This window comes from Pseudomonas sp. SDO5215_S409 (assembly GCF_054071325.1).
Genome location: NZ_JBSVWN010000039.1, coordinates 1 through 56,193, shown reverse-complemented (window position 1 = coordinate 56,193; position 56,193 = coordinate 1). Strand labels below are relative to the sequence as shown.

The 56,193-nt window shown below is 61.0% G+C and carries 55 protein-coding genes (1 of these 55 only partly in view); 20 read left to right on the top strand and 35 right to left on the bottom strand.

The window, feature by feature from the left end; translation table 11 throughout:
- The 21 genes from glmS to rpmH form a co-directional block, all read right to left on the bottom strand.
- Positions 1–55: the 5' portion of a glutamine--fructose-6-phosphate transaminase (isomerizing) gene (gene glmS / locus ACW9H9_RS19475; RefSeq protein WP_457344814.1), read on the bottom strand. The gene continues 1,778 nt to the left of window position 1, outside the view; 55 of the gene's 1,833 nt are visible here — the first part of the coding sequence; it begins with the start codon at positions 53–55; its stop codon lies off the left edge, out of view.
- 10 nt (positions 56–65) lie between these two features.
- On the bottom strand, positions 66–833 hold the full coding sequence (locus ACW9H9_RS19470) for a DeoR/GlpR family DNA-binding transcription regulator (RefSeq protein WP_457344813.1): 768 nt from the start codon (positions 831–833) through the stop codon (positions 66–68).
- A gap of 153 nt (positions 834–986) precedes the next feature.
- A complete protein-coding gene (gene glmU, locus ACW9H9_RS19465) occupies positions 987–2,354 on the bottom strand; it encodes a bifunctional UDP-N-acetylglucosamine diphosphorylase/glucosamine-1-phosphate N-acetyltransferase GlmU (RefSeq protein ID WP_457344812.1) in 1,368 nt (455 codons plus the stop codon).
- Positions 2,355–2,469: 115 nt separating this feature from the next.
- A complete protein-coding gene (locus ACW9H9_RS19460; protein ID WP_457344811.1) occupies positions 2,470–2,895 on the bottom strand; it encodes a F0F1 ATP synthase subunit epsilon in 426 nt (141 codons plus the stop codon).
- A gap of 44 nt (positions 2,896–2,939) precedes the next feature.
- The gene (gene atpD, locus ACW9H9_RS19455; RefSeq protein WP_457344810.1) at positions 2,940–4,316 is read right to left on the bottom strand and encodes a F0F1 ATP synthase subunit beta; all 1,377 of its coding nucleotides are present in this window, start codon (positions 4,314–4,316) and stop codon (positions 2,940–2,942) included.
- Between the two features lie 27 nt (positions 4,317–4,343).
- Positions 4,344–5,204, bottom strand: a complete 861-nt coding sequence (atpG, locus tag ACW9H9_RS19450) for a F0F1 ATP synthase subunit gamma (protein ID WP_457344809.1) — start codon at positions 5,202–5,204, stop codon at positions 4,344–4,346.
- Between the two features lie 50 nt (positions 5,205–5,254).
- Positions 5,255–6,799, bottom strand: a complete 1,545-nt coding sequence (atpA, locus tag ACW9H9_RS19445; RefSeq protein WP_457344808.1) for a F0F1 ATP synthase subunit alpha — start codon at positions 6,797–6,799, stop codon at positions 5,255–5,257.
- A gap of 21 nt (positions 6,800–6,820) precedes the next feature.
- Positions 6,821–7,357, bottom strand: a complete 537-nt coding sequence (locus ACW9H9_RS19440; RefSeq protein ID WP_457344807.1) for a F0F1 ATP synthase subunit delta — start codon at positions 7,355–7,357, stop codon at positions 6,821–6,823.
- A gap of 12 nt (positions 7,358–7,369) precedes the next feature.
- Entirely contained in the window at positions 7,370–7,840 is a 471-nt protein-coding gene (locus ACW9H9_RS19435; protein ID WP_457344806.1) for a F0F1 ATP synthase subunit B, read from the bottom strand.
- Between the two features lie 57 nt (positions 7,841–7,897).
- Entirely contained in the window at positions 7,898–8,155 is a 258-nt protein-coding gene (gene atpE, locus ACW9H9_RS19430) for a F0F1 ATP synthase subunit C (RefSeq protein WP_002555987.1), read from the bottom strand.
- Between the two features lie 133 nt (positions 8,156–8,288).
- Positions 8,289–9,158 (bottom strand): F0F1 ATP synthase subunit A, encoded by an 870-nt coding sequence (gene atpB / locus ACW9H9_RS19425; RefSeq protein WP_457344805.1) that lies wholly within the window; start codon positions 9,156–9,158, stop codon positions 8,289–8,291.
- A gap of 16 nt (positions 9,159–9,174) precedes the next feature.
- On the bottom strand, positions 9,175–9,582 hold the full coding sequence (locus ACW9H9_RS19420) for a F0F1 ATP synthase subunit I (RefSeq protein WP_457344804.1): 408 nt from the start codon (positions 9,580–9,582) through the stop codon (positions 9,175–9,177).
- A gap of 148 nt (positions 9,583–9,730) precedes the next feature.
- Complete coding sequence (locus ACW9H9_RS19415; protein ID WP_457344803.1) at positions 9,731–10,603, bottom strand: ParB/RepB/Spo0J family partition protein; 873 nt, start codon at positions 10,601–10,603, stop codon at positions 9,731–9,733.
- A 9-nt stretch (positions 10,604–10,612) separates the two neighbouring features.
- Positions 10,613–11,410, bottom strand: coding sequence for a ParA family protein (locus ACW9H9_RS19410; protein WP_457344802.1), 798 nt, complete (start codon positions 11,408–11,410; stop codon positions 10,613–10,615).
- Positions 11,411–11,428: 18 nt separating this feature from the next.
- The gene (gene rsmG, locus ACW9H9_RS19405) at positions 11,429–12,073 is read right to left on the bottom strand and encodes a 16S rRNA (guanine(527)-N(7))-methyltransferase RsmG (protein ID WP_457344801.1); all 645 of its coding nucleotides are present in this window, start codon (positions 12,071–12,073) and stop codon (positions 11,429–11,431) included.
- Positions 12,070–13,962 carry a tRNA uridine-5-carboxymethylaminomethyl(34) synthesis enzyme MnmG gene (mnmG, locus tag ACW9H9_RS19400; protein ID WP_457344800.1) on the bottom strand — a complete coding sequence of 631 codons (1,893 nt, stop codon included), beginning with the start codon at positions 13,960–13,962 and terminating at the stop codon, positions 12,070–12,072. Before mnmG ends, rsmG begins: the two co-directional genes overlap by 4 nt.
- Before the next feature lie 551 nt (positions 13,963–14,513).
- Positions 14,514–15,884 (bottom strand): tRNA uridine-5-carboxymethylaminomethyl(34) synthesis GTPase MnmE, encoded by a 1,371-nt coding sequence (gene mnmE, locus ACW9H9_RS19395; protein WP_457344799.1) that lies wholly within the window; start codon positions 15,882–15,884, stop codon positions 14,514–14,516.
- 78 nt (positions 15,885–15,962) lie between these two features.
- On the bottom strand, positions 15,963–17,645 hold the full coding sequence (gene yidC / locus ACW9H9_RS19390) for a membrane protein insertase YidC (RefSeq protein ID WP_457344798.1): 1,683 nt from the start codon (positions 17,643–17,645) through the stop codon (positions 15,963–15,965).
- 2 nt (positions 17,646–17,647) lie between these two features.
- A complete protein-coding gene (gene yidD, locus ACW9H9_RS19385) occupies positions 17,648–17,893 on the bottom strand; it encodes a membrane protein insertion efficiency factor YidD (RefSeq protein WP_457344797.1) in 246 nt (81 codons plus the stop codon).
- A complete protein-coding gene (gene rnpA / locus ACW9H9_RS19380) occupies positions 17,886–18,287 on the bottom strand; it encodes a ribonuclease P protein component (protein ID WP_457344815.1) in 402 nt (133 codons plus the stop codon). The genes yidD and rnpA overlap by 8 nt, the downstream gene beginning before the upstream one ends.
- A 16-nt stretch (positions 18,288–18,303) precedes the next feature.
- Positions 18,304–18,438 carry a 50S ribosomal protein L34 gene (gene rpmH / locus ACW9H9_RS19375; protein ID WP_003213577.1) on the bottom strand — a complete coding sequence of 45 codons (135 nt, stop codon included), beginning with the start codon at positions 18,436–18,438 and terminating at the stop codon, positions 18,304–18,306.
- A gap of 586 nt (positions 18,439–19,024) precedes the next feature.
- On the opposite strand from rpmH, the gene dnaA reads away from it, so the two are divergent.
- Genes dnaA through gyrB form a run of 4 tightly spaced genes read left to right on the top strand, consistent with a single transcriptional unit; the run spans position 19,025 to position 25,226 of the window.
- On the top strand, positions 19,025–20,539 hold the full coding sequence (dnaA, locus tag ACW9H9_RS19370; RefSeq protein WP_457344796.1) for a chromosomal replication initiator protein DnaA: 1,515 nt from the start codon (positions 19,025–19,027) through the stop codon (positions 20,537–20,539).
- A gap of 38 nt (positions 20,540–20,577) precedes the next feature.
- Positions 20,578–21,681, top strand: coding sequence for a DNA polymerase III subunit beta (gene dnaN, locus ACW9H9_RS19365; protein ID WP_457344795.1), 1,104 nt, complete (start codon positions 20,578–20,580; stop codon positions 21,679–21,681).
- A gap of 19 nt (positions 21,682–21,700) precedes the next feature.
- Positions 21,701–22,804: a DNA replication/repair protein RecF gene (recF, locus tag ACW9H9_RS19360; protein ID WP_457344794.1), complete on the top strand. Its 1,104-nt coding sequence runs from the start codon at positions 21,701–21,703 to the stop codon at positions 22,802–22,804.
- Positions 22,805–22,808: 4 nt separating this feature from the next.
- Positions 22,809–25,226 carry a DNA topoisomerase (ATP-hydrolyzing) subunit B gene (gyrB, locus tag ACW9H9_RS19355; protein WP_457344793.1) on the top strand — a complete coding sequence of 806 codons (2,418 nt, stop codon included), beginning with the start codon at positions 22,809–22,811 and terminating at the stop codon, positions 25,224–25,226.
- 97 nt (positions 25,227–25,323) lie between these two features.
- On the opposite strand, the gene ACW9H9_RS19350 is transcribed toward gyrB, so the two are convergent.
- Positions 25,324–26,046, bottom strand: a complete 723-nt coding sequence (locus ACW9H9_RS19350; protein ID WP_457344792.1) for a response regulator transcription factor — start codon at positions 26,044–26,046, stop codon at positions 25,324–25,326.
- Between the two features lie 180 nt (positions 26,047–26,226).
- Between ACW9H9_RS19350 and ACW9H9_RS19345 the strand changes: the two genes are divergently transcribed.
- The 3 genes from ACW9H9_RS19345 to ACW9H9_RS19335 all read left to right on the top strand — a co-directional run bounded on the left by ACW9H9_RS19345 (position 26,227) and on the right by ACW9H9_RS19335 (position 29,849).
- Positions 26,227–26,436 (top strand): hypothetical protein, encoded by a 210-nt coding sequence (locus ACW9H9_RS19345; protein ID WP_457344791.1) that lies wholly within the window; start codon positions 26,227–26,229, stop codon positions 26,434–26,436.
- A gap of 131 nt (positions 26,437–26,567) precedes the next feature.
- Entirely contained in the window at positions 26,568–27,539 is a 972-nt protein-coding gene (locus ACW9H9_RS19340; protein WP_457344790.1) for a FecR family protein, read from the top strand.
- A gap of 18 nt (positions 27,540–27,557) precedes the next feature.
- Entirely contained in the window at positions 27,558–29,849 is a 2,292-nt protein-coding gene (locus ACW9H9_RS19335; RefSeq protein ID WP_457344789.1) for a CHASE2 domain-containing protein, read from the top strand.
- Between the two features lie 180 nt (positions 29,850–30,029).
- On the opposite strand, the gene ACW9H9_RS19330 is transcribed toward ACW9H9_RS19335, so the two are convergent.
- The 4 genes from ACW9H9_RS19330 to glyQ form a co-directional block, all read right to left on the bottom strand.
- Positions 30,030–30,800 (bottom strand): lysophospholipid acyltransferase family protein, encoded by a 771-nt coding sequence (locus ACW9H9_RS19330; protein WP_457344788.1) that lies wholly within the window; start codon positions 30,798–30,800, stop codon positions 30,030–30,032.
- 82 nt (positions 30,801–30,882) lie between these two features.
- Positions 30,883–31,419: a D-glycero-beta-D-manno-heptose 1,7-bisphosphate 7-phosphatase gene (gene gmhB / locus ACW9H9_RS19325; RefSeq protein ID WP_457344787.1), complete on the bottom strand. Its 537-nt coding sequence runs from the start codon at positions 31,417–31,419 to the stop codon at positions 30,883–30,885.
- A gap of 2 nt (positions 31,420–31,421) precedes the next feature.
- Positions 31,422–33,476 carry a glycine--tRNA ligase subunit beta gene (gene glyS / locus ACW9H9_RS19320; protein WP_457344786.1) on the bottom strand — a complete coding sequence of 685 codons (2,055 nt, stop codon included), beginning with the start codon at positions 33,474–33,476 and terminating at the stop codon, positions 31,422–31,424.
- Positions 33,473–34,426: a glycine--tRNA ligase subunit alpha gene (gene glyQ / locus ACW9H9_RS19315; RefSeq protein WP_022641565.1), complete on the bottom strand. Its 954-nt coding sequence runs from the start codon at positions 34,424–34,426 to the stop codon at positions 33,473–33,475. The genes glyS and glyQ overlap by 4 nt, the downstream gene beginning before the upstream one ends.
- Before the next feature lie 81 nt (positions 34,427–34,507).
- Between glyQ and tag the strand changes: the two genes are divergently transcribed.
- Both tag and ACW9H9_RS19305 read left to right on the top strand, forming a co-directional pair.
- Positions 34,508–35,065 carry a DNA-3-methyladenine glycosylase I gene (tag, locus tag ACW9H9_RS19310; RefSeq protein WP_457344785.1) on the top strand — a complete coding sequence of 186 codons (558 nt, stop codon included), beginning with the start codon at positions 34,508–34,510 and terminating at the stop codon, positions 35,063–35,065.
- A 40-nt stretch (positions 35,066–35,105) separates the two neighbouring features.
- Entirely contained in the window at positions 35,106–35,993 is an 888-nt protein-coding gene (locus ACW9H9_RS19305; RefSeq protein WP_457344784.1) for a lysophospholipid acyltransferase, read from the top strand.
- 86 nt (positions 35,994–36,079) lie between these two features.
- Here ACW9H9_RS19305 and ACW9H9_RS19300 read toward each other — a convergent pair whose 3' ends face one another.
- From ACW9H9_RS19300 to def, 5 genes are read right to left on the bottom strand one after another with little or no spacing between them, the layout of a single operon-like run.
- Entirely contained in the window at positions 36,080–36,391 is a 312-nt protein-coding gene (locus ACW9H9_RS19300) for a hypothetical protein (RefSeq protein WP_457344783.1), read from the bottom strand.
- Positions 36,392–36,423: 32 nt separating this feature from the next.
- Entirely contained in the window at positions 36,424–37,797 is a 1,374-nt protein-coding gene (gene trkA / locus ACW9H9_RS19295; RefSeq protein ID WP_457344782.1) for a Trk system potassium transporter TrkA, read from the bottom strand.
- Positions 37,798–37,819: 22 nt separating this feature from the next.
- The gene (gene rsmB / locus ACW9H9_RS19290) at positions 37,820–39,130 is read right to left on the bottom strand and encodes a 16S rRNA (cytosine(967)-C(5))-methyltransferase RsmB (RefSeq protein ID WP_457344781.1); all 1,311 of its coding nucleotides are present in this window, start codon (positions 39,128–39,130) and stop codon (positions 37,820–37,822) included.
- The gene (gene fmt, locus ACW9H9_RS19285; protein WP_457344780.1) at positions 39,127–40,086 is read right to left on the bottom strand and encodes a methionyl-tRNA formyltransferase; all 960 of its coding nucleotides are present in this window, start codon (positions 40,084–40,086) and stop codon (positions 39,127–39,129) included. The genes rsmB and fmt overlap by 4 nt, the downstream gene beginning before the upstream one ends.
- A 57-nt stretch (positions 40,087–40,143) precedes the next feature.
- Positions 40,144–40,650, bottom strand: a complete 507-nt coding sequence (gene def / locus ACW9H9_RS19280) for a peptide deformylase (RefSeq protein WP_457344779.1) — start codon at positions 40,648–40,650, stop codon at positions 40,144–40,146.
- A 136-nt stretch (positions 40,651–40,786) separates the two neighbouring features.
- Here def and ACW9H9_RS19275 point away from each other — a divergent pair, with 136 nt between their 5' ends.
- The 3 genes from ACW9H9_RS19275 to ACW9H9_RS19265 all read left to right on the top strand — a co-directional run bounded on the left by ACW9H9_RS19275 (position 40,787) and on the right by ACW9H9_RS19265 (position 43,325).
- Entirely contained in the window at positions 40,787–41,554 is a 768-nt protein-coding gene (locus ACW9H9_RS19275; RefSeq protein WP_457344778.1) for a peptidoglycan-binding protein, read from the top strand.
- A 63-nt stretch (positions 41,555–41,617) separates the two neighbouring features.
- Positions 41,618–42,712 carry a DNA-processing protein DprA gene (gene dprA / locus ACW9H9_RS19270; protein ID WP_457344777.1) on the top strand — a complete coding sequence of 365 codons (1,095 nt, stop codon included), beginning with the start codon at positions 41,618–41,620 and terminating at the stop codon, positions 42,710–42,712.
- A gap of 55 nt (positions 42,713–42,767) precedes the next feature.
- Positions 42,768–43,325 carry an L-threonylcarbamoyladenylate synthase gene (locus ACW9H9_RS19265; protein WP_457344776.1) on the top strand — a complete coding sequence of 186 codons (558 nt, stop codon included), beginning with the start codon at positions 42,768–42,770 and terminating at the stop codon, positions 43,323–43,325.
- 60 nt (positions 43,326–43,385) lie between these two features.
- On the opposite strand, the gene ACW9H9_RS19260 is transcribed toward ACW9H9_RS19265, so the two are convergent.
- Complete coding sequence (locus ACW9H9_RS19260) at positions 43,386–44,363, bottom strand: NADPH:quinone reductase (RefSeq protein ID WP_457344775.1); 978 nt, start codon at positions 44,361–44,363, stop codon at positions 43,386–43,388.
- A gap of 157 nt (positions 44,364–44,520) precedes the next feature.
- On the opposite strand from ACW9H9_RS19260, the gene hemF reads away from it, so the two are divergent.
- Both hemF and aroE read left to right on the top strand, forming a co-directional pair.
- A complete protein-coding gene (hemF, locus tag ACW9H9_RS19255; protein WP_457344774.1) occupies positions 44,521–45,453 on the top strand; it encodes an oxygen-dependent coproporphyrinogen oxidase in 933 nt (310 codons plus the stop codon).
- A complete protein-coding gene (gene aroE / locus ACW9H9_RS19250; RefSeq protein WP_457344773.1) occupies positions 45,453–46,277 on the top strand; it encodes a shikimate dehydrogenase in 825 nt (274 codons plus the stop codon). Before hemF ends, aroE begins: the two co-directional genes overlap by 1 nt.
- Here aroE and ACW9H9_RS19245 read toward each other — a convergent pair.
- The 3 genes from ACW9H9_RS19245 to betC form a co-directional block, all read right to left on the bottom strand.
- Positions 46,274–47,836 carry a SulP family inorganic anion transporter gene (locus ACW9H9_RS19245; RefSeq protein WP_457344772.1) on the bottom strand — a complete coding sequence of 521 codons (1,563 nt, stop codon included), beginning with the start codon at positions 47,834–47,836 and terminating at the stop codon, positions 46,274–46,276. The two genes, aroE and ACW9H9_RS19245, sit on opposite strands and share 4 nt — an antisense overlap.
- A 101-nt stretch (positions 47,837–47,937) precedes the next feature.
- Entirely contained in the window at positions 47,938–48,855 is a 918-nt protein-coding gene (gene choX, locus ACW9H9_RS19240) for a choline ABC transporter substrate-binding protein (protein WP_457344771.1), read from the bottom strand.
- A gap of 16 nt (positions 48,856–48,871) precedes the next feature.
- Entirely contained in the window at positions 48,872–50,386 is a 1,515-nt protein-coding gene (gene betC / locus ACW9H9_RS19235) for a choline-sulfatase (protein ID WP_457344770.1), read from the bottom strand.
- A gap of 103 nt (positions 50,387–50,489) precedes the next feature.
- Between betC and ACW9H9_RS19230 the strand changes: the two genes are divergently transcribed.
- The 6 genes from ACW9H9_RS19230 (at position 50,490) to ACW9H9_RS19205 (ending at position 56,076) form a co-directional block, all read left to right on the top strand.
- A complete protein-coding gene (locus ACW9H9_RS19230; protein ID WP_457344769.1) occupies positions 50,490–51,440 on the top strand; it encodes a choline sulfate utilization transcriptional regulator in 951 nt (316 codons plus the stop codon).
- A gap of 31 nt (positions 51,441–51,471) precedes the next feature.
- Positions 51,472–51,798, top strand: coding sequence for a DOPA 4,5-dioxygenase family protein (locus ACW9H9_RS19225; protein ID WP_457344768.1), 327 nt, complete (start codon positions 51,472–51,474; stop codon positions 51,796–51,798).
- A 94-nt stretch (positions 51,799–51,892) separates the two neighbouring features.
- Positions 51,893–52,843: a 2-dehydro-3-deoxygalactonokinase gene (locus tag ACW9H9_RS19220; RefSeq protein WP_457344767.1), complete on the top strand. Its 951-nt coding sequence runs from the start codon at positions 51,893–51,895 to the stop codon at positions 52,841–52,843.
- A gap of 13 nt (positions 52,844–52,856) precedes the next feature.
- Positions 52,857–53,477 (top strand): 2-dehydro-3-deoxy-6-phosphogalactonate aldolase, encoded by a 621-nt coding sequence (locus ACW9H9_RS19215; RefSeq protein WP_457344766.1) that lies wholly within the window; start codon positions 52,857–52,859, stop codon positions 53,475–53,477.
- A gap of 36 nt (positions 53,478–53,513) precedes the next feature.
- The gene (gene dgoD, locus ACW9H9_RS19210) at positions 53,514–54,662 is read left to right on the top strand and encodes a galactonate dehydratase (protein ID WP_457344765.1); all 1,149 of its coding nucleotides are present in this window, start codon (positions 53,514–53,516) and stop codon (positions 54,660–54,662) included.
- Between the two features lie 103 nt (positions 54,663–54,765).
- On the top strand, positions 54,766–56,076 hold the full coding sequence (locus ACW9H9_RS19205) for an MFS transporter (protein WP_457344764.1): 1,311 nt from the start codon (positions 54,766–54,768) through the stop codon (positions 56,074–56,076).
- Positions 56,077–56,193: the final 117 nt, after the last annotated feature.

Sequence of the window (56,193 nt, the reverse complement as noted above, 5' to 3'; positions counted from 1 at the left end):
CGACCAGGATGGCCGTGATGTTACGTTCGGCAACTGCACCAACAATTCCACACATGGGTTTTCTCCTAGATGACTGCCGCGCAAATCAGCGTGATGCCGCGGGCTTGGATCTGGTCGCGGGCCTCAAGAGGCAGGCGATCATCGGTAATAAGGGTATGGACGCTGCCCCAGGGCAGTTCCAGGTTGGGAATCTTGCGGCCGATCTTGTCGGACTCCACCATCACCACCACTTCACGGGCCACCTCAGCCATCACCCGGCTCAGGCCCAGCAGTTCGTTGAAGGTGGTGGTACCACGCACCAGGTCGATGCCATCAGCGCCAATAAACAGTTGGTCGAAGTCGTACGAGCGCAGCACCTGTTCGGCAACCTGGCCCTGGAACGAGTCCGAATGCGGGTCCCAGGTGCCGCCGGTCATGAGCAGCACCGGTTCGTGCTCCAGCTCGCTCAAGGCGCGGGCCACGTGCAGGGAGTTGGTCATGACCACCAGGCCAGGCTGATGGCCCAGCTCGGGGATCATGGCGGCGGTGGTGCTGCCGCTGTCGATGATGATGCGGGCGTGTTCACGCAGGCGTTTGACGGCCGCACGGGCGATGGCGCGCTTGTAGGCCGAGACGGGCTGGGCGGGGTCGCCCACCAGCTCTTGAGGCATGGTGATGGCGCCACCGTAGCGGCGCAGCAACAGGCCGTTACTTTCGAGGGCCGCCAAGTCCTTGCGGACAGTGACCTCGGAGGTTTCAAAACGTTTGGCCAGTTCGTCCACACTCACTTCGCCCTGCTCATTAAGCAGGGTGAGGATATTGTGACGGCGTTGGGGGGTATTTCGTTTCGACATGGTGGCTTTAAGTTTCGATCCGAAAGATAACGAACGCAATCAAAACCTATTGGGCGGGTGACGTCAAGCCAGCGGGAAAGATTTTAGGGATGAACAACGCCGACGGAGAGCAGGCAAGCGCTGCTCCCCGTGGTTGAGAGGGATGTGGATAACTCAGGCTTTCGGCAGTTTGACCGGGCGTTTCCAGCCATCGATATTGCGCTGACGAGCGCGGGCCACACCAAGCTGCAAGTTATCCACAGCCTGATTGATGGTAGAACCGGCTGCCGTGGTGGCGCCGTCGCCCACCGTCACCGGGGCCACCAGCGAGTTGTTGGAGCCGATGAATACGTCTTCGCCCAGCACGGTCTTGTGCTTGTTCGCCCCGTCATAGTTGCAGGTGATGGTGCCAGCGCCGATGTTGGTGCGGGCGCCGATGACCGCGTCGCCCAGGTAGGTCAAGTGGCCCGCCTTGGCCCCTTCGCCCATGTGCGCGTTTTTCAGCTCGACGAAGTTACCCACATGGGCTTTTGCTTCCAGCACGCTGCCCGGGCGCAGCCGTGCGAACGGGCCGGCATCGCTGCCCTCGCCCATCACGGCCCCTTCAAGGTGGCTGTTGGCCTTGACCACTACGCCCTTGCGCAGGGTGCTGTCTTTGATCACGCAGTTGGGACCGATGACCACGTCGTCTTCGATCACCACGCGGCCTTCCAGGATCACGTTGATGTCGATCAGTACGTCGCGGCCCACGGTGACCTCACCGCGCACGTCAAACCGGGCCGGGTCGCGCAGGGTCACGCCTTGGGCCATCAGGCGGCGGCCTTCGCGCAGTTGGTAATGACGCTCGAGTTCGGCCAGTTGTTTGCGGTCGTTGGCGCCCTGCACTTCCATCGGGTCGTGGGGCTGCTCGGTGGCCACCAGCAGGCCATCGTTGACGGCCATTTCGATCACGTCGGTCAGGTAGTACTCGCCCTGTGCGTTGTTATTGGACAAACGGCTCATCCAATCAGCCAGGCGGTTCGCCGGGACGGCAAGAATGCCGGTGTTGCCTTCGGTGATGGCGCGTTGGGCTTCAGTGGCGTCTTTGTGTTCAACGATGGCCGCCACTTTGCCTGCGGCATCACGCACGATGCGGCCGTAGCCAGTGGGGTCGTCCAGCTCCACGGTGAGCAAGCCCATTTGGCCCGCAACCACGTGCTTGAGCAGGCGCTGCAGGGTTTGCACTTCAATCAGCGGCACGTCGCCGTAGAGGATCAGTACGGTGTCGGCCGTGATGAACGGCACCGCCTGGGCGGTCGCGTGGCCAGTGCCCAGTTGTTTGTCTTGCAGGACGAAATTCAGGTCATCGGCCGCCAGGCGCTCACGTACCACGTCGGCACCGTGCCCAATCACCACATGGATGCGCTGCGGCGCCAGCTGCCGGGCGCTGTGGATAACGTGGCCCAGCATGGAGTTACCGGCAACCGGGTGCAGCACCTTGGGCAGGGCCGAACGCATGCGGGTGCCTTGGCCGGCGGCGAGAATTACGATTTCGAGAGACATGAATGGCTACCAATCCTGGGCGGTCCGGATTCAGACCAGAGAAGTGTTTTGCAAAAAAAGAAAAAGGGTAGCCGAGGCTACCCTTTTTAATCAATCACACAGGACGCGTGACGGCTTAGCCGCCAAACTTCTTGCGGATCTGCTGGACGGTACGCAGCTGGGCTGCGGCCTCGGCCAGACGTGCAGCAGCAGAACCGTAGTCGAAGTCTGCGCCTTTTTCGTTCAGGGCCTTCTCGGCAGCCTTGACGGCTTCCTGAGCAGACGCTTCGTCCAGGTCGGCAGCACGTTGCACGGTGTCGGCAAGTACCTTGACCATGTTCGGCTGAACCTCGAGGAAACCACCGGAGATGTAAAACACCTCCTTGTCCCCGCCCTGCTTGGTCAGCGTGATCGGACCCGGCTTCAAGCTGGTGATCAGCGGGGCGTGGCCCATGGCGATACCAAGATCACCCAGCTCGCCGTGCGCTACTACCAACTCGACCAGACCGGAGAAGATTTCCCCTTCCGCACTGACGATATCGCAATGGACTGTCATAGCCATCTGATTGCCTCAACCTGATGAGCGCCCGTTGCCGGGCGCCTGGATTACAGTTTCTTGGCTTTCTCGATCGCTTCTTCGATGCCGCCAACCATGTAGAACGCTTGTTCTGGCAGGTGGTCGTAGTCACCGTTGAGGATGCCTTTGAAGCCAGCAATGGTGTCTTTCAGGGAAACGTATTTACCCGAGGCACCGGTGAAGACTTCAGCCACAAAGAACGGCTGCGACAAGAAACGCTGGATCTTACGAGCACGGTTTACCAACTGCTTGTCGGCTTCCGACAGCTCGTCCATACCCAGGATCGCGATGATGTCCTTCAGCTCTTTGTAACGTTGCAGAACGTACTGGACGCCGCGAGCGGTGTCGTAGTGGTCCTGGCCGATTACGTTCGGGTCCAGCTGGCGCGAAGTCGAGTCCAGTGGGTCGACCGCTGGGTAGATACCCAGGGAGGCGATGTCACGGGACAGTACGACGGTGGCGTCCAAGTGGGCGAAGGTGGTCGCTGGCGACGGGTCGGTCAAGTCGTCCGCAGGTACGTATACCGCTTGGATCGAGGTGATCGAACCTTCCTTGGTCGAAGTGATACGTTCTTGCAGAACGCCCATCTCTTCAGCCAGGGTCGGCTGGTAACCCACTGCCGAAGGCATACGGCCCAGCAGTGCGGATACTTCAGTACCGGCCAGGGTGTAACGGTAGATGTTGTCGACGAACAACAGAACGTCGTTACCTTCGTCACGGAACTTCTCGGCCATGGTCAGGCCGGTCAGGGCGACGCGCAGACGGTTTCCCGGCGGCTCGTTCATCTGACCGTAAACCAGCGCCACTTTGTCCAGAACGTTGGAGTCCTTCATCTCGTGGTAGAAGTCGTTACCCTCACGGGTACGCTCGCCCACACCGGCGAACACGGAGTAACCGCTGTGCTCGATGGCGATGTTACGGATCAGTTCCATCATGTTGACGGTTTTGCCTACACCGGCACCACCGAACAGGCCCACTTTACCGCCCTTGGCGAACGGGCAAACCAGGTCGATAACCTTGATGCCGGTTTCCAGCAGGTCGTTGCCGCCTGCCTGTTCCGCGAAGGATGGCGCAGGACGGTGAATGCCCCAGCGCTCGTCGGTGTCGATCGGGCCCGCTTCGTCAATCGGGTTGCCCAGTACGTCCATGATCCGGCCCAGGGTCGCTTTACCGACCGGTACGGAGATGGCAGCGCCAGAGTCGATGACGCCCAGACCGCGCTTCAAGCCTTCGGTGGAACCCATCGCAATGGTACGAACTACGCCGTCGCCCAGCTGCTGCTGAACTTCCAGAGTAGTTTGCGCGCCTTGTACACTCAGCGCGTTGTAGATGCTCGGTACGCTGTCGCGTGGAAATTCCACGTCGATAACGGCGCCGATGATTTGAACGATACGTCCGCTACTCATAGCTGGATCCTCTGAATATTTGAACCGTTAAACCGCGGCAGCGCCGCCGACGATTTCCGAGATCTCTTGGGTGATCGCAGCCTGACGCGCCTTGTTGTAGACCAGCTGCAAATCGCTGATCAGATCACCGGCGTTGTCGGTAGCGTTTTTCATCGCGATCATCCGCGCCGCTTGTTCAGCTGCGTTGTTCTCGACCACCGCCTGGTACACCTGCGACTCCACGTAGCGCACCATCAAGCCGTCAAGCAGCTCTTTGGCGTCTGGTTCGTAGAGGTAGTCCCAGTGGTGCTTGAGTTCCTGATCCGGGGTCGCAACCAATGGAACCAACTGTTCCACGGTAGGTTGCTGGGTCATGGTGTTGATGAACTTGTTGGATACCACGGACAGGCGGTCAATCCGGCCTTCCAGGTACGCATCCAGCATCACCTTGACGCTACCGATCAAGTCATTGATCGACGGCTCTTCACCCAGGTGGCTGATAGCTGCAACGACGTTACCGCCGAAGTTGCGGAAGAAGGCCGCACCCTTGCTACCAATCACGCACAGATCGATCTCGACGCCTTTTTCGCGGTTTACCGCCATGTCCTTGACCAGGGCCTTGAACAGGTTGGTATTCAGACCACCACACAGACCACGGTCACTGCTCACAACCACATAACCCACACGCTTTACTTCGCGGTCGATCATGAACGGGTGGCGGTATTCCGGGTTGGCGTTGGCCAGATGCCCAATTACCTGGCGGATACGCTCCGCATAAGGACGGCTAGCAGCCATGCGCATTTGTGCCTTGCGCATTTTGCTGACCGCCACTTTTTCCATGGCGCTGGTAATTTTTTGCGTGCTTTTGATGCTCGCAATCTTACTGCGAATCTCTTTTGCGCCTGCCATGTAACACCTATCAGGTTAGCAAGCGGGAGCCTTGCGGCTCCCGCTGCGGCTTACCAGGTTTGGGTGGCCTTGAACTTCTCGATACCGGCTTTCATGCCAGCGTCGATGTCGTCATTGAAGTCACCCTTCACGTTGATCTTCGCCATCAATTCGGCGTGATCGCGGTTGAAGTAAGCAATCAGCGCTTGTTCAAAGCTGCCGACCTTGGCGATTTCAACGTCGGTCAGGAACCCACGCTCAGCGGCATACAGCGACAACGCCATGTCAGCGATCGACATCGGGGCGTATTGCTTCTGCTTCATCAGCTCGGTAACGCGCTGACCATGCTCAAGTTGCTTACGGGTCGCTTCGTCCAGGTCAGAAGCGAACTGGGCGAATGCCGCCAGTTCACGGTACTGAGCCAGAGCGGTACGGATACCACCGGACAGCTTCTTGATGATCTTGGTCTGAGCGGCACCACCCACACGGGATACCGAAACACCGGCGTTCACTGCAGGGCGGATGCCTGAGTTGAACATGGCCGATTCCAGGAAGATCTGACCGTCGGTGATGGAAATCACGTTGGTCGGAACGAACGCGGAAACGTCGCCAGCCTGGGTTTCGATGATCGGCAGTGCGGTCAGGGAACCGGTTTTGCCGGTCACTGCGCCGTTGGTGAACTTCTCTACGTACTCTTCGGATACGCGCGATGCACGCTCCAGCAGACGGGAGTGGAGATAGAACACGTCGCCTGGGTAAGCTTCACGGCCTGGTGGACGGCGCAGCAGCAGGGAAATCTGGCGGTAAGCCACTGCTTGCTTGGACAGATCGTCATAAACGATCAGCGCGTCTTCACCGCGGTCGCGGAAGAATTCACCCATGGTGCAACCGGAGTACGGTGCCAGGAATTGCAGCGCAGGAGATTCCGAAGCACTGGCCGCCACGATGATCGTGTTGGCCAGGGCGCCGTTTTCTTCCAGTTTGCGAACCACGTTGGCGATGGTCGATTGTTTCTGACCGATGGCTACGTAGACGCAGAAAATGCCGCTGTTCTTCTGGTTGATGATCGCGTCGATCGCCAGAGCGGTTTTACCGATCTGACGGTCACCGATGATCAGCTCACGCTGGCCACGGCCGACAGGAATCATGGCATCGACAGCCTTGTAGCCAGTCTGTACAGGCTGGTCTACCGACTTACGCCAGATCACGCCTGGAGCAACTTTCTCGACCGCGTCGGTCTCGGTGTTGTTCAGCGGACCTTTGCCGTCAACGGGGTTACCCAGTGCATCGACCACGCGACCCAGCAGCTCCTTACCAACAGGAACCTCGAGGATGCGGCCAGTGCACTTGGCGCTCATGCCTTCGGCCAGCGACTGGTAGGAGCCCAGTACAACGGCACCTACGGAGTCTTGCTCCAGGTTGAGGGCCATACCGTAGACGCCGCCCGGAAACTCGATCATCTCGCCGTACATAACGTCGGCCAGACCGTGAATCCGCACGATGCCGTCAGATACGCTGACGACAGTGCCTTCGTTACGGGCTTGGGAGGTCACATCGAGCTTGTCGATGCGGCCCTTGATAATTTCACTTATTTCGGAAGGATTGAGTTGCTGCATTGCTCTGCTGCCCCTTCAAACTCAAGATTTCAATGCTTCGGCAAGTTTCGCGATTTTGCCGCGAATCGAGCCATCGATAACCAGGTCGCCGGCGCGGATAACAACACCACCAATCAGTGATGCGTCCTCCGAAGCTTGCAGGCGCACTTCCCGGTTGAGTCGTGCACTGAGAACCTTGGCGAGTTTGTCTTGCTGTTCTTGGTTCAATGCAAATGCACTGGTGACTTCCACATCTACCGATTTCTCTTGTTCGGCCTTGTACAGGTCGAACAGAGCGGCGATCTCCGGCAACAGCAGGAGACGGTCGTTTTCAGCAACGACGTGGATGAAATTCTGTGCCTTGGCATCGAACTTGTCGCCGCACACGTCAATAAACGTGGCGGCCTTGTCTGCGCTCGTCAGTCGCGGGGCCTTGAGCACGCGCCGCATAGTGTCATCTTGTGACACTGCTGCAGCCAGGCCGAGCATGGCTGACCAATTGGCCAGTTGCTGGTGGGCCTGAGCGTGCTCGAAGGCCGCCTTAGCGTAAGGTCGGGCCAACGTGGTCAGTTCTGCCATGATCGCCCTCGCTTAAATTTCAGCAGCCAGTTTGTTAACCAGCTCTGCGTGCGCGTTTTGATCGATTGTGGCACCCAGGATCTTCTCGGCGCCGCCGACTGCCAGCAAGCCCACTTGGGCACGCAGCGCGTCTTTGACACTGTTGAGTTCCTGTTCGATCTCGGCCTGAGCCTGGACCTTCACACGGTCAGCGTCGAGACGGGCTTTTTCAACAGCCTCTTCGACGATCTGGTTACCGCGTTTCTTGGCCTGCTCAATGATTTCAGCTGCCTGAGCTTTCGCTTCGCGCAGTTGCTGACCCGCTTTCTCTTGGGCCAGTTCCAGGTCGCGAGCTGCACGGTTGGCAGCGTCCAATCCGTCCGCGATCTTCTTCTGACGTTCGTGCAAGGCAGTGATGACCGGAGGCCATACGAACTTCATGCAAAACAGTACAAAAATTAAGAACGCAACGGACTGGCCGATCAGGGTTGCATTAATGTTCACGCCAACACCTCGCTCGTTCGTTGTCCATCACACCAATCAACTCGACAATTCGAGTGATTAGCCAGCGAGTTGACCAACGAAGGGGTTCGCGAAGGTGAAGAACAGTGCGATACCCACACCGATCATGGTCACGGCGTCGAGCAGGCCGGCGACGATGAACATTTTAACTTGCAGCATTGGAACCATTTCTGGCTGACGCGCGGCGCCTTCCAGGAACTTGCCGCCCAGCAGGCCGAAACCAATGGCAGTACCCAGAGCACCCAGGCCGATCAACAGTGCAACAGCGATAGCGGTTAGACCAACTACAGTTTCCATCTTTCCTCCCGACTTTTACGTCGTATGGTTTAGGTTTTTTAGATTTTAAAGCGGTAAAACAAATCGTTTCATAGCCCTGGTGGGCCACCTTCCCGTTTCACCGGGAAGGACATCAGACCAGTCGAAACAGGTCTTAATGGTTCTCTTCGTGCGCCATCGACAGGTAGACGATGGTCAGCATCATGAAGATGAAGGCCTGCAGGGTGATGATCAGGATGTGGAACACAGCCCACGCCCACTGCAGAACAATGCCCAGGCCGCTAAGCCAGAGCAGGCCGCTGCCGAACATCACAGCGATCAGAATGAACACCAGCTCGCCGGCATACATGTTGCCGAACAGTCGCAGGGCCAGGGAGATCGGCTTGGCGACCAGAGTCACGAACTCCAGCAGGAAGTTCACCGGGATCAGCAGGGCTTGAACGAAGATGTTCTTGCTGCCGAACGGGTGCAGGGTCAGTTCGCCGATGAAGCCGCCGATGCCCTTGACCTTGATGCTGTAGAAAATGATCAACGCAAACACCGACAGGGCCATGCCCAGGGTGGCGTTAGGGTCCGTGGTCGAAACGGCACGGAAAGGAATGTGGTGATCGCCGGTGATCAGGATGGCCAGCTGAGGAATCCAGTCAACCGGGATCAGGTCGACGGCGTTCATCAGGAACACCCAGACGAAGATGGTCAGTGCCAGCGGCGCAATCACCGGGCTGCGGCCATGGAAGCTGTCTTTCACGCTGCCATCGACGAATTCGACCAGTACTTCAACGAAGTTCTGCAAGGCACCTGGTTGACCGGAAGTGGCTTTCTTTGCCGCCAGGCGGAAAAGGAAGACAAAGATCAGGCCCAGTGCGACAGACCAGCCCAGAGTGTCCAGGTGGAATGCCCAGAAGCCCATTTCTTTGGCTTCTGCTGCGGAGTGGGCAAAGCCCCAGCCGCCATTGGGTAGCTGACCGAAGGTCAGGTTCTGCAAGTGGTGCTGGATATAGCCCGAAGCGGTTGTTTCTGCCATGGTTGCCTCAAACGCCCTAAGGTCTCGAAAGTCTTGTTTTCATAAGCAGGGGAGCGAACCAGCTGACCAGTTGGGTCAACACGAACACGCCGAATACTGCCAGCGGCGCCAGTGGCTTCACACCTGCAAAGGTCAGTGCGAACAGCACTGCCGTCAAAATCAGTTTCCCCGCCTCGCCGGCATAAAAAGACCGGACGATAGCCTGGGCTGCTCGGGCGCCGGAAAACCGAAAGGCCCTGTGAGCAAAATACATATTGGGCAGCAAGGCTATCAGGCCTCCGCAAAGTCCTGAATATCCGGCAACGACTCCATGCCCATACCAAAGCGCCAAGGCGGCGATCAGCAAAACGGCGAACTGGGCCACTAAAACCGGAAAAACGGCCAAGCGATGGAACGGCAACGTGTTTGGCGTGCGGGTTTCCATCACTCTTGCTCCTCAATGGTCGGCTGCCGCAAATCAATAACTTGGCATAATTTGTGCCGACAAAATGCGCGCAGAGTATAGGGGCGGTTAAGCCCCTATTCAACTGCCGGGTAGTCTTTTCCGATCGCGCGCTACATAAGCAAATGTTTCAACGGATGTGGGCAAGGACGCCCTGAAGCTCATCCAGTGAGTTATATCCGATCACCAATTGCCCTTTGCCTTTCTTGCCATGGCGAATCTGCACCGCAGACCCCAGCCGCTCGGCCAGGCGCTGCTCCAAGCGGGCGATATCCGGATCAGATTTGGGCGTTTCGACCGGTGCAGGTTTGCCGCTGAGCCACTGGCGAACCAGCGCCTCGGTCTGGCGAACCGTCAGGCCACGTGCGACAACATGTCGCGCCCCCTCAACCTGTTGATTTTCCGGCAAACCCAGCAACGCACGGGCATGACCCATTTCCAGGTCGCCATGGGACAGCATGGTCTTGATCACTTCCGGCAACGCAATCAGGCGCAGCAGGTTGGACACGGTCACGCGGGACTTGCCCACCGCATCGGCCACTTGTTGCTGCGTCAGCTGGAACTCTTGCTGCAAACGCTGCAGGGCGATCGCTTCTTCGACCGGGTTGAGGTTCTCGCGCTGGATGTTCTCGATCAGCGCCATGGCGATGGCAGCTTCATCCGGCACGTCACGCACCATGGCCGGAATGGTGTCCTGGCCCGCCTGCTGGCTCGCGCGCCAGCGGCGTTCACCGGCGATGATTTCAAAACGCCCGCCACCGATCGGACGAACTACGATCGGCTGCATCACGCCCTGGACCTTGATCGAATTCGCCAGCTCTTCCAGTGCCTGGGGGTCCATGTCCCGGCGTGGCTGGTATTTGCCGCGCTGGATCAGGTCCAGCGGCAGGTGCTGCAGCTCGCGCTCATCGGCCTGCACCGCTTGTTCTTCAAGCGAAGTGACAGTGGGGCCACTGAGCAGTGCATCCAGTCCACGTCCTAGACCTCGTTTCTTGACGGCCATGGGGATTCCTTAAGTTGGCTGGGCGGCAGCGGTGCGGGAAGGACGGCGTTGACGGCGAACCATCTCGCCCGCCAAGGCCAGGTAAGCCAGGGCGCCACGCGATTGTTTGTCGTAGGCCAGCGCCGGCATGCCGTAGCTTGGCGCTTCCGCCAGGCGGATGTTGCGTGGAATCACGGTGTCATACAGCTTGTCGCCGAAGTGTTCCTTGAGCTGGGCCGACACATCGTTCATCAGGCTCAGGCGCGGGTCGAACATGGTGCGCAGCAACCCTTCGATCTGCAGGTTCGGGTTGAGCAGCTCGGCGATACGCTTGATGTTATCCACAAGGTCGCTCAACCCTTCCAACGCGTAATACTCGCACTGCATGGGGATAATCACCCCGTCGGCGGCCACCAGGGCGTTGAGCGTCAGCATCGACAGCGACGGCGGGCAGTCGATCAAAATGTAATCGTAATTCTCGCGGACCGGCGCCAGGGCGCTGCGCAGACGGCTTTCTTTCATCTGCATTTCCAACAGCACTACTTCCGCCGCGGTCAGGTCACGGTTGGCCGGCAGCAGTTGGTAACCGCCGTGCTCGGAAAAGTGCATGGCCTGGGCCAGGTCGCACTCGCCGATCAGCAAGTCGTAGACCGAGTTTTCCAGGCCGTGTTTATCCACACCGCTGCCCATGGTGGCGTTGCCCTGTGGATCGAGGTCGATCAACAGCACCCGACGCTTGGTCGCGACCAGGGATGCTGCGAGGTTGATACAGGTGGTGGTCTTGCCCACACCACCTTTCTGGTTCGCTATCGCGAATACCTTAGCCATTCTTGCTTGTGTTCCCAATCATGCCGTGCGGCGCAGTATCAGCAGATGGCGTTGGCCTTGGCAACCGGGTACGGCCAAGGCGTGTTCGCTACCTAAGTGGAAGTCTGCCGGCAATGCTAACAGCTCATCGCTTGGATGGACGCCCTTCATTGCCAGCCAGCGGGTGTCGCGATCGCCCAGGTGGCGCGTCCAGTTCGTAAAGTTCTCCATGCTGCTGAAAGCCCGGGAAACAATTCCGTTGAAGGGCTGTGGCGGCGTGAAGGCTTCGACCCGGCTGTGGATAACATTCAGGTTATCCAGCTTGAGCTCAAGTTTGACCTGGGTCAGGAAGCGGGTTTTCTTGCCGTTGCTGTCCAGGCACGTCACGCGCGAGTCGGGAAACAGAATGGCCAACGGAATACCGGGCATGCCACCACCGCTGCCGACGTCGAGCCAGCGACCGTTTTCGATAAACGGCATCACGCTGAGACTGTCGAGCAGGTGGCGAGACACCATCTCGTCCGGGTCACGCACGGCGGTGAGGTTGTAAGCCTTGTTCCATTTGATCAACAGGGCCAGATAACCCAACAGCAATTCATGTTGGGCTTCGGTCAGGTGCACGCCGAGCTGGCGCGCACCTGTGGATAATTCTTCAGCGTGTTGCGAGGTAACGGACGAACTCAAGCGCTCTGCTCCAACTGACGGCCCGCGCCGCGTTTTTTCAAGTGAATCATCAATAGCGAAATAGCCGCCGGGGTAACACCCGGGATGCGCGACGCCTGGCCGAGGGTTTCTGGCCGAGTTATCCCCAGCTTGCTTTGAATCTCTTTGGACAAGCCGGATATGCCCGTGTAATCGATATCCACAGGCAATTTGGTGTCTTCACTGGCGCGCAGGCGAGCGATTTCGTCCTGTTGGCGATCGATGTAACCGGCGTACTTGGTCTTGATCTCGACCTGTTCGGCCACCTGTGGGTCTTCGGCCCCGCCGCCGGTCGCTTCGACCAGACCAGCGTAGTCGATTTCCGGGCGCGACAGCAGGTTGAGCAAGTTGTACTCGTGGGTCAGTGGCGTACCGAACTTTTGCGCAATGGCGTCGCCCTGCTCGGTCCCCGGGCGAACCCAGGTGCTTTTCAGGCGCTGCTCTTCCCGCTCGATGTTTTCACGTTTTTGGCTGAACGCGGCCCAGCGGGCATCGTCCACCAGGCCCAGCTCGCGACCTTTTTCGGTCAAGCGCAAATCGGCGTTGTCTTCGCGCAGGATCAGGCGGTATTCGGCCCGGGAGGTAAACATCCGGTACGGTTCCTGGGTCCCAAGGGTAATCAGGTCATCGACCAACACGCCGATGTAGGCCTCATCGCGACGCGGGCACCAGCTGTCTTTGCCCTGCGCACGCAGGGCAGCGTTGGTGCCGGCGAGCAAACCCTGGGCGCCGGCTTCTTCGTAACCGGTGGTGCCGTTGATCTGCCCGGCGAAAAACAGGCCGCCGATCACTTTGGTTTCCAGGCTGTATTTCAAGTCGCGCGGGTCGAAGTAGTCGTATTCGATGGCGTAGCCCGGGCGCACGATGTGGGCGTTTTCCATGCCGCGAATCGACTGCACGATCTGGATTTGCACGTCGAACGGCAGCGATGTGGAAATACCGTTGGGGTACAGCTCATTGGTGGTCAAGCCTTCCGGTTCGATGAAGACCTGGTGGCTTTCCTTGTCGGCGAAGCGGTGGATCTTGTCTTCGATCGAGGGGCAGTACCGCGGGCCAATGCCTTCGATCACCCCGGAATACATCGGCGAACGGTCGAGGTTCGCGGCAATGATTTCGTGGGTGCGGGCGTTCGTGTGGGTAATCCAGCAACTGATCTGCTGTGGATGCTGTGCTTTGGACCCCATGAACGACATCACCGGAATCGGCGTGTCGCCCGGCTGTTCGGTCATGACCGAGAAATCCACAGAGCGGGCATCGATGCGCGGCGGCGTACCGGTTTTCAGGCGCCCTACCCGCAAAGGCAATTCGCGAAGACGGTGCGCCAGGGCAATCGACGGCGGATCACCGGCGCGTCCGCCGGAATAGTTCTGCAAACCAATGTGGATAAGTCCGCCAAGAAAGGTGCCGGTGGTCAATACCACGGATTCCGCGAGGAAACGCAGGCCCATTTGAGTGACTACACCGCGGACCTGGTCCTGCTCGACGATCAGGTCGTCGGCCGCTTGTTGAAATATCCACAGGTTCGGCTGGTTTTCCAGGGTTTCGCGAATGGCGGCCTTGTAAAGGATGCGGTCAGCCTGGGCACGCGTCGCACGCACGGCTGGGCCTTTGCGGCTGTTCAATACGCGAAATTGAATACCCCCTTTATCGGTCGCCATGGCCATCGCGCCGCCCAGGGCATCGATTTCCTTGACCAGATGGCTTTTGCCGATACCGCCAATGGCGGGGTTGCAACTCATGGCTCCGAGGGTTTCCACGTTGTGCGTCAGTAGCAGGGTTTTGACGCCCATGCGCGCTGACGCCAGTGCTGCCTCGGTACCGGCATGACCGCCGCCGATGACGATCACTTCAAAACGGGAAGGGAAATCCACCACGCACCTCGTGCCTGCTTATGTAGGTAGTCAGGAATTGATTGTTGAAAGGGGTTTTAGAGCTTTGCGGGCAAGTATAGGGACTTCGCCCTTCCTAAAGAACCCTTTGCACAAAAATTAACCAGCTGTGGATGACTGGCGGACAATAGAAATTAAAAGAGAGAAATTTATTAAATCTTTGTTTTTATGTTTATTTCTAGTGAACCCTCTATCTGTGGATAAAGCGCTACAGGCCTTTATTTACGTTCTGTACAGCGTTTCAAAAGTCTGTGGTTAGCTGCCAATGAGGGGTTGGGATAAGTGCTTTAAGCCTGTGGATTAAACAGGTGGTTATCCACAGAGGCAGTTTTGCTCAGTTTTCAAGCCTGCTTATCAACCGGGTACAGGCGGGGTTATTCACAGGGCTTAATTCACAAAAAAATGCCTGATGACCTGAATCGCGCGCACGCAAATGCCACCCACGTTGGGCAGTGATTCAAAAAGAGGGGATTGAATGCCCTGAGCAGGGCAGGACAGGCAGGCGCGAATGGCCTGCCTGGTACAACGAAAGGTTATTTACCGATACAGAAGCTGGAAAAGATCCTGCCCAGCAAATCATCGGAACTGAACGCGCCGGTGATTTCCCCCAGCAACTGCTGGGCCTGTCGTAAATCCTCGGCCAGCAGCTCTCCAGCGCCCGCCTGGGTCAACTGTGCCCGGCCATGTTCAAGGGCCGCGCTGGCCTGGCGCAGTGCCTCCAGGTGCCTTCGACGGGCGCTGAAGCTGCTTTCTGAGGTCTGCTCGTAACCCATGCAGGCCTTGAGGTGGTCGCGCAACAACTCTAGGCCTTCACCTGCCGAGCGGGCGCTGAGACTCAGGGTCACGTGGCCATCTTCACTGACTTGCAGCGCAATGGCTTCGCCGGTCAGGTCCGCCTTGTTGCGAATCAGCGTTACTTTTGACGGGTCCGGGCGCTGTTCAAGGAATTCTGGCCACAACGCGAAGGGGTCCGCTGCTTCGGGTGCGGTGGCATCGACTACCAGCAGCACGCGGTCGGCCTCGCCGATGGCTTTGAGTGCCCGCTCCACGCCGATTTTTTCCACATGGTCGTCGGTATCGCGCAGCCCGGCGGTGTCGACGACATGCAGCGGCATGCCATCGATGTGGATATGTTCGCGCAAGATGTCCCGCGTCGTCCCCGCAATCTCGGTGACGATCGCCGCTTCCCGCCCCGCCAGGGCATTGAGCAAGCTGGATTTGCCCGCATTCGGCCTGCCGGCGATCACCACCGTCATTCCGTCACGCAACAAAGCGCCCTGCCCGGCTTCGCGCAAGACTGTGGATAACTCGGTGCGGACTTTATCCAGCATCGCCAGCACGTGGCCATCAGCCAGAAAGTCGATTTCTTCTTCCGGGAAATCAATCGCCGCCTCGACGTAGATCCGCAAGCTGATCAGTTGCTCGGTCAAGTTATGCACACGCAGAGAAAAAGCCCCCTGCAAGGACCGCAACGCATTGCGCGCGGCCTGTGCAGAACTGGCCTCGATCAAATCAGCGATGGCTTCGGCCTGGGCCAGGTCGAGCTTGTCGTTGAGAAACGCACGCTCGCTGAATTCCCCCGGGCGCGCCAGTCGGCAGCCCAATTGCAGGCAGCGCTGCAGCAACATGTCCAGGACAATCGGCCCGCCGTGGCCCTGCAGTTCCAGTACATCCTCACCCGTAAACGAGTTAGGCCCCGGGAAATACAGCGCCAGACCCTCGTCCAGCACCTCATCCTGTTCTCCCAGGAACTGCCCGTAATGGGCATAACGGGGTTTCAGTTCACGGCCGCTGAAAGCCTTGGCTGCAACCGACGCCAGCGGGCCGGAAATACGCACGATACCCACCCCCCCACGGCCCTGGGCGGTGGCGACGGCGGCGATGGTTTCACGAGGAGCGTTCATTGCGCGAATCCGGGCAAAAGTGACGGAAAGCAAAACGCCCCACGAGGGGGCGTCTTGAGTGGTTATCCACAGAGTAGGTTACGCCTCGGCTTTTTTGGTAGCCGCTTCGATCCTACGGGTGATGTACCACTGTTGGGAGATGGACAGGCAGTTGTTCACAACCCAGTACAGCACCAGGCCGGCCGGGAACCACAGGAAGAAGAAGGTGAAGATGATCGGCATCATTTTCATCACCTTGGCCTGCATCGGGTCCGGAGGCGTCGGGTTCAGACGCTGCTGGATGAACATGGTGGCGCCCATGATGATCGGCAGGATAAAGAACGGATCCTTGATCGACAGGTCGGTAATCCACAGCATGAACGGCGCCTGGCGCATTTCCACGCTTTCGAGCAGTACCCAGTACAGCGACAGGAACACCGGCATCTGCACCAGAATCGGCAAGCATCCACCCAGCGGGTTGATCTTCTCTTTCTTGTACAGCTCCATCATGGATTGCGACATTTTCTGCCGGTCATCACCATGCTGTTCTTTCAAGGCCGCCAGTTTAGGCGCCACGGCACGCATGCGCGCCATCGACTTGTAGCTGGCTGCCGACAGCGGGAAGAACAGGCCTTTGATCAGCATGGTCAGGAAGATGATCGACCAACCCCAGTTGCCGATGATGCTGTGGATATGTTGCAGCAGCCAGAAGATCGGCTGGGCAATGAACCACAGGAAGCCGTAATCCACCGTCAGTTCCAGGCCTGGGGACAACTCTTTGAGCACGGCCTGGCTCTTCGGACCGGCGTACAGGGTAGCGCTGGTTTCAGCCTTGGCACCTGGTGCAACGGTCAAAACGGGACCGGTGAACCCGATGATGTAGTTACCTTGGCTGTCTTTGCGGGTCTGAACCAGGTTCGAGTCGCCCTTGGATGGAATCCACGCGGTCACGAAGTAGTGTTGCAGCCAGGCCACCCAGCCACCTTGCACGGTTTCTTTGAGCGAGCCCTTGTCGATATCTTTCATCGACACTTTTTTGTACGGCTCGCTACTTGTCCACAGGGCAGCGCCCAGGTAAGTGGCGGTGCCGGTGGCGGTGCTCGAAGATGGGTCAGCGCTGTTGTCACGCTTGAGCTGGGCAAACAGGTTGCCGGTCCAAGGCTTGGCGCTTTCGTTGTCGATCAGATAAGTGATCTTCAGATCGTACAAACCGCGGGTGAAGCTGAAGCGTTTGATGTAATTGACGCCGTCGTTGCTGAATTTCAGGTCGACGTTCAATTGGTTCTGGCCATCAGCCAGTTGATAAGTCTTCTGCTCGGTCGAGTAAATCGGACGACCGGTAGCACGTGCGTCCGGACCATCAGTACCGGTCAGGCCGCTTTGTGCCAGATAAATGCGTTCGCCACCGTTATCAAACAGTTGGAACGGAACATCCGGGTGATCCTGGCGACGTGGATACAGCGGCAGTTTCAACTGCGCGATATCGCCACCTTGTGGATCGATGGCCAAGTCCAGAACATCCGTTTTTACATGGATGAGGTCTTTATTGGTGATGACCGGCGTCTCTAGCGGGGCGCTGGTACCGGTATTCGCAGTGGGCACATCGGCACTTGCCGAAGCATTGTCACCCAGTGGCGTGTCCGCAATGGCGGGCGCCGACTGATTAGTAGCAACATTCTGAGTCGGCAGGGCAGCCTGGCCGTAGTCCTGGTTCCACTTAAGGACCATGACGTAGGACACGATTGCCAGGGCGACGATCAGGATCGTGCGTTTAATATCCATGATTACTCGGCCATCGAAGAAGAACGGGAGATAGGGATAGGTGGAACCGGGTCATAACCACCGGGATTCCACGGATGACAGCGGCCTAAACGACGAAAGGCCAGCCAGCCACCGCGCAGAAGGCCATGATTTTCTATGGCTTCCAACGCGTAGCAGGAACAACTGGGGTAGAAACGACAGTGATTTGCCATCAGTGGGCTAATGGCATAGCGATAAAACTGGATCGGAACGAGTGCCAGTTTACGCATCGGTGCTGTCTACCCCTACAGTTTCGGCGGCTACCGGTGCTGGTTTGCTGGTGCGAGCCAAACGTTTCCAGAGCTTGCCAAAATGCTGAATCAATTCGGGGTTTTCTACGTCCCCCAAGCCTTTACGCGCGACGATCACGATATCCCAACCAACCAGAGTTTCCTGGTGGAGGCGAAACGATTCGCGCATCAGACGCTTGAGGCGATTGCGCTCAACGGAGAGCTTTACGCTCTTCTTGCCGATCACCAACCCGAGACGGGGGTGATCAAGATCGTTGTTGCGCGCAAGGAGCAGGAGATTTTTCCCCGGAACCTTGCCGGTTGGGGAGTCGAAGACTGCCTTGAAATGCCGAGGAGTAAGCAGACGCTTTTCCCGACTGAAGTCCTGACTCACCACCAGTGCCGGATTATCAAACTGCCAGACGAGCACGGCCTTTGGCGCGACGACGCGACAGGACGGCACGACCGTTTTTGGTAGCCATGCGAGCACGGAAACCGTGGGTGCGGGCGCGTTTGATAGTGCTTGGTTGGAAAGTACGTTTCATGGCGTGTTACCTGGTTCGTCCACAACGGGCCGGAATGGCCCCCGTTTTAAGAGACCGGGGATTCTAGAGAAAGCAAGCCTCTAGGTCAATTTCCAACCAGCTTTTCCTTTAATGAGGTATTGAGCGTAATGCCGTGCTTTCCAGGGAGCGCTGCATTCTTGATCTGCGACCTAGATATAGAAATAAAGAAGGAAGGTTATTTAAAGCTTTTCTGTAAAGCTTATAAAAGCTAGGGCCGCAAACTTCTGTGGATAACTGCCTTTAGGCCTTATTTCACGTGCTGTACAGAGAAGGACAACAGCGGGGAGAAACGGTGCTCTGCCTGTGCTGCGCTGTCGGATAAGCTGTGGGTGAAAGGACCTCTTATCCACAGGCGAGTTACCCACAGACTTCAACCCCCACTTGTGCAACGAGCTCATGGGCGTTTATCCACAGAGCTTATTCACAGACCATTTGTCGACTTTTTTACGGTTAAGGCACTGATTCTTGGTGCTTCGTAAGCAACCTACATGTGGATAAGTGGGCGGCTGGCCGCTACAATGGCCGCTTGTTTTTGCCTCACCGGCTTTCAACTTAGGGGATATCCGTGTCAGTGGAACTTTGGCAGCAGTGCGTGGAGCTTTTGCGCGATGAGCTGCCTGCCCAACAATTCAACACCTGGATCCGTCCACTACAGGTCGAAGCCGAAGGCGACGAGTTGCGTGTTTACGCGCCCAACCGCTTTGTTCTCGACTGGGTCAACGAAAAGTACCTGAGCCGCGTTCTCGAATTGCTCGACGAACACGGCAATGGGCTGGCTCCGGTGCTCTCCTTATTAATAGGCAGCAAACGCAGCTCGGCGCCACGTGCCGCGCCGAATGCCCCGCTGGCCGCCAGTGCTTCTCAAGCCCAGGCCGCTGCCGCACCTGTTAATAACGTGCCCGCACCCGCTGCGCCGTCCAAACCGGCGGCGCAAAAAGACGAGCCACAAAACGAAGAGCCGTCTCGCGACAGCTTCGACCCCATGGCCGGCGCCAGCACCCAACAGGCCCCGGTACGTGCCGAACAACGCACCGTGCAGGTCGAGGGTGCGCTCAAACACACCAGCTACCTGAATCGCACGTTTACGTTCGAGAACTTCGTCGAAGGTAAATCCAACCAGTTGGCCCGTGCGGCCGCCTGGCAAGTGGCCGATAACCCCAAGCATGGCTATAACCCACTGTTCCTTTATGGCGGTGTGGGTTTGGGTAAAACCCACTTGATGCACGCTGTGGGTAACCACCTGTTAAAGAAGAACCCGAATGCCAAGGTCGTGTACCTGCACTCGGAGCGCTTCGTGGCCGACATGGTCAAGGCGCTGCAGCTCAACGCTATCAATGAATTCAAAAGGTTCTACCGTTCCGTTGATGCATTGCTGATCGATGACATCCAATTCTTCGCCCGCAAAGAACGGTCCCAGGAAGAGTTTTTCCACACCTTCAACGCCCTGCTCGAAGGTGGCCAGCAGGTCATCCTCACCAGCGACCGCTACCCCAAGGAAATCGAAGGCCTGGAAGAACGCTTGAAGTCCCGCTTCGGCTGGGGCCTGACCGTTGCGGTAGAACCGCCGGAACTGGAAACCCGCGTGGCCATTCTGATGAAAAAGGCCGACCAGGCCAAAGTTGAGTTGCCCCACGATGCGGCGTTCTTCATCGCCCAGCGCATCCGCTCCAACGTGCGTGAGCTGGAGGGCGCGCTGAAGCGGGTCATCGCTCACTCGCACTTCATGGGCCGCGACATCACCATCGAGCTGATTCGCGAATCCCTCAAGGACTTGTTGGCACTGCAGGATAAACTGGTGAGTGTGGATAACATCCAGCGCACCGTAGCCGAGTACTACAAGATCAAGATTTCCGACCTGCTGTCCAAGCGCCGTTCGCGCTCGGTCGCGCGTCCCCGTCAGGTGGCCATGGCCCTCTCCAAGGAGCTGACCAACCACAGCCTGCCGGAAATCGGCGATGTGTTCGGCGGCCGTGACCATACGACGGTGTTGCATGCCTGCAGAAAGATCAACGAGCTTAAGGAATCCGACGCGGATATTCGCGAGGACTACAAGAACCTGCTGCGTACACTGACCACTTGATGACACCAGCGCAGCTTATTAAGGCAAGGGACTAGACCATGCATTTCACCATTCAACGCGAAGCCCTGTTGAAACCCCTGCAACTGGTCGCAGGCGTCGTCGAGCGCCGACAGACCTTGCCGGTGCTTTCCAACGTATTGCTGGTGGTCGAAGGCCAGCAGTTGTCCTTGACCGGCACCGACCTGGAAGTTGAACTGGTCGGCCGCGTGCAACTGGAAGAACCCGCCGAACCCGGCGAGATCACCGTGCCTGCGCGCAAGCTGATGGACATTTGCAAGAGCCTGCCCAACGACGCCCTGATCGACATCAAGGTCGACGAGCAGAAGCTGGTCGTGAAAGCGGGTCGCAGCCGCTTCACTCTGTCGACCTTGCCCGCCAACGATTTCCCGACCGTCGAAGAAGGCCCGGGTTCGCTGACGTGCAGCCTGGAACAAAGCAAGCTGCGCCGTTTGATCGAGCGCACCAGCTTCGCCATGGCCCAGCAAGACGTGCGTTATTACCTCAACGGCATGCTGCTGGAAGTTTCCGAAGGCGTGATTCGCGCAGTGGCCACCGACGGTCACCGCCTGGCCATGTGTGCCATGCGGGCCGATATCGGTCAGCCGGATCGTCACCAGGTGATCGTGCCGCGCAAAGGTATTCTGGAGTTGGCGCGCCTGCTCACCGAGCCGGAAGGTAACGTCAGCATCGTGTTGGGTCAGCACCATATTCGCGCCACCACCGGCGAGTTCACCTTCACCTCCAAGCTGGTTGACGGCAAATTCCCGGACTACGAGCGCGTGCTGCCAAAAGGCGGGGACAAATTGGTGGTCGGTGATCGCCAGGCGTTGCGTGAAGCGTTCAGCCGTACGGCGATTCTGTCCAACGAAAAGTACCGCGGTATTCGCCTGCAACTGGCCAACGGTCAGCTGAAAATCCAGGCCAACAACCCGGAACAGGAAGAGGCAGAAGAGGAAGTGGGCGTCGACTACAACGGTGGCTCCCTGGAAATCGGCTTCAACGTGAGCTACTTGCTGGACGTGCTGGGTGTGATGACCACCGAGCAGGTTCGCCTGATTCTGTCCGACTCCAACAGCAGCGCCTTGGTACAAGAGTCCGACAACGATGACTCGGCTTACGTTGTCATGCCGATGCGCCTGTAACCCTTTCAGCAGAAGCTAGATGTCCCTCAGTCGCGTCTCGGTCACCGCGGTGCGCAATTTGCACCCGGTGACCTTCTCCCCCTCCCCCCGTATCAATATCCTCCACGGCGCCAATGGCAGTGGCAAAACCAGCGTGCTGGAAGCCATTCACCTGCTCGGGCTCGCCCGCTCCTTTCGCAGTGCTCGCTTATTGCCGGTCATCCAGTACGAACAGTTGGCGTGCACGGTGTTCGGTCAGGTTGAGTTGGCCGAGGGTGGGCAGAGCAACTTGGGGATATCCCGTGATCGCCAGGGGGAGTTTCAAATCCGCATCGACGGGCAAAATGCGCGCAGTGCTGCGCAACTGGCAGAAATTCTGCCGCTGCAGTTGATCAACCCAGACAGCTTCCGCTTGCTGGAAGGCGCCCCCAAGATTCGCAGGCAGTTTCTTGATTGGGGAGTGTTCCACGTGGAACCGCGTTTCATGGCCACTTGGCAGCGCCTGCAGAAGGCCCTGCGGCAGCGGAACTCGTGGCTGCGGCATGGTACACTTGACGCCGCTTCGCAAGCGGCCTGGGACCGTGAACTGTGCCTGGCCAGTGACGAAATAGATGAATACCGCCGCACTTACATCAAAGCCTTGAAACCAGTCTTTGAGCAAACCTTGAGCGAGTTGCTGGCGCTCGAAGGTTTAACGCTGAGCTATTACCGTGGTTGGGACAAAGACCGGGAGCTGAGTGCCGTGCTCGCCGGGTCCCTGCAACGCGATCAGCAAATGGGTCATACCCAGGCTGGGCCACAACGGGCTGATTTGCGTCTCAGGCTAGGTGCACACAATGCCGCGGATATTTTGTCGCGCGGTCAGCAGAAGTTGGTGGTGTGCGCATTGCGTATTGCCCAGGGGCATCTGGTGAGCCAGGCCCGACGCGGTCAATGTATTTATCTGGTGGATGACTTGCCGTCTGAACTGGACGATCAACACCGCCGCGCGCTGTGCCGCTTGTTGGAAGACTTACGCTGCCAGGTGTTCATCACCTGTGTAGACCACGAATTATTGAGGGAAGGCTGGCAGACGGAAACGCCAGTCGCTTTGTTCCACGTGGAACAAGGCCGTATCACCCAGACCCACGACCATCGGGAGTGAAGGCATGAGCGAAGAAAATACGTACGACTCAAACAGCATCAAGGTGCTTAAAGGTTTGGATGCCGTACGCAAACGTCCCGGTATGTACATCGGCGATACCGATGATGGCAGCGGTCTGCACCACATGGTGTTCGAGGTGGTCGACAACTCGATCGACGAAGCGCTGGCCGGTCACTGCGACGACATCAGCATCATCATTCACCCGGACGAATCGATCACCGTGCGCGACAACGGTCGCGGCATTCCGGTTGATGTGCATAAAGAAGAAGGCGTTTCGGCGGCAGAGGTCATCATGACCGTGCTCCACGCTGGCGGTAAGTTCGACGATAACTCCTATAAAGTGTCCGGTGGCTTGCACGGTGTGGGGGTGTCGGTTGTAAACGCCCTGTCCGAAGAACTCGTGCTCACCGTGCGCCGCAGCGGCAAAATCTGGGAACAAACCTACGTGCACGGCGTGCCGCAAGCACCCATGGCGATCGTGGGCGACAGCGAAACCACGGGCACCCAGATCCACTTCAAAGCCTCTGCCGAAACCTTCAAGAATATCCACTTCAGCTGGGACATCCTGGCCAAGCGGATTCGTGAACTGTCTTTCCTCAACTCCGGTGTGGGCATCGTCCTCAAAGACGAGCGTTCCGGCAAGGAAGAGCTGTTCAAGTACGAAGGTGGCCTGCGTGCGTTCGTTGAATACCTGAACACCAACAAGACTGCGGTCAACCAGGTGTTCCACTTCAACATCCAGCGCGAAGACGGTATTGGCGTTGAAATCGCCCTGCAGTGGAACGACAGCTTCAACGAGAACCTGTTGTGCTTCACCAACAACATTCCACAGCGCGATGGCGGTACTCACCTGGTGGGGTTCCGCTCGGCGTTGACGCGTAACCTGAACAACTACATCGAAGCGGAAGGCCTGGCGAAGAAGCACAAAGTCGCCACCACCGGTGACGATGCCCGCGAAGGCCTCACGGCGATCATCTCGGTGAAAGTGCCGGACCCCAAGTTCAGCTCCCAGACCAAAGACAAGCTGGTGTCTTCCGAAGTGAAGACCGCCGTGGAACAGGAGATGGGCAAGTACTTCTCCGACTTCCTGCTGGAAAACCCGAACGAGGCCAAGCTGGTCGTCGGCAAGATGATCGATGCGGCGCGGGCCCGTGAAGCGGCGCGTAAAGCCCGTGAAATGACCCGCCGTAAAGGCGCGCTGGACATCGCCGGCCTGCCAGGCAAACTGGCGGACTGCCAAGAGAAAGACCCTGCCCTCTCCGAGCTTTACCTGGTGGAAGGTGACTCTGCTGGCGGTTCCGCCAAGCAGGGTCGTAACCGTCGCACCCAGGCCATCCTGCCGTTGAAGGGCAAGATCCTCAACGTCGAGAAAGCCCGTTTCGACAAGATGATCTCCTCGCAGGAAGTCGGCACGCTGATCACGGCGCTGGGCTGCGGTATCGGTCGCGAAGAGTACAACATCGACAAATTGCGTTATCACAACATCATCATCATGACCGATGCTGACGTCGACGGTTCGCACATCCGTACCCTGCTGCTGACCTTCTTCTTCCGTCAATTGCCGGAGTTGATCGAGCGCGGTTACATCTACATCGCTCAGCCGCCGCTGTACAAAGTGAAGAAGGGCAAGCAAGAGCAATACATCAAAGACGACGACGCCATGGAAGAGTACATGACGCAGTCGGCCCTGGAAGATGCCAGCCTGCACTTGAACGAAGAAGCTCCGGGTATCTCCGGCGAGGCGCTGGAGCGCCTGGTAAACGACTTCCGCATGGTGATGAAGACCCTCAAGCGTTTGTCGCGCCTGTACCCTCAGGAGTTGACCGAGCACTTCATCTACCTGCCGGCCGTGAGCCTGGAGCAACTGTCCGACCACGCTGCGATGCAAGCCTGGTTGGAACAGTACGAACTGCGCCTGCGTACTGTGGAAAAATCCGGCCTGGTCTACAAAGCCAGCCTGCGTGAAGACCGTGAGCGTAACGTCTGGCTGCCAGAGGTCGAACTGATCTCCCACGGCCTGTCGAACTACGTCACTTTCAACCGCGACTTCTTCGGCAGCAACGACTACAAAACCGTCGTGACCCTGGGCGCGCAACTGAGCAGCTTGCTGGACGACGGCGCCTACATTCAACGGGGTGAGCGCAAGAAGCCGGTCAAAGAGTTCAAGGAAGCCTTGGACTGGCTGATGGCTGAAAGCACCAAGCGCCACACCATTCAGCGCTATAAAGGTCTGGGCGAAATGAACCCCGATCAGCTGTGGGAAACCACCATGGACCCAAGCCAGCGCCGTATGTTGAAAGTGACCATCGAAGACGCCATTGGCGCGGACCAGATCTTCAACACCCTGATGGGTGATGCGGTCGAACCCCGTCGTGACTTCATCGAGAGCAACGCATTGGCGGTGTCGAACCTGGACTTCTAACGGGTTCGCCGGTCAAAAAATAAAAAAGGCCAACGCTCAGCGTTGGCCTTTTTTATGCTGAAAAAAACAGCATTTCAAGAATGCTCCACGTGGAACATCAGCCTTCGCCTCCTCCACTCACCACACTCTCCAACCGATACCCATAGCCATAAATCGTCAGCAGCTGCCAACCTCGTTCGGGCGTCAGCCCCAGCTTGTTGCGCAGTCGATAGATGTGCGTATCCAGCGGTCGCGACGACACCATCTCTTCGTGTGTCCAGAATCGCTCATACAGGTAGTCCCGCGACAACGGCCGGGCCAGGTTTTCGAACAGGCAGCGCGCCAATCGATATTCCCGCTCGGTCAGGCTGATGGGGGCGCCCGCCCGGCTGACGGTGAGTTCTGCATCATCAAAGGTCAGGTCGTTAAAGGTCAGCACTTCCGTTGCGGGCTTCTGCAGCCCATGTCGACGCAGGACCGCATTTACCCGCGCCTTTAATTCATTTGGCCGGAAGGGCTTGCTGACGTAGTCATCGGCCCCGCTGTTCAGTGCCTGCACGATGTCGCTCTCGGCGTCCCGGCTGGTGAGCATGATGGCGGCCGGCGGCGCTTCCATGTGTTCACGGGTCCAGCGCAGTAACGCCAGGCCGCTGAGGTCTGGCAGTTGCCAGTCGAGTATCAGCAGGTCAAAGGTTTCACGGCGCAACTGGCGCAGCAGGTCTTCGCCCCGCTCAAAGCAATGCAATGACCAGGGCTGTTCTGCGGCGTTGGGGATTTGTCGCAGCGTCTGTTCCACCCGCTGCAATTCAGCCGGTTCGTCGTCCAATATTGCGACGCGCATGGGAGGGGGTCCTTTCCAGTCGAAGAGTCGGGCGAATCTGAACAATTATGACCAGATTCTCCGTTGCTCAGTCTCTCTCGGTACGCTGATATCAAATGGCCGTTAAGTCATCGGAACCGCGACTATACAAGCTGGGACGATACCGGCTTGAACGCTTGAGGAAAAGGACGAGTAGCCCTGATGGAAAAAATCAACTTATGCGGGCGAATGTTGCTGATCGTGCTTGCAACGAGCCTGGGCACGGAAACGGTAGTGGCGTCCAATCCGGTCGGCCCCGTGGCATTCGACGGCTCACGGAGCTTGAGCGAGTCCGGCAGCGATAGAGGCCTGGCGGACCCGACGGTGCACCGTTCCTATGGCTATCAAGAGCACCAGCGTTGGGTCTTTTAGCGGCCTGTCCACCTGAACACGGGTTGCAGATTGCTCCGGTGCGCCGTCCTTAGGTATCGTTGCCGGTATTCAAGGTCTTTGCGCTGCAAGACGCTTTCTGAAGAACCATCAACACCAGAATCCTGAGCGCCATGACCTTCCTCACCTGCCCGCCCCGCCGTGTATCCACCTTGTTGGGCTCAAGCCTGATTGCCCTGTGTGCGCTTGCCAGCCTGCCGACCCTGGCGCGCCCTGCTCTCGCGCGCGCTCCCTACATTGATGATCACCAAATATGCCGCGCGCAGCCGCTGCCAGCGGTGGTCCAGCATCTGACCGGCGAAGCCTGGAAGCTGGACGCCAAGGGCGTGCCGAGCGTGCTGGAGGAAGGCATGGTGATCGACGAACAGGAAGGTGTAAAAACCTCCCCTTCGGCGTTTGTCAGCCTGTTGTTGGGTGACGGCTCACGGATCGTGCTGCCGTCCAGCTCCCAAGTGCGTTTGCACCTGGTCGCCGAGCAGTCGATCCCGCAGGTGATCCTGGAACAGGGCCAGGTCGAGTCCTACGTGATTAAACGCGCCAGCGACTATGACTGCTTCCAGATCATGACCCCGGTCGGCGTGCTGGGGGTGCGCGGCACGCATTTTCGTGTGCGCAACGATGGCGAACAATCCTTGGTGGAAGTTCTGGACGGACAGGTCGCGGTCAACCGGGAGGACACGCCGCCTGCCGGGAAGCGGGTCAAGCCCAAACCGCCTGTGGACGAAGTAAAGGTCGGCGCCCGCCAAGGGTTGCAGATCAAAAAGCAGGGGGATTTGAAACCGATGGACCTTCTGAGCGCGCCCACCTTGGTAGGCCAGGATGGCCAGAAAGGCGATGCGCCGGTGTGGACCTTGTTTCTGCGCCCGCTGCCCGGTGCCACGCGTTACCGGGCCCAGGTGGCCACGGATAAGACCTTTCTGAATATCAAGCAGGAAAACTTCTCCAGTACCCCGCGAATGAGCTTCACTGGGCTCAAGGCCTCGTTTTATCACGTGCGCTTGTCGGCCTATGATGCTCACGGTCTGGAGGGAGAAACCGGCGTTTATGACATCTTCTATTACCCGCCCGCCACGCGTGTGCAATAGCCGCCGAGTGGGTGAGCCGTGAGGTTATGGCGCCAGGCCGACAAACGTCAGCCTACCCAGGCCCAGCGCCTGTTCAATGGGCTGGTTCGCGAGTGGTTGTGGGTCAGCCTGTTGTTGCTGCCGGTCACGGCGTTCCTGTCCATGAGCCCGGGGCTTGCCCTCAATAATTTGTTGTACGACGGTTTGCGTCAGTTGGCACCGTTGCCGGTGGACCCCCGCATTTTGCTGGTGACCATTGATGACCGCAGCCTGAAAGCGCTCGGCCAGTGGCCGTGGTCACGGCGTGTGCATGCGGACCTGATCGACCGGCTCAGCGCGGCCAAACCGGCCGGTATCCTGTTTGACGTGATCTTTAGCGAGCCGGCCCGTGAGCCTGCCAACGACCAGCGTTTGGCCCAGGCCGTGTGCCAGGCCGGGAATGTGCTGCTGCCGTTGATTCGCGAAGGCTCGCCCAGTTACGGCCAGCCGGTGTCGCAAATTCTGCCGGTGCTGCCCCTTCGCGATTGCGCCAGGAGCGTGGGCCATATCAACGTCGAGGCCGACAGCGACGGCATCGTCCGCAGCCTTTACCTGCGCGAGGGCCCGACAGGCGGCCTGGTGCCCCAACTGGCCTGGCTGGCCTATGAACTGAGCGGCCCGGCTGCGCCGATGCCCGGCGTGCCCGGCCCGCCCGGTCATACCCAATGGCAGCGGGAAAACGCGATTCGTATCCCCTACATTGCCAGCGATGCCGGGTTTGCCAGTGTGCCGTACGTCAGCGTGCTGCGCGGTGAGGTGCCTACTGAGCTGTTGCGTGACCGTTTGATACTGGTAGGCGCCACCGCGCCGGGCATGGGTGACCGCTACGTGACGCCGCTCTCGGCCAGCGTGGGCACCACGCCCGGCGTCGAGATCCAGGCCAATATCCTCAATGGCCTGCTGCAAGGCCGGAGCATCGTCGAGTTGCCCGCGTGGACGGCAGCCCTGCTGGCCACCGCGCTGGTCGCGTTGCTGCTGGGCTTGCTGCTGCTGCGTCCGCGCTATGCGCTGTGGTTGACCCTGGCGTGCATGGCCGTGGCCTTGCTCGGCGCCTGGGGCCTGTTGCGTGCGGGGCACTGGTGGTCACCGGCCGCGAGCTTGCTCGGCATGCTGCTCAGCTACCTGACCTGGAACTGGCGCCGCTTGAGCGTGGTACTGGCCTATTTCGGCTGGGAGCTGACGCGCCTCGACAACGAACCCAAAGTGCTGCCCGAACGCCGCCGTGCGCCCGTTCACCCCAGCGACGTGCTGCAAGGCCGCATCGTGGCGCTGGAGCAAGCGGTCAGCCGCACGCGCGACACTCGGCGGTTCATGGCCGATGGCCTGGAGTGCCTGCCGGTCGCCACGCTGATTACCGACCCTACCGGCCATGTGCTGCTGGCCAACCGTATTGCCCGCGAGGTATTGGGCGGCGAACCGGTCGGCGCAAACCTGCTGGAGCAGCTGGCGGCCCTCGGGTATCCGCCGTTGCAGGACGGCGCGCGCCCTGCCCTGCACGCGTTGGAATTGATCGAGTTTCGCGACACGCGCCAGCGCAGCCTGCGGGTGGACCTGGCGCCGCTGTTGCCCGCCGACGGTGACGTCGCCCTGGGCTGGTTGTTGAGCCTCACCGACCTGAGCATCGAGCGCGATGCCCAGCGGCAACGTGAAACCCTGCTGCGCTTTCTTTCCCACGATTTGCGCGCGCCCCATTCGGCGATCCTGGCGCTGCTGGATATGCAGCAAAACGCCGCACCGGTGTTTGGCCAGATCGAGCAACAAGTGCGTCGGGCGCTGGACCTCACCGAGTCTTTCGTACAACTGGCCAAGGCCGATTCTGACGGCTACCAGTTCCAGCCCAGCCTGTTCGCCATGCTGGTGCTGGATGCGTTTGACCAGGTGGCCTTGCTGGCCCGCTTGAAAGGCACGCACCTGTTGCACGACCTTGACGCTGCGGGAGAGGAGATGGTCCGGGCCGATCAATCGCTGCTCACCCGTGCGTTGTTCAACCTGCTGGAGAACGCGATCAAATACAGCCCCGTCGGCACCACCGTAACGGTGAGCCTGGCAAGCGCCGATGGCTGGTTGGAGTGCCGGATTGCCGATGGGGGCCCGGGCATCGCCGCGCAGTACCTACCCGTCCTGTTCGACCAATACCGGCGTTTTGATGCTGCCCAAGGCACCGAAGGGTTGGGCTTGGGCCTGACCATGGTGAAGACCGTCATGGGCCGTCACGGTGGTGAAATCCGGTGTGACAGCGAGGTGGGCAAGGGCACCACGTTCACCCTGCGTCTGCCTGTTTTGAAGACGTGAGCGCGGGCCTTTTCCTTGTGCATAAAAAACCGGTCCTGAAGACCGGTTTTTTCATCGCCAAAAAACTTATGCACGTTTTCCGCCGTTTTATGAGCTATGGAAATATGTAGCTAAATCATAAACCTACGAAACAAAACCAACGATTTGCCAACAAACCGTACACAGGTTATCCACAGAACGTCAGATCACCGGTGTGTCCACCACAACGGGCTCCGGTGGCAGCGAACCCATGGCCCGTTGCTGGGCTTCGTTCCAGGCGGCGGCACGGTCGTTCAACGCTGCAATTGCCCGTGGGCCTTCACCGTCGGCGTACATCGGTTCGCCGATGATCACCGTGATAACGCCTTCACGCTTGGCCCAACCGGTCTTTGGCCAAAACTTGCCAGCGTTGTGCGCAATCGGCAGCACCGGCAGCCCGGCGTTGACCGCCAAGGCCGTACCGCCCCGGGAGAACTTGCCCACCGTGCCAAAAGGCACGCGGGTGCCCTCGGGGAAGATCAACACCCAGACACCGTCCTTGAGCAGCTCGTCACCCTTCTTTGCCACGTGCTTGAGCGCAGCCTTGGGGTTGTCACGGTCGATGGCGATAGGCCGCAGCATGGCCATGGCCCAGCCGAAGAACGGCACGTACAGCAGCTCGCGCTTGAGCACCTGGCTCAGCGGCGAAAAGTAGGCAGAGAGAAAGAAGGTTTCCCAGGTGCTCTGGTGGTTCGACAAAATCACGCATGGCTGCGCCGGGACGTTTTCTGCGCCCTGCACCTCGACCCGAATATTGAGGAACACCTTGGTCAGCCACAATGCGCAGCGGCACCAAAACACATTGATGAAGCGGTAGCGCGCCTTGAACGGCAAAAAGGGCGCGATAAAAAAGCTCAGGGTGCACCACAGGAAGGAACTGGTGCCCAGCAGCAGGTAAAAGAAAAAGGTTCTGATGGCCTGCAAGATCGACATAGCGGCATTTACCGTTGCGGGGCAAGGCCCGCCTAAAAAGCTTGTTCCAGAACAATCCCTGGTCAGGAAGTCAGAAAGACTGCTAGTTGTTGATAAGTTCTGCGGCAACCGCCGCCAGATCGTCAAATATCCGCGTACCGGCCGGCAGGGTCTTGGCCTGGGTCTGTTCGCCTTTCCCGGTCTTTACCAGAATCGGCTGAGCATCGACGGCCTTGGCGGCTTGCAGGTCACCGAGGCTGTCCCCGACAAACCATAGCCCTTCCAGCGGCACGTTGTAATGTTCAGCAATAGTTTTAAGCATACCGGGTTTTGGCTTGCGGCAATCGCAACCGTCCGCCGGCCCATGGGGGCAATACACCACCAGGCCCAGCGTTGCGCCCTGCTCGGCCACCAGCGTGCGCAGCCGCGCATGCATGGCGTCGAGTGTGGCCAGGTCGTAATAACCGCGGGCGATGCCGGACTGGTTGGTGGCCACGGCCACCGTCCAGCCCGCCTTGCTCAACTGCGCGATGGCCTCGATCGAGCCGGGCAGTGGAATCCATTCCGCCACCGATTTGATGTAAGCGTCGGAGTCATAGTTGATCACTCCGTCCCGATCGAGAATCAGCAGTTTCGACATGATCAGCCCAGCACGGAAATGTCAGCGATATTGATGAACAAGCCCCGCAGACGCGCCAGCATGGCATAGCGGTTGCGCCGCACGCCTGCGTCTTCGGCATTGATCATCACCGCTTCGAAGAACGCGTCCACCGGCTCGCGCAGGCTCGCCAGGCGGGCCAAGGCTTCGGCGTAATCGCGCTCGGCGATCAGCGGCTTCACCGCGTTTTCGGCCTTGGCGATGGCCGAGTTCAGCGAGAACTCCTTGGCGTCGGCAAACAGGCTCGGGTCGACGTCGGCATTGCCCAGGCCTTCGGCCTTGCCCAACAGGTTCGACACACGCTTGTTCACGGCGGCCAGGGCATCGGCTTCCGGCAACTTGCGGAAGGCCTGCACGGCTTGTACGCGCTGGTCGAAGTCCAGCGCCGAACCCGGTTGCAGGGCCCGTACCGACAGGTACACCGACACGTCCACGCCTTCGTCTTCATAACGCGCGCGCAGGCGGTCGAAGATGAACTCCAGCACTTGCTCGGCCAGGCCCGCTTGCTTGACCTTGGCGCCAAACTGGCCGACGGCGAACACCACGGCCTGGGTCAGGTCCAGGTCCAGCTTTTTGTCGATCAGGATACGCAGCACGCCCAGGGCCGCACGGCGCAGGGCATACGGGTCTTTGCTGCCGGTTGGCAACATGCCGATACCGAAGATGCCCACCAGCGTGTCCAGCTTGTCGGCGATGGCCACGGCCGCGCCCGTGAGGGTGTCAGGCAGCTCGGCACCGGCACCGCGCGGCATGTACTGCTCGTTCAGCGCCAGCGCGACCTCTTCCGGTTCATCGTCATTGAGGGCGTAGTAGTAACCCGCAACCCCTTGCATCTCCGGGAACTCGCCGACCATTTCGGTGGCCAGGTCGCACTTGGACAACAGGCCCGCACGCGCAGCCCAGGCCGCGTTGCCGCCAATGCGTGGCGCGATGTAGGCGGCCAGCTTGGACACGCGCGCAGCCTTGTCGTAGACGCTGCCGAGTTTCTCCTGGAACACCACGTTTTGCAGGCGCAGGTTGAAGTCTTCCAGCTTCTGCTTTTTGTCTTGCTTGAAGAAGAACTCGGCGTCGGTCAGGCGAGGGCGAACGACTTTTTCGTTACCTTCGATGATCTGCTGCGGGTCCTTGCTTTCGATGTTGGCCACGGTGATGAAACGCGGCAGCAACTTGCCGTCCACGTCCAGCAGGCAGAAATACTTCTGGTTGTCCTGCATGGTGGTGATCAGCGCTTCTTGCGGCACATCCAGGAAGCGTTCTTCAAACGAACACACCAGCGGCACCGGCCATTCCACCAATGCAGACACTTCGTCCAGCAAGCTTGGCGGGACGATCGCGGTGCCTTCCTGCAGGCGCGCCAATTCTTCGGTGCGCTTGCTGATCAGCTCGCGGCGCTCGTTGGCATCGGCCAATACATAGGCGGCGCGCAGGTCGCTCAGGTAGCTGGCCGGGGACGTGATGCGCACGCTTTCGGGGTGATGGAAACGGTGGCCACGGGAGTTGCGGCCGGCCTTCTGGGCGAGGATGGTGCAGTCGATCACCTGGTCGCCCAGCAGCATCACCAGCCATTGGGTCGGGCGCACGAACTCTTCTTTGCGCGCCGCCCAGCGCATGCGCTTGGGAATGGGCAAGTCGTTCAGCGAGTCTTCCACGATGGTCGGCAGCAGGCTGGCGGTCGGCTTGCCCGGGATCACCTGGCTGAACCGCAATTTAGGACCGCTCTGGTCCACTTCGCTCAGCTCCACGCCGCATTTTTTGGCAAAGCCCAGGGCGGCCTGGGTCGGGTTGCCTTCGGCGTCGAAGGCCGCCTGGCGTGGCGGGCCGTCGATGTTGATGCTGCGGTCCGGCTGCTGGGTTTGCAGGGCGGTGATCAGCACGGCCAGACGGCGCGGCGCGGCGTAGACCTGTTTGGCGGCGAACTTAAGGCCCGCGCCCTGCAGGCCCTTTTCGATCCCGGCCAGAAACGCGTCGGCCAGGGTGTTCAGGGCCTTGGGTGGCAGCTCTTCGGTGCCCAGTTCTACCAGGAAATCTTGAGCACTCATTGTGCAGCCTCCAGCTTAGCCAACACTTCATCACGCAAATCCGGGGTCGCCATCGGGAAGCCCAGCTTGGCGCGGGCCAGCAGGTAGGCTTGTGCGACGGAACGCGCCAGGGTGCGTACACGCAGGATGTATTGCTGACGCGCGGTCACCGAGATGGCGCGGCGGGCGTCCAGCAGGTTGAAGGTATGGGAGGCCTTCAACACCATTTCGTAGCTCGGCAAGGGCAGCGGCTGGTCCAGTTCGATCAGGCGCTTGGCTTCGCTTTCATAGAAGTCGAACAGCTCGAACAGCTTGTCGACGTTGGCGTGCTCGAAGTTGTAAGTGGACTGCTCCACTTCGTTCTGATGGAACACATCGCCATAGGTGACCTTGCCGAACGGGCCGTCAGCCCACACCAGGTCGTAGACCGAGTCCACGCCTTGCAGGTACATGGCCAGGCGTTCCAGGCCATAGGTGATCTCGCCGGTCACCGGGTAGCACTCGATGCCGCCCGCTTGCTGGAAGTAGGTGAACTGCGTCACTTCCATGCCGTTGAGCCACACTTCCCAACCCAGGCCCCACGCGCCCAGGGTCGGCGACTCCCAGTTGTCTTCGACAAAACGGATGTCGTGCACCAGCGGGTCCAGGCCCACGTGTTTGAGCGAGCCCAGGTACAGCTCCTGGAAGTTTTCCGGGTTGGGCTTCAAGACCACCTGGAACTGGTAATAGTGCTGCAGGCGGTTGGGGTTTTCACCGTAGCGACCGTCGGTTGGGCGGCGGCTGGGCTGCACGTAGGCGGCGTTCCAGGTTTCCGGGCCGATGGCCCGCAGGAAGGTTGCGGTGTGGAACGTGCCGGCGCCTACTTCCATATCGTAGGGCTGAAGTACCACACAACCTTGCTCGGCCCAGTACTGCTGGAGGGCGAGGATCAAGTCTTGGAAGGTACGCACGGCTGGCGTAGGCTGGCTCACGAAATTCACCTGTTACTTGGGCTGCGATTTAAAGAGCGGGAGTATACCCGATTCGGCCGCGCCACCATCCCCTGGAGCCTTATGCCACGCTGCTTTTGGTGTTCTGAAGATCCGCTGTACATGGCTTATCACGATCAGGAGTGGGGAACGCCGCTGCGCGATGCGCAGGGACTGTTTGAACTGCTTTTGCTGGAAGGGTTCCAGGCGGGCCTTTCCTGGATCACCGTTTTACGCAAACGCGACCATTACCGTAAGGTCCTGTTCGGCTTTGATGCCCAGCGCCTGAGCCAACTGAGCGATGCCCAGATCGACGCGTTGATGCTTGACCCCGGCATCGTGCGCAACCGCCTCAAACTCAACGCCACCCGGCGCAACGCCGCGGCGTGGCTCGCGCTCGACAACCCGGTCGAGTTTCTCTGGTCGTTCGTGGGCGGTGTGCCCAAGGTCAATCATTTCAAGGACCGCAGCGACGTCCCGGCCATCACCGCCGAGGCCGAGGCCATGAGCCGCGCCCTGAAAAAAGCCGGCTTCACGTTTGTCGGCCCGACCATCTGCTACGCCTTCATGCAGGCGTCGGGGATGGTCATGGACCACACCCAGGACTGCGACCGGTACGCGGATCTGGCCAACGCCGGTTAGAATGCCCGCTTTGCGCACCACACACGATCAGGAGTGACCTGTGGAAAAGTTTAAAGGCGCCTTGCTGGTAGGCGCTCTCCGGTTGTTTGCCCTGCTGCCCTGGCGCGCCGTACAGGCCGTGGGCACGGCCATCGGCTGGATCATGTGGAAAACCCCCAACCGCTCGCGCGACACGGTGCGGATCAACCTGTTCAAGTGCTTTCCCGACATGGACCCGGCCGCCCGCGAGCGCCTGGTGGGCCAGAGCCTGATGGACATCGGCAAGTCCCTCACCGAAAGCGCCTGTGCGTGGATCTGGCCGGCCCAGCGTTCCATCGACCTGGTGCGCGAAGTCGAAGGCCTGGAGGTGCTGCACCAGGCCCTGGCCTCGGGTAAAGGTGTGGTCGGCATCACCAGCCACCTGGGCAACTGGGAAGTGCTCAACCACTTCTATTGCAGCCAGTGCAAACCGATCATTTTCTACCGCCCGCCCAAGCTCAAGGCGGTGGACGAACTGCTGCGCAAACAACGCGTGCAGTTGGGCAACCGCGTGGCGGCGTCGACCAAAGAAGGCATCCTGAGCGTGATCAAGGAAGTGCGCAAAGGCGGCCAGGTGGGCATTCCGGCAGACCCGGAGCCCGCTGAATCGGCCGGGATTTTCGTGCCGTTCTTTGCCACCCAGGCGCTCACCAGCAAGTTCGTGCCCAACATGCTGGCGGGCGGCAAGGCGGTCGGCGTGTTCCTGCATGCCCTGCGCTTGCCGGACGGTTCGGGTTACAAAGTGATCCTGGAAGCCGCGCCCGAGGGCATGTACAGCACCGACACCCAAACGTCCTGTGCGGCCATGAGCCAAGTGGTGGAACGCTACGTGGCCGCCTACCCGAGCCAGTACATGTGGAGCATGAAACGCTTCAAAAAGCGCCCGCCGGGCGAGGCGCGCTGGTACTGATTGCGCGCTGACCCCAGGCCTGTGGCGGCGGGCTGAAACACCGCGGTGTGTGCATCGCCGCCACGCCAGCCCCCACGGGGATTGCCTCAGGGCTGGCGGTCGAGTTTTTTCAAAAACACGGTCATTTCTTTTTCGGCTTGTTTGTCGCCGTGGGCCTGGGCCGCTTCCAGGCCCTGCTCCCACGCCAGGCGCGCCGCCTCACGATCGTCCAGGCCCAACAGCGCCTTGCCGAGCAGCTTCCACGCCGCCGAATACTTAGGGTCGAACACCACGCACTGGCGCAGATGTTCCGCCGCCCGGGCGTTGTCCTTCAGGTCCAGGTAACCCTTGCCCAAGCCAAAGCGCAGCAGCGCATTATCCACACCCTTGGCGAGCATCTTTTCCAGCGATTCCAACATCTTCCGCCCTCCCTCTGACACACGATCGCGGATCAGAAAAAGCTCAACCCCACGTGGAACAACTTCTCCACATCACGGATGTGCTTTTTATCCACAAGAAACAAAATCACATGGTCCCCGACGGCAATCACCGTGTCGTCACGCGCAATGATCACTTCTTCATCGCGGATGATCGCACCAATGGTCGTGCCCGGCGGCAGGCCGATGTCCCGAATGGCCTTGCCGATCACCTTGCTCGACTTCGCGTCGCCGTGGGCAATCGCCTCGATGGCCTCTGCCGCACCCCGGCGCAAGGAGTGCACGCTGACGATGTCGCCGCGCCGCACGTGGGCCAGCAGCGTGCCGATGGTCGCCAATTGCGGGCTGATGGCGATGTCGATGTCGCCGCCCTGGATCAGGTCCACGTACGCCGGGTTGTTGATGATGGTCATCACTTTTTTTGCCCCCAGCCGCTTGGCCAGCAGCGAGGACATGATGTTGGCCTCGTCATCGTTGGTCAGCGCCAGGAAGATATCCGCGTCGGCGATGTTTTCTTCCAGCAATAGGTCACGGTCCGAGGCGCTGCCTTGCAGTACGACAGTGCTGTCGAGGTTGTCGGACAGATACCGGCAGCGCGCCGGATTCATCTCGATGATCTTCACCTGGTAGCGGCTTTCAATCGCCTCGGCCAGCCGTTCGCCGATCTGCCCGCCCCCGGCGATCACGATGCGTTTGTAGTTCTCGTCCAGCCGACGCATTTCGCTCATCACCGCCCGAATATTGGCTTTGGCGGCGATGAAAAACACCTCGTCGTCCGCTTCGATCACCGTGTCGCCCTGGGGCAATATCGGCCGGTCGCGGCGGAAAATCGCGGCCACGCGCATTTCCACATTGGGGATGTGCTCGCGCAGCTGGCGCAGTTGCTGGCCCACCAGCGGCCCGCCGTAGTAGGCCTTCACGGCCACCAGTTGCGCCTTGCTGTCGGCAAAGTCGATCACCTGCAAGGCGCCGGGGATTTCGATCAGGCGCTTGATGTAGTGCGTCACCACCTGCTCGGGGCTGATCAGCACATCGACCGGAATCGCGTCGTTGTCGAACAGGCCCGCGCGGGTCAGGTAGGCGGCCTCGCGCACGCGAGCGATTTTGGTCGGGGTGTGGAACAGGGTGTGGGCGACCTGGCAGGCGACCATGTTGGTTTCGTCGCTGTTGGTCACGGCCACCAGCATGTCGGCATCGTCGGCACCGGCCTGGCGCAGCACGGTAGGAAACGAGGCATGACCTTGTACGGTGCGGATGTCCAGGCGGTCGCCCAAGTTACGCAGGCGCTCGCTGTCGGTGTCGACCACGGTGATGTCGTTGGCTTCGCTGGCCAAATGTTCGGCCAGCGTGCCACCGACCTGCCCTGCGCCGAGGATGATGATTTTCATCCGGTCACTCCCTTAAAACCGTTCAGCCGCGTGCGGCGGCGATCTTGATCAGTTTGGCGTAGTAAAAGCCATCGTGGCCGCCTTCCTGTGCCAGCAACTGGCGGCCATGCGGTTGCTTGAGGCCCGCCTGGGTGTCCAGGTCCAACTCCCGTGCACCGCTGGTGCGGGCCAGGAAGGCGGCGATCACTTCAGTGTTTTCCGTCGGCAAGGTCGAGCAGGTGGCGTAGAGCAAGATGCCGCCGACGGCCAGGGTTGGCCACATCGCGTCCAGCAGCTCGCCTTGCAGCGTCGCGAGCGCGGCGATGTCGTCGGGTTGGCGGGTGAGCTTGATGTCTGGGTGGCGGCGTATAACGCCAGTGGCCGAGCACGGCGCGTCCAGCAGGATGCGCTGGAACGGCTTGCCGTCCCACCAGGCGCCTGTGTCGCGGCCGTCGGCGGCGATCAGTTCAGCGTCCAGGCCCAGGCGCGCAAGGTTTTCCCGCACACGCACCAGGCGCTTGGCTTCAAGGTCCACGGCCACCACCCCGGCAAGGCCGGGCTCGGCCTCAAGGATGTGACAGGTCTTGCCGCCGGGCGCGCAGCAGGCGTCCAGCACCCGCTGGCCGGGGGCCAGGTCCAGCAGGTCGGCGGCCAGTTGTGCGGCTTCGTCCTGCACGCTGATCCAGCCCAGCGCAAAGCCCGGCAGGCTGCGCACGTCGGTGGCGGCGTCCAGCACGATGCCGTCGCGGCTATAGGTGCACGCGGCGGCGCCAATGCCTGCCTGCGTCAGCAGCGCGAGGTAAGCGTCGCGGTGGTGATGGCGGCGGTTGACCCGCAAAATCATCGGCGGGTGCGCATTGTTGGCGGCGGTGATGGCTTCCCACTGCTCAGGCCAGAACGCCTTGAGGGACTTTTGCAGCCAGCGCGGGTGCGCGGTGCGCACCACCGGGTCGCGCTCCAGCCCGGCCAACAGGGCTTCGCTTTCGCGCTGGGCGCGGCGCAGCACGGCGTTGAGCAAGGCTTTGGCCCAGGGTTTTTTCAGTTTGTCGGCGCATCCCACGGTTTCGCCGATGGCTGCGTGGGCCGGTACGCGGGTGTAAAGCAGTTGATAAAGGCCCACGAGCAGCAGCGCCTCCACATCCGCATCCGCTGCCTTGAACGGCTTTTGCAGCAGTTGCTCGGCCAGCGCCGACAAACGCGGCTGCCAGCGGGCGGTGCCAAAGGCCAGGTCCTGGGTGAAGCCACGGTCGCGGTCTTCTACCTTGTCCAACTGGGTCGGCAACGAACTGTTCAGCGAAGCCTTGCCGTTGAGCACGGCGGCCAGGGCCTTGGCGGCGGCCAGACGCGGGTTCATTGCGCGTCCACCGCTTGGCCGAGCACCAGGCCTTCGGCAAATTTCTCACGGCGGCTGTTGAACACATCGCTGAAGTTCAGCGCCTTGCCGCCGGGCAATTGCAGACGGGTCAGACGCAGTGCCTGTTCACCGCACGCCACCAGCAGGCCGTCTTTGCTGGCGCCGATGATTTCACCGGGGGCGCCTGTACCGTCGGCCAAGGTGGCGGCCAGGACTTTGACTGCTTCACCCTCAAGGGTGCTGTGGCAGATCGGCCACGGGTTGAAGGCGCGCACCCGGCGCTCCAGTTCGGCGGCCGGGAGGGTCCAGTCCAGGCGCGCTTCGTCCTTGTTCAACTTGTGGGCGTAGGTGGCCAGGCGGTCGTCCTGGACTTCGCCGTCCAGCGTGCCAGCGGCCAGGCCAGCGATGGCCTGCACGACGGCGGGCGGGCCCAGTTCGGCCAGGCGGTCGTGCAGGCTGCCGCCGGTGTCTTCGCCGGTAATGGGGGTGGTGACTTTGAGCAGCATCGGGCCGGTGTCCAGGCCCGCTTCCATGCGCATTACGGTCACGCCACTGGTCGCGTCGCCCGCTTCGACAGCGCGCTGGATCGGCGCCGCGCCCCGCCAGCGCGGCAGCAACGAGGCATGGCTGTTGATGCAGCCCAGGCGCGGAATGTCCAGCACCGCCTGGGGCAGGATCAGGCCGTAGGCCACCACCACCAGCAAGTCGGGTTTCAACGCGGCCAGTTCAGCTTGGGCGTCGGCGTTGCGCAGGGTCGGCGGCTGCAACACGGGAATGTGGTGCGCCAGGGCCAGTTGCTTGACCGGGCTTGGCATCAGTTTTTGCCCGCGCCCGGCCGGGCGATCCGGCTGGGTGTAGACCGCAACCAGCTCGTACGGGCTGGCCAGCAGCGCCTTGAGGTGTTCGGCGGCGAATTCGGGTGTACCGGCAAAAACGATGCGCAGGGGCTCGGTCATGGGAAACATCTCACAAAAGAAAAAGGCTTGCCGGAGCAAGCCTTTGAAAGAAGGGAATCAAGCTTGCTGGCGATGCTTCTTTTCCAGCTTCTTCTTGATGCGGTCGCGTTTAAGCGAGGACAGGTAATCAATGAACAGCTTGCCGTTGAGGTGGTCGCATTCGTGCTGGATGCACACCGCCAACAGGCCTTCGGCGATCAGTTCAAACGGCTTGCCGTCGCGGTCCAGGGCCTTGATTTTCACGTGCTGCGGACGGTCTACGTTCTCGTAGAAGTCCGGCACCGACAGGCAGCCTTCCTGGTATTGGCCCATTTCCTGGGTCAGGGACTCGAACTCGGGGTTGATAAACACCAGCGGCTCGGTGCGGTCTTCGGACAGGTCCATGACCACCACGCGCAGGTGCACGTTGACCTGGGTGGCCGCGAGGCCGATGCCGGGGGCCTCATACATTGTTTCAAACATGTCATCGACCAACTGACGAACCTTGTCGTCCACTACGGCCACCGGCTTGGCGATAGTGCGCAGGCGCGAGTCCGGGAATTCGAGGATGTTCAAAATAGCCATAAGCGTCATTGCTGCACATGTGAGGTAAAGACCAATCGGTGTCGGGACGGAACCCGTACAACCGGTGTGAAGGGCCTGCAAGCCGCGAAGGCGCAGGCGTTTCACGCGAACGCACATGATAAAGGAGATTCACCCCATGAGGAAATCGCTACTCGTCTTGCTGTGCGTGGCCCAGGCTGCCGCCGCCGATGCCCCGCCCACCCTGGATGGCCCCGCCCGCCAGGCCATTCACCGCTTCTTGTCGCTCAACCGCATTCTAGACACCCCGCAAGAACTGGATGGCGCGCCTTATATCGTCGCCGCTGCGGGAGGGCGCGTGCTCGGCACCGATGGCCAGCCGGTTTACGCACGCGGTGTGCTGGACCCGGCCCAGCCGGTCTACGGGATTTTCCGCCAGGGCAAGGTCTACACCGACCCGCACACCCAAGAGCTTTTGGGCATCAACGCCGACGACATCGGCACCGCCCGCTTTGTGACGGCGGGCGACCTCACCACCCTGAAGGCGGCGCGCATCACCCAGGAAATCCGCCCCGGCGACCGCCTGCTCAAGGCGTCGGCGGCTACAGATGTTGCAAATCTTGTCATTGAACCGCCCGCGCAGATCATCACCGGACGCATCATTGATGTGCCGCGTGGTGTGACACACATCGGTGTGCTGGACGCCGTGACCCTCGACAAAGGCCGCCGCGACGGCCTGCTGGAAGGCCATCTGCTGAACGTGATGAGCGCCGGGGAAACCGTGCAAGACCGCGTGGCAGACAGCTTGGCCAGCCTGCCCGATGAACACGCGGGCACGCTGTTGGTGTTTCGCACCTATGAAAAGCTCAGCTATGCGCTGGTCATCAGTGCCTCCCGCTCCCTGGCCGTCATGGACCGTTTTACGACGCCTGACCCCTCGCGATAAATAGTGTCCTAAACAAGTTACCAACAGAGTTATCCACAGCTTGTCCCGATCAAGGATGATCCAATGTCTCCGACTGACGGTTGCACAATTTCCCCCTCAGAACTGGAAGCTCGCCTACGCTTGCACAGGCTCCCGGAAATAGGACCCAAGGGTTTTCACACCTTGATCCAAGCGTTTGGTTGCGCCTCCAAAGCCCTCAGTGCACCTGCCAGTGCCTGGCGGTCCTTGGGGTTGAAGCTGGCCAGCAGCGAAGCCCGCCGCAGCCCGCAAGTGCGTGATGGCGCCAGCGCTGCATTGGCCTGGTTGAGCCGTCCGGCCCAGCATTTACTGATGTGGGACCACCCTGACTACCCCGCGCTGCTCGCCCAATTGCCGGACGCGCCGCCCCTGCTGTTTGTTGCCGGCGACCCCGGCGTTCTGGAAAAACCGCAACTGGCGATGGTAGGCAGTCGCCGGGCTTCGCGCCCGGGCATGGACACCGCCGCGGCGTTTTCCCGCAGCCTGGCGGGGGCCGGTTTTGTCATCACCAGTGGCCTCGCGCTGGGCATCGACGGGGCGGCTCATCAAGCGGCATTGGAGGTCGGTGGGCAAACAATCGGTGTGTTGGGCACCGGGCTTGAAAAACTTTATCCACAACGCAACCGACGCCTGGCCGAGGCCATGATCGACCAGGGCAGCGCGGTGGTTTCCGAATTCCCGCTGGACGCCCCGCCCCAGGCCAGCAATTTTCCGCGCCGCAACCGCATCATCAGTGGCCTGTCGTTGGGCGTGCTGGTGGTGGAGGCCAGCGTGGCCAGTGGTTCGCTGATCACCGCCAAGCTTGCCGCCGAGCAAGGCCGGGAGGTGTATGCCATCCCGGGCTCCATTCATCACCCGGGCGCCAGGGGGTGCCATCAGTTGATCCGCGAGGGCGCGACGCTGGTGGAAACCGTCGAGCACATTCTGGAAGGTTTGCGAGGTTGGCAGGCCTTGTCACGCCCGGCCCCGGTGGCGGTCACCCACCCCTTGGTGGCGCTGTTGCACGCGGCGCCGCACACCAGTGAAGGCTTGGCGATTGCCAGCGGGCGCCGCCTGGGCGAGGTACTGGCCAGCCTGACCGAACTGGAGCTTGCGGGTCGGGTGGCCTGCGAAAGTGGCCGCTGGTTTGCGCGCCGCTAGGTTTTGTAACGAAGATCGGTAAACTGCGCAGAGCTTTAAACCCGGAGAGTAAGCAATGGCCAACAGGTGGCGTGTGCAAGAAGCCGCACGAGATATTCGCGCAGGCGCGGTAATCGCCTATCCAACCGAGGCCGTGTGGGGCCTGGGTTGCGACCCGTGGGACGAGGAAGCCGTGGACCGCTTGCTGGCCATCAAGGGCCGCTCGGTGAGCAAAGGCCTGATCCTGATTGCCGACAACATCCGCCAGTTCGACTTTTTGTTTGAAGACTTCCCGGATGAATGGATCGACCGCATGGCCAGTACCTGGCCCGGGCCCAATACCTGGTTGGTGCCCCATCAGAACCTGTTGCCCGAGTGGGTTACCGGCGTGCACGACACGGTCGCCCTGCGCGTGACCGATCACCCGCTGGTACGCGATTTGTGTTCGTTGGTGGGGCCGTTGATCTCCACCTCGGCCAACCCGCAAGGCCGCCCGGCAGCGCGCACGCGGCTGCGGGTGGAGCAGTATTTCCGTGGCCAGGTCGACCGGGTGCTCAACGGCAACCTGGGCGGGCGCAAGAACCCGAGCCTGATCCGCGACCTGGCCACGGGCCAAGTCGTACGCCCGTCCTGAAGGCGGGCCCCGCTCCCCAGCACCGGTGGGAGCGGGCCTGCCCGCGATGCACCCCCGCCCTCAGGGCAGTAAAATCGTCGACCCGGTCGTACGCCGCGCCGCCAGCTCGGTTTGCGCGTGTGCCGCGTCTTTCAAGGCAAACCGCTGGTTGATATCAATGCGCAGCTTGCCGCTTTCGATCATTGCAAACAGATCGTCCGCCATGGCCTGCAAGTTCTGTGGGTTGTTGGCGTAGGACGCCAGTGTTGGCCGGGTGACGTACACCGAACCTTTCGCCGACAGAATCCCCAGGTTCACCCCGTTCACTGCGCCTGACGCATTGCCAAAACTCACCACCAGCCCGCGGGGCGCGACGCTGTCCAGGGAGGTCAGCCAGGTGTCTTTGCCGACGCCGTCGTACACCACAGGGCACTTCTTGCCGTCAGTCAGTTCCAGCACACGCTGTGCGACATTTTCCCGGCTGTAGTCGATGGTTTCCCAGGCGCCGAGGGATTTGGCCAGCTCGGCTTTTTGCGCCGAGCTCACGGTGCCGATCAGCTTGACGCCCAGGGCCTTGGCCCATTGGCACGCCAGCGAGCCCACGCCACCGGCTGCGGCATGAAACAGGATGGTTTCACCGCCTTTCAATTCATAGGTCTGGCGCAGCAGGTACTGCACGGTCAGGCCCTTGAGCATCGCCCCGGCGGCCTGCTCGAAGCTGATGCTGTCGGGCAGGTGCACCAGGTTGGCGGCGGGCAGCACATGCAGTTCGCTGTAGGCGCCCAATGGCCCGCTGCCATAGGCTACGCGGTCGCCGACCTTGAACTGGGTGACGTCGCTGCCCACCGCGTCGACCACGCCCGCCCCTTCTGCACCCAGGCCCGAGGGCAGGGCGGGTGGCGCGTACAGGCCGCTGCGAAAGTAGGTGTCGATGAAGTTCAGGCCGATGGCCTCGTTGCGCACGCGAACCTGTTGCGGTCCCGGTTGCGCCGGGGTGTAGTCCACATATTCAAGTACCTCGGGGCCGCCGTGGGCGCCGAACTGGATACGTTTGGCCATCTGCACTCTCCTTGGGTCAATGTCGCGAAGCCCTCTATCGGACTCCTTCGCTTGATCTTCGTCAACAGCGGTGGCGCCCGGTGCAGTGGTATCCTGTGCGCCCATTTGCCGGCGGCGCCGTGTGGCGACGCGCAGTTGTCCGATTCAAGGTGATGTCATGACTACCCGCACCGAGGCTGTAAAAGCCTATTTGCTCGACCTGCAAGACCGCATCTGCAGCGCCCTGGAAACTGTCGAGACGGACACTCGCTTTATCGAAGACGCCTGGACCCGCCCGGCGGGCGGCGGCGGTCGCACCCGGGTGATCGAGAACGGCTCGATCATCGAAAAGGGCGGCGTTAACTTTTCCCACGTATTTGGCAGCGGCCTCCCACCGTCCGCCAGCGCCCACCGCCCGGAACTGGCTGGCCGGGGCTTTGAAGCCCTTGGCGTGTCGCTGGTGATCCACCCGCACAACCCGCATGTGCCGACTTCCCACGCCAACGTGCGCTTTTTCATCGCCGAAAAAGACGGCGAAGAGGCGGTGTGGTGGTTCGGCGGCGGGTTCGACCTGACCCCGTATTACGGCCATGAAGAAGACTGCATCCACTGGCACCGCGTGGCCGAGCAGGCCTGTGCGCCGTTTGGCCCGGACGTGTACCCGCGCTACAAGGCCTGGTGCGACCGCTACTTCCACATCAAGCACCGCAACGAACCCCGGGGCGTGGGCGGGTTGTTTTTCGACGACCTGAACGAGTGGGACTTCGACACCTGCTTTGCCTTCATGCGCGCCATCGGCGATGCCTACATCGACGCCTACCTGCCCATCGTGCTGCGCCGCAAAGACGCCGCCTACACCGAGCAGCAGCGCCAATTCCAGGAATTTCGCCGGGGCCGCTACGTGGAGTTCAACCTGGTGTACGACCGCGGCACCCTGTTCGGCCTGCAATCGGGCGGCCGCACCGAGTCCATCCTGATGTCGCTGCCGCCCCAGGTGCGCTGGAGCTACGACTTCAAAGCCACGCCGGGCAGCGACGAAGCGCGCCTCACCGACTACTTCCTGCAAGACCGTGACTGGCTGGGCATCGCCGCGCCCCAGGCGGCCGTCTGATGGACCGTTATGTGGTATTCGGCAACCCCATCGGCCACAGCAAGTCGCCGCTGATCCACGGCCTGTTCGCGCAGCAGACCGGCGAGCAACTGGACTACAGCACCTTGCTCGCGCCGCTGGAGGATTTCACCGGCTGTGCCCGTGAGTTTTTTCAGCAGGGCCGTGGCGCCAACGTGACCGTGCCCTTCAAGGAAGAAGCCTTTCGCCTGGCCACAACGTTGACCGAGCGGGCCCAGCGCGCCGGTGCGGTGAACACCCTGAGCAAGCGCGCCGACGGCAGCCTGCTCGGCGACAACACCGACGGCGCGGGCCTGGTACGCGACCTGACGGTGAATGCCGGTTTCAGCCTGCAAGGCAAGCGCATCCTGCTGCTGGGCGCAGGTGGCGCAGTACGTGGCGCGCTGGAGCCGTTGCTGGGGCAAAAACCGGCGTCGCTGATCATCGCCAACCGCACCGTGGAAAAAGCCGAATTGCTCGCCGAGCTGTTTGACGATTTGGGCCCGGTGTCGGCCAGTGGTTTCGACTGGTTGCGTGAGCCGGTCGACCTGATCATCAACGCGACTTCGGCGAGCCTGTCAGGCGATGTACCGCCGATTGCGGGAAGCCTGATCGAGCCGGGCAAGACCTTTTGCTACGACATGATGTACGGCAAAGAGCCCACGGCGTTTTGCCGCTGGGCCACCAAGCAAGGCGCGGCCGTGGCGATGGATGGCCTGGGCATGTTGGTGGAGCAGGCGGCGGAAGCCTTTTACCTGTGGCGCGGTGTGCGCCCGGATTCGGCCCCCGTGCTGGCCGAACTGCGTCGCCAGTTGGCCCAGGCCTAGTCCTCGAAGTGGAGGGGGCAGCGGTCGGCCCCTTCCAGTTTTCTGAGTTCTTCGATGACCTGCGGCCTGGCCTTGCGCAACGTCAGGCTGCGCCCGGCACCCTGTAGCCGACGCGCTTCCTGGTGCAGCATTTCCACCCCCGAGTAATCGATAAAGTTGATCTGCTGCGCGTCAATCACCACCCGCGCACCCTGCAGGCGTTGCAGCTGCACTTGCAGGAAGTGGCTGGCGCCAAAAAAGATCGACCCCCACACCCGCAACACATCGTCTTCACCTTCGCGCCATTGCTGCACCCGGGGTTGGGAGGTGCGCTTGAGGTAGAGAAACAGCGACGCCAGCACCCCCGCGTAAATGGCGGTCTGCAACTCCAGCAGCAACGTGGCGACGCACGTCAGGCCCATCACTGCAAACTCCGCACGGCTCACCCGGAACAGCGCGCGAATGCCGCGGTGGTCCACCAACCCCCAGCAGATCAACAGGATGCTGGCGGCCATGCTCGGCAGGGGGATGTGGGCGATCAACGCCGCGCCAAACAGTGCGAACAACGCCACCCACAGTGCGGAAAATACCCCCGCCAACGGTGAGCAGGCGCCCGCCTCAACGCTCAACCCGGAGCGGGTGAAGGAACCGGCTGACAGGTAGCCGGAGAAAAATCCGCCGACGATGTTGGATAAACCCTGCGCGCGCACTTCCTGGTTGGCGTCGAGCAATTGTTGAGAGCGCGCCGACAACGAGCGGGCGATGGACAGGCTCGTCACCAGCCCCAGCATGCCCACCGCCACGGCGCTGGGCAGCAGGCGCAGCAACAGGTCCAGGTTCATCGGCAGCGGGCTGAACGGCGGCAACGTGCCGACAAACGCGCTGACTCGCGCCACATGCCCGAACATCGCTGGCCACACCCACGCTGCCAGGCTGCCCAGCGCCAGGGCAATCAGCAAGGTGGGCCAGCGTGGCACCAGCGCCTTGAGCACGATGCCCACCAGCAAGGTGCCCAGCCCCAGCAGCAACGAAGGGTGGTCCCACGCCCCGGCATGGTGGACCAGCGCCAGCACGCCATTGAGGGCCGTGGCTTCGCTGGGCAGGTCCAGCCCCAGCAGGTTGGGGAGCTGGCCCAGCGCAATCACCACCGCTGCGCCAAGGGTGAAGCCGAGCACCACCGAATGGGAGACGAAATTCACCAGGGCGCCGAAGCGCAACATCCCCAGCAGCCATTGGAAAACACCCGCCAGGCAGGTGAGCAACAGGATCAGGGTGATGTAGTCCTTCGAGCCCGGCACGGCCAGCGGGCTGACGCTGGCGTACAACACGATGGAAATCGCCGCCGTGGGCCCGCAGATCAGGTGCCACGACGAGCCCCACAGGCAGGCGACCAGCACCGGAATGATCGCAGCGTACAGGCCGTATTCCGGCGGCAGTCCGGCGATCAGCGCGTAGGCAATCGACTGCGGCAAGGCGAGCACGGCGCCGCTCAAGCCTACAACGGCGTCCCGCCCCACGCTGGCGCGGGTCTGGTGGGTGAGCCAACTGAGAAACGGGAAAAGTCGGTTAGACCTGCGCATGACAGACTCGGTCGAAGGTGTGTCTCGGGGTATACGCCAACCGCATGCGGCGGCGCGGGCGTGCCCGCGATGCTAACGCAGGCACGCCGCTTTCCACAGCATCAGAGCGTGGCTTTTACCGCGGGCAATGCATCCTGGCCGTCGCGGGTTTTCACGCCGTCCAGCCACTTCTCCAGTACGGCCGGGTTGGCCTGGATCCAGGCTTTGACGGCCTCGGCATTGCTGACTTTTTTGTTGAGCACCTCGGCCATGATGCTGTTCTCCATGTCCTGGGTAAAACTCAGATTGGTCAGCAGTTTTGCCACATTCGGGCAGGCCTGCGCGTACCCCTTGCGGGTCAGGGTGTACACGCTGCCGGTGTCGCCGAAGTACTGTTCCCCGCCCTTGAGGTAATGCATCTTCAATTGCACGTTCATCGGGTGCGGCGTCCAGCCCAGGAAGACCACGAAGCGCTGCTTTTTCACGGCCCGCGACACTTCGGCGAGCATCGCCTGTTCGCTGGACTCGATCAGCTTCCACTGGCCCAGGTTAAAGTCGTTTTTCTTGATGATCTCCTGCAACGACAGGTTGGCCGGTGCGCCGGAGCCGATGCCGTAGAGCTTTTTGTCGAACTTGTCGGCCAATGTGTGGAGGTCGGCAAAGTTATGTACACCCGCGTCCCATACGTAGTCGGGCACGGCCAGGGTGAACTCGGTGCCCTCCAGGTTTTTTGCCAGTTGCACGACATCGCCGTTGGCCACGAACTTGTCATAAAAGCCCTGCTGCGCGGGCATCCAGTTGCCCAGGAACACGTCCACCTGGCCGTCCTTGAGCCCGCCAAACGTGATCGGCACGGCCAGTGTGTCGACCTTGGGCGTGTAGCCCATGCCCGTCAGCAAAAAACCGGTGATGGCATTGGTGGCGGCAATGTCGCTCCAGCCCGGATCGGCCATTTTCACCGTGTCGCAGCTTTGCGCCGCCATCGCGCTGGCGCCGATCGACAGCAGCGCAATGCCCAGTCCCGTGGATAACTTTTGCATGGCCTTCCCCTCAGTTTTATTCGTGTTGGCAGGGTTGTGGATAACGTGCCTTGCGCTCCAGATCGTCGAGGTCGATGTGGTTGCGCATGTATTGCTGACTGGCGTCCACCAGCGGCTGGTGGTCCCAGCTCTTCAGCTTGCCGTGGGTCAGCGCCTCATGGACGAGGCGCCGGCGACGTTGGCTGGCGAGCACCTGTTGGTGGATCGCCGGGATGTTCCATTTGCGGCGGGCTTGCGCCAAAAACTCGTCGAACAGCTCGCGGTGTGACGGTGACTGGCTGAGGTCTTCCTGTTCGTGGGGGTCGCGGCTCACGTCGAACAATAGACACGGATCGTCTTCGCTGTAGATGAACTTGAACGCGCCCCGACGAATCATCATCAGCGGGCCCACGGTGCCTTCGGCCATGTACTCGCCGAACACTTCGTCGTGGCCGCCCTGCCCTTGCAGGTGCGGGACCAGCGAGCGACCGTCCAGCGGCAGGTCGGCCTCAAGCGTGCCACCGGCCAGTTCCACCAGCGTGGGCAACAGGTCGGCGGTGGAGACGCACGCCGCCACCCGGCCCGCCTTGAACTGCCCCGGCGCGCTGATCAGCAGCGGCACCCGGGCGGCCATCTCGAACCAGTGCATTTTGTACCAGAGGCCACGCTCGCCGAGCATGTCGCCGTGGTCGCCCGAGAAAATGACCAGGGTGTCGTCGGCCAGCCCCGTGTCTTCCAGGGTTTGCAGGAGTTTGCCGACGTTGCTGTCGATGTAACTGCATGCGCCGAAATACGCGCGGCGCGCGTCGCGGATTTTGTCCACCGGCAGCGGCTTGTCCCACAGGTCATACACCTTGAGCAGGCGTTGCGAGTGCGGGTCGAGGGAATGTTGTGGCGGTGTTGTAGGCAGCGGGATCTCACTGTCGTCGTACAGGTCCCAGAACGGCTTGGGAATGGTGTACGGGTCATGCGGGTGGGTCATCGACACGGTCAGGCAGAACGGCTGGTCGCCGGCTTCGCGGATGTGGTCAAACAAGTATTGCTGGGCCTTGAACACCACCTCTTCATCGAAATCCAGCTGGTTGGTGCGCACGCACGGCCCGGCTTGCAGCACCGACGACATGTTGTGATACCAGGAGGGCCGTACATCCGGCGCGTCCCAGTTCACCGCCCAGCCGTAGTCGGCGGGGTAGATGTCGCTGGTCAGGCGTTCTTCATAGCCGTGCAGTTGGTCGGGCCCGCAAAAATGCATCTTGCCCGACAGCGCCGTGCGATAGCCCAGGCGGCGCAGGTAGTGGGCATAGGTGGGGACGTCCGCAGGAAAATCCGCCGCGTTGTCGTAGGCGCCGATCTTGCTCGGCAGTTGCCCACTCACCAGGGTAAAGCGCGAGGGCGCACACAGCGGGCTGTTGCAGTAGGCGGCGTCGAACACCACGCCTTGGGCGGCGAGGCGGCTCAGGTTCGGCAGTTTGATGGGTGAGGCGCCGTAGAACGGCAGCAGCGGCGCGGCCATTTGATCGGCCATGATGAACAGAATGTGCTTGCGCTTCATGTGGACCTGGCGCTCCATAGGCGATGTTTATGCCAATGAGCATGCAGCCCGCTAAAACAGCGGTAAAGCCCATGAAATGCAATGTCTAGGATAAGCGCTGCTTATGTATGAATCCCTGGGTGGCTTGTCCCTCGACCCGTTGCGTGCGTTTGAGTCGGCGGCGCGCCATCGCAGCTTTACCGCCGCCGCAGTGGAGATGGGCACCACGCAACCGGCCATCAGCCAGCAGATCAAGCGCTTGGAGGAACAGCTCAAGGTCCGGCTGTTCGACCGCATCTACCGGGGCATCGAGTTGACCGACGCGGGCGCCCAATTGTTTGAACACGTGCAGGCCGGCCTGCACAGCATCAACGAAGGCCTGGGCGCCATTACCCAGCGCGACCCCCACGAAGTGTTGCAAGTGGCCACCGACTTCGCCTTTGCCGCCTATTGGCTGATGCCGCGCCTGCACCGCTTTCATGCCGCCAACCCGCAGGTGGACGTGAGCCTGGTGACCAGCGAGCGCGACCACGCCACATTGCGCAGTGACATCGATGTGGCGGTGCTGTTTGGCGACGGTCGCTTCAAGCAGGGCGACAGCCAGTGGCTGTTCAGCGAAGAAGCCTTCCCGGTGTGCAGCCCCCAATTGCTCGAAGGCCTGCCCTCGCCCCTGTCTGCCCAAAGCCTGCTGGCGTTGCCGCTGTTGCACTTGCGCCAGGAAACCACCCGCCAGTGGTTCGACTGGAGCGGCGTATTTCGCGAGCTGGGCATCACCACCACGCCCGCCCCCGGCCCCTTGCGTTTTGACAACTACACCCTGCTGATCCAGGCCGCTATCGCAGGCCAGGGCGTGGCCATTGGCTGGCGGCACCTGGTGGATCACCTGCTGGAGCAGCGGTGGCTGTGCCGCCCGATTGGCGACACGGTCATCTCCCGCTTTGGTTATTACGTGGTGCTGCCCCAGCGCAAACGCCGGGGCCAGTTGATCGAACGTTTCGTCGCCTGGCTGGTGGCGGAACAGGCCAGCAGCGCGCAATCGCTCACCGGTCTGGCCCTGCCGTCCATAGCGGTCTAGGATCTGCCGGATATTGGATCCGGAGTCTGTCATGCAACGTATCAAGGGCTATCACGCCCACATCTACTTCGACGCACACACCCTCGACCAGGCCCGCGAACTCTGTGAAGACGCGGCCAGACTCTTCCCCCTGCGCATGGGCCGCCTGCACGAACGCCCGGTGGGCCCGCACCCGGACTGGAGCTGCCAACTGGCCTTCGAGCCCGAATACATCGGCGTGGTCCTGCCGTGGCTGGCGCTCCATCGCAACGGCCTGGTGGTGTTCCTGCACCCCAATACCGGGGATGACTTGAAAGACCACACCGACTACGCGATCTGGATGGGGGCGATGCGGGAACTCAATCTTTCGATCTTTTAAATCCCTATATATGGGACTTGTATTTATATATTGAGACTTCGCCCGCCTTGGGTTTATATTCGCCCCATCCGCTCTAAACACTTCAGGTGAAGCGATGCAGGCGCAATTGATCGCGCTCGATTGGGGAACCAGTTCCCTGCGGGCTTATAAACTCGGCCCAGGCGGCGTGGTGCTCGAACGCCGCAGCCTGGCGTCGGGGATCATGCATTTGCCTACGCAGCCCCGGGAAATCGCGGGCATACCCTGTGCCAATGGTTTCGAGCTGGCCTTTGACACGGCCTGTGGCGACTGGCTCGACGCGCAACCGCACTTGCCGGTGATCGCGTGCGGCATGGTCGGCAGCGCCCAGGGCTGGAGCGAGGCGAGTTACCGCTATACCCCGGCCGATGTGGCCAGCCTGGGCCAGGCCCTGCACTCCGTCAGCAGTGTGCGCGGGACACTGGTGCACATTGTGCCGGGGGTGATCGAACACGTCGGCTTGCCCAACGTCATGCGCGGCGAAGAAACCCAGGTGCTCGGCGTGCTGCACGACCTGCCCCCCGGCGGCGAGCGGCTGATCGGGCTGCCCGGCAGCCATTCCAAATGGGTCGAGGTGGTGGAAGGCTGCATCACCCATTTCGACACCTTTATGACCGGCGAGCTGTTCGCCGTGCTCAGCCAGCACAGCCTGCTGGGCCGCACCCAGCGCCCCAGCGACGTCTTTAATGAAGCTGCGTTTGATCGCGGCGTGCAGGTGGCGCAGTCGGAGGATGGCCTGCGCGGGGTGCTCTCGACCCTGTTCAGCGCCCGCACCCTGGGCCTGACCGGCGAGCTGGCGCCCGAGGCGCAGGCCGATTATTTGTCCGGGCTGCTGATCGGCCATGAACTGGCCGGCCTGCCGGCAAACCGCGACCGCGACATCGTGCTGGTGGGCAACGCCGCGTTGTGCGCCCGCTACCAGCGTGCGCTGGCGCTGTGCGGCTTTGCCCACGTGACCCAAGCCCGCGAGGCCACCGAACGGGGCCTTTGGCAACTGGCCGTCGCGGCCGGGCTCGTCTACACCTGATTGGAGGCCTGAAATGCTCAAGCATGCGTTGAAACACAACGGTCTGATCGCGATCCTGCGGGGCCTGCGCCCCAGCGAGGCACAGGCCATCGGCCAGGTGCTGTACCAGGCGGGGTTTCGTGTGATCGAAGTGCCGCTCAATTCGCCAGACCCCTACACCAGCATCCGCCTGCTGCGCGACAGCCTGCCCGCCGATTGCCTGATCGGCGCGGGCACGGTCCTTGCGCCCGAGCAGGTCGAGCAGGTGAAAGCGGCGGGCGGCCAGGTGATCGTCATGCCCCACAGCGACCCTGCGGTGCTGCGCGCAGCTAAAGCGGCCGGCCTGTACCTGTCGCCGGGCGTGGCCACGCCCACCGAAGCGTTTGCCGCGTTGGCCGAGGGCGCCGATGTGCTCAAGTTGTTTCCGGCCGAGCAGATGGGCCCGGCGGTGATCAAGGCCTGGCTGGCGGTCTTGCCGGCAGGCACGTTGTTGCTGCCGGTGGGCGGCATCACGCCGGACAACATGCAGGTGTTCGCCAGTGCCGGGGCCAAAGGTTTTGGCCTGGGCTCTGGATTGTTCACGCCGGGCATGAGCGCCGAGCAGGTGGCAAGCCGTGCGAAGGATTATGTGGCGGCGTGGAACGCGTTGGCCTGACCTCTAAAAGCGTGCATCTATAAGAGAGACAAGAAGATGAAAATCACCCGACTGACCACCTTCATCGTCCCGCCCCGCTGGTGCTTTCTCAAAGTCGAAACCGACCAGGGCGTGACCGGCTGGGGAGAGCCTGTGGTCGAGGGCCGCGCCCACACCGTGGCGGCGGCGGTCGAGGAATTGTCCGACTACCTGATCGGCAAAGACCCGCGCAACATCGAAGACATCTGGACCGTGCTGTACCGTGGCGGTTTCTACCGCGGCGGCGCGATTCACATGAGCGCGCTGGCTGGTATCGACCAGGCCCTGTGGGACATCAAGGGCAAGGCGTTGGGGGTGTCGGTGAGCGATCTGCTCGGCGGCCAGGTGCGCGACAAGATCCGCGTGTACTCCTGGATCGGCGGCGACCGCCCGGCCGACACCGCCCGCGCCGCCAAAGACGCAGTGGCCCGGGGGTTCACGGCGGTCAAAATGAACGGCACCGAAGAGCTGCAATTTCTCGACAGCTTTGAAAAAGTCGACCTGGCCCTGGCCAACGTCGCCGCCGTGCGTGATGCGGTCGGCCCCCACGTGGGCATTGGCGTGGACTTTCATGGCCGGGTGCACAAGCCCATGGCCAAGGTGCTGATGAAAGAACTCGACCCCTACAAACTGATGTTTATCGAAGAGCCGGTGTTGAGTGAAAACTACGAAGCGCTCAAGGAACTCGCGCCGCTGACCAGCACCCCGATCGCCCTGGGCGAACGCCTGTTCTCGCGCTGGGATTTCAAGCGCGTGCTCAGCGAAGGGTACGTGGACATCATTCAGCCCGACGCCTCCCACGCGGGCGGCATCACCGAAACCCGCAAGATCGCCAACATGGCCGAAGCCTACGACGTGGCTCTGGCCCTGCACTGCCCGCTCGGCCCGATTGCCCTGGCGGCGTGTTTGCAACTGGACGCGGTTTGCTACAACGCGTTTATCCAGGAGCAGAGCCTGGGCATTCACTACAACGAGAGCAACGACCTGCTCGACTACGTGCGCGACCCGGGCGTGTTCGACTATGACCAGGGCTTTGTGAAGATCCCCAACGGGCCGGGGCTGGGCATCGAGATCAACGAAGCATACGTGACCGAACGCGCCGCCATCGGCCATCGCTGGCGCAACCCGGTCTGGCGCCATGCCGACGGCAGCTTTGCCGAGTGGTAAGCCCCGCCCTGCCTGACGGCACGCACGCCATGTAGGTGCAGGCGCTCCTGCGCCTGCATGGGCCGCCTCCGGCCCTTCATAAGCATAAGAAGAGGCAACCGCCATGCACCCTGAATCCGTCACCGGGCAGGCATCTTTCGTCACGCCCAGCAGAAAGCGTTATTTCATCATGGTGCTGCTGTTCATCACCGTGGTGATCAACTACCTGGACCGCAGCAACCTCTCCATCGCCGCCCCCGCGCTCACCCGTGAACTGGGCATCGACCCGGTGCACGTCGGGCTGGTTTTCTCGGCGTTCGGCTGGACCTACGCGGCCATGCAAATCCCCGGTGGCTGGCTGGTGGACCGCGTCCCGCCGCGCATCCTTTACGCGGCTGCGCTGTTGTTGTGGTCCATCGCCACCGTGATGCTCGGCTTTGCTGCCAGCTTTATCGCGCTGTTCGTGCTGCGCATGGCCGTGGGCGCGCTGGAAGCCCCGGCGTACCCGATCAACAGCCGGGTGGTCACAAGCTGGTTTCCCGAGCGCGAGCGGGCCACCGCCATTGGTTTTTACACCTCCGGGCAATTCGTCGGGCTGGCCTTCCTGACCCCGGCGCTGGCCTGGTTGCAGCACCAGTACGGCTGGCACATGGTGTTTGTCAGCACCGGTGTGGTGGGCATCGTGTGGGCGATCATCTGGTACGCCGTGTACCGCGAGCCGCGTGACTTCAAGGGCGTCAACGCCGCCGAAATCGAGCTGATCCGCACAGGTGGCGGGCTGGTGGACTTGCAAGCCCAGACCGCCACGCGCAAGGCGCCGTTCAGTTGGGTGGACCTGGGGGTGGTGCTGAGCAGGCGCAAACTCTGGGGCATCTACCTGGGCCAGTTTTGCCTGAACTCCACGCTGTGGTTTTTCTTGACGTGGTTTCCCACCTACCTGGTGAATTATCGCGGCATGGACTTCATCAAATCCGGCCTGCTGGCGTCACTGCCGTTTCTCGCCGCCTTTGTGGGCGTGCTGTGTTCGGGGCTGTTTTCCGACTGGCTGATTCGCCGGGGTGCGTCGGTGGGGTTTGCGCGCAAATTGCCGATCATTGGCGGGTTGTTGATTTCCACGGCGATCATCGGCGCCAACTTCGTCGAGTCCACCCCGCTGGTGATCGCGTTTATGGCGCTGGCGTTTTTTGGCAACGGGCTGGCGTCGATCACCTGGTCCCTGGTGTCCACCCTGGCGCCCGCCCGGCTGTTGGGGCTGACCGGCGGGGTGTTCAATTTCATCGGCAATTTATCGGCGATCACCACGCCCCTCGTCATCGGCTTTCTGGCCAGTGGCGATTCGTTTGCACCGGCCATCACCTACATCGCCGTGCTCGCGCTGATCGGCGCGCTGTCTTATGTGTTGCTGGTGGGTAAGGTGGAGCGCATTGAGCTGTAGCGCCTGGCCATAGGTTGATGCGATCTAACCTGGCGGTAATGACCTGCTGTTCGTCGAGGGTATGTGCAATGCGAAAAATGATAGGCTTGAGGCTTCGATTCGGCTGTATAAGGACAT

What these genes read in the sequence shown, in the direction of transcription:
- ACW9H9_RS19470 (WP_457344813.1), bottom strand. Translation starts at nt 833, where the DNA reads ATGTCGAAACGAAATACCCCCCAACGCCGTCACAATATCCTCACCCTG.
- glmU (WP_457344812.1), bottom strand. Translation starts at nt 2,354, where the DNA reads ATGTCTCTCGAAATCGTAATTCTCGCCGCCGGCCAAGGCACCCGCATG.
- ACW9H9_RS19460 (WP_457344811.1), bottom strand. Translation starts at nt 2,895, where the DNA reads ATGGCTATGACAGTCCATTGCGATATCGTCAGTGCGGAAGGGGAAATC.
- atpD (WP_457344810.1), bottom strand. Translation starts at nt 4,316, where the DNA reads ATGAGTAGCGGACGTATCGTTCAAATCATCGGCGCCGTTATCGACGTG.
- atpG (WP_457344809.1), bottom strand. Translation starts at nt 5,204, where the DNA reads ATGGCAGGCGCAAAAGAGATTCGCAGTAAGATTGCGAGCATCAAAAGC.
- atpA (WP_457344808.1), bottom strand. Translation starts at nt 6,799, where the DNA reads ATGCAGCAACTCAATCCTTCCGAAATAAGTGAAATTATCAAGGGCCGC.
- ACW9H9_RS19440 (WP_457344807.1), bottom strand. Translation starts at nt 7,357, where the DNA reads ATGGCAGAACTGACCACGTTGGCCCGACCTTACGCTAAGGCGGCCTTC.
- atpE (WP_002555987.1), bottom strand. Translation starts at nt 8,155, where the DNA reads ATGGAAACTGTAGTTGGTCTAACCGCTATCGCTGTTGCACTGTTGATC.
- atpB (WP_457344805.1), bottom strand. Translation starts at nt 9,158, where the DNA reads ATGGCAGAAACAACCGCTTCGGGCTATATCCAGCACCACTTGCAGAAC.
- ACW9H9_RS19420 (WP_457344804.1), bottom strand. Translation starts at nt 9,582, where the DNA reads ATGGAAACCCGCACGCCAAACACGTTGCCGTTCCATCGCTTGGCCGTT.
- ACW9H9_RS19415 (WP_457344803.1), bottom strand. Translation starts at nt 10,603, where the DNA reads ATGGCCGTCAAGAAACGAGGTCTAGGACGTGGACTGGATGCACTGCTC.
- ACW9H9_RS19410 (WP_457344802.1), bottom strand. Translation starts at nt 11,410, where the DNA reads ATGGCTAAGGTATTCGCGATAGCGAACCAGAAAGGTGGTGTGGGCAAG.
- mnmE (WP_457344799.1), bottom strand. Translation starts at nt 15,884, where the DNA reads ATGAACGCTCCTCGTGAAACCATCGCCGCCGTCGCCACCGCCCAGGGC.
- yidC (WP_457344798.1), bottom strand. Translation starts at nt 17,645, where the DNA reads ATGGATATTAAACGCACGATCCTGATCGTCGCCCTGGCAATCGTGTCC.
- yidD (WP_457344797.1), bottom strand. Translation starts at nt 17,893, where the DNA reads ATGCGTAAACTGGCACTCGTTCCGATCCAGTTTTATCGCTATGCCATT.
- rpmH (WP_003213577.1), bottom strand. Translation starts at nt 18,438, where the DNA reads ATGAAACGTACTTTCCAACCAAGCACTATCAAACGCGCCCGCACCCAC.
- dnaN (WP_457344795.1), top strand. Translation starts at nt 20,578, where the DNA reads ATGCATTTCACCATTCAACGCGAAGCCCTGTTGAAACCCCTGCAACTG.
- recF (WP_457344794.1), top strand. Translation starts at nt 21,701, where the DNA reads ATGTCCCTCAGTCGCGTCTCGGTCACCGCGGTGCGCAATTTGCACCCG.
- gyrB (WP_457344793.1), top strand. Translation starts at nt 22,809, where the DNA reads ATGAGCGAAGAAAATACGTACGACTCAAACAGCATCAAGGTGCTTAAA.
- ACW9H9_RS19350 (WP_457344792.1), bottom strand. Translation starts at nt 26,046, where the DNA reads ATGCGCGTCGCAATATTGGACGACGAACCGGCTGAATTGCAGCGGGTG.
- ACW9H9_RS19345 (WP_457344791.1), top strand. Translation starts at nt 26,227, where the DNA reads ATGGAAAAAATCAACTTATGCGGGCGAATGTTGCTGATCGTGCTTGCA.
- ACW9H9_RS19340 (WP_457344790.1), top strand. Translation starts at nt 26,568, where the DNA reads ATGACCTTCCTCACCTGCCCGCCCCGCCGTGTATCCACCTTGTTGGGC.
- ACW9H9_RS19330 (WP_457344788.1), bottom strand. Translation starts at nt 30,800, where the DNA reads ATGTCGATCTTGCAGGCCATCAGAACCTTTTTCTTTTACCTGCTGCTG.
- gmhB (WP_457344787.1), bottom strand. Translation starts at nt 31,419, where the DNA reads ATGTCGAAACTGCTGATTCTCGATCGGGACGGAGTGATCAACTATGAC.
- glyS (WP_457344786.1), bottom strand. Translation starts at nt 33,476, where the DNA reads ATGAGTGCTCAAGATTTCCTGGTAGAACTGGGCACCGAAGAGCTGCCA.
- tag (WP_457344785.1), top strand. Translation starts at nt 34,508, where the DNA reads ATGCCACGCTGCTTTTGGTGTTCTGAAGATCCGCTGTACATGGCTTAT.
- ACW9H9_RS19300 (WP_457344783.1), bottom strand. Translation starts at nt 36,391, where the DNA reads ATGTTGGAATCGCTGGAAAAGATGCTCGCCAAGGGTGTGGATAATGCG.
- trkA (WP_457344782.1), bottom strand. Translation starts at nt 37,797, where the DNA reads ATGAAAATCATCATCCTCGGCGCAGGGCAGGTCGGTGGCACGCTGGCC.
- rsmB (WP_457344781.1), bottom strand. Translation starts at nt 39,130, where the DNA reads ATGAACCCGCGTCTGGCCGCCGCCAAGGCCCTGGCCGCCGTGCTCAAC.
- fmt (WP_457344780.1), bottom strand. Translation starts at nt 40,086, where the DNA reads ATGACCGAGCCCCTGCGCATCGTTTTTGCCGGTACACCCGAATTCGCC.
- def (WP_457344779.1), bottom strand. Translation starts at nt 40,650, where the DNA reads ATGGCTATTTTGAACATCCTCGAATTCCCGGACTCGCGCCTGCGCACT.
- ACW9H9_RS19275 (WP_457344778.1), top strand. Translation starts at nt 40,787, where the DNA reads ATGAGGAAATCGCTACTCGTCTTGCTGTGCGTGGCCCAGGCTGCCGCC.
- dprA (WP_457344777.1), top strand. Translation starts at nt 41,618, where the DNA reads ATGTCTCCGACTGACGGTTGCACAATTTCCCCCTCAGAACTGGAAGCT.
- ACW9H9_RS19265 (WP_457344776.1), top strand. Translation starts at nt 42,768, where the DNA reads ATGGCCAACAGGTGGCGTGTGCAAGAAGCCGCACGAGATATTCGCGCA.
- ACW9H9_RS19260 (WP_457344775.1), bottom strand. Translation starts at nt 44,363, where the DNA reads ATGGCCAAACGTATCCAGTTCGGCGCCCACGGCGGCCCCGAGGTACTT.
- hemF (WP_457344774.1), top strand. Translation starts at nt 44,521, where the DNA reads ATGACTACCCGCACCGAGGCTGTAAAAGCCTATTTGCTCGACCTGCAA.
- aroE (WP_457344773.1), top strand. Translation starts at nt 45,453, where the DNA reads ATGGACCGTTATGTGGTATTCGGCAACCCCATCGGCCACAGCAAGTCG.
- ACW9H9_RS19245 (WP_457344772.1), bottom strand. Translation starts at nt 47,836, where the DNA reads ATGCGCAGGTCTAACCGACTTTTCCCGTTTCTCAGTTGGCTCACCCAC.
- choX (WP_457344771.1), bottom strand. Translation starts at nt 48,855, where the DNA reads ATGCAAAAGTTATCCACGGGACTGGGCATTGCGCTGCTGTCGATCGGC.
- betC (WP_457344770.1), bottom strand. Translation starts at nt 50,386, where the DNA reads ATGAAGCGCAAGCACATTCTGTTCATCATGGCCGATCAAATGGCCGCG.
- ACW9H9_RS19230 (WP_457344769.1), top strand. Translation starts at nt 50,490, where the DNA reads ATGTATGAATCCCTGGGTGGCTTGTCCCTCGACCCGTTGCGTGCGTTT.
- ACW9H9_RS19225 (WP_457344768.1), top strand. Translation starts at nt 51,472, where the DNA reads ATGCAACGTATCAAGGGCTATCACGCCCACATCTACTTCGACGCACAC.
- ACW9H9_RS19220 (WP_457344767.1), top strand. Translation starts at nt 51,893, where the DNA reads ATGCAGGCGCAATTGATCGCGCTCGATTGGGGAACCAGTTCCCTGCGG.
- ACW9H9_RS19215 (WP_457344766.1), top strand. Translation starts at nt 52,857, where the DNA reads ATGCTCAAGCATGCGTTGAAACACAACGGTCTGATCGCGATCCTGCGG.
- dgoD (WP_457344765.1), top strand. Translation starts at nt 53,514, where the DNA reads ATGAAAATCACCCGACTGACCACCTTCATCGTCCCGCCCCGCTGGTGC.
- ACW9H9_RS19205 (WP_457344764.1), top strand. Translation starts at nt 54,766, where the DNA reads ATGCACCCTGAATCCGTCACCGGGCAGGCATCTTTCGTCACGCCCAGC.